The 56,537-nt window shown below is 64.3% G+C and carries 48 protein-coding genes, 1 tRNA gene and 1 pseudogene (1 of these 50 running past the window's edge); 30 read left to right on the top strand and 20 right to left on the bottom strand.

Annotated elements, in window-relative coordinates; genetic code table 11:
- Window positions 1–509 precede the first annotated feature (509 nt).
- Entirely contained in the window at window positions 510–752 is a 243-nt protein-coding gene (gene tusA, locus CAG22_RS20580; protein WP_003248727.1) for a sulfurtransferase TusA, read from the top strand.
- A 60-nt stretch (window positions 753–812) separates the two neighbouring features.
- Window positions 813–1,955, top strand: a complete 1,143-nt coding sequence (gene pdxB, locus CAG22_RS20585) for a 4-phosphoerythronate dehydrogenase PdxB (protein WP_025338308.1) — start codon at window positions 813–815, stop codon at window positions 1,953–1,955.
- 188 nt (window positions 1,956–2,143) lie between these two features.
- Here the strand turns inward: pdxB and CAG22_RS28550 are convergent, their stop codons facing one another.
- A complete protein-coding gene (locus tag CAG22_RS28550) occupies window positions 2,144–2,317 on the bottom strand; it encodes a PA1571 family protein (protein ID WP_170929323.1) in 174 nt (57 codons plus the stop codon).
- Window positions 2,318–2,530: 213 nt separating this feature from the next.
- On the opposite strand from CAG22_RS28550, the gene CAG22_RS20590 reads away from it, so the two are divergent.
- From CAG22_RS20590 to mqo, 4 genes and pseudogenes are all read left to right on the top strand, one after another.
- Window positions 2,531–4,294 carry an ABC transporter transmembrane domain-containing protein gene (locus tag CAG22_RS20590; RefSeq protein WP_085706086.1) on the top strand — a complete coding sequence of 588 codons (1,764 nt, stop codon included), beginning with the start codon at window positions 2,531–2,533 and terminating at the stop codon, window positions 4,292–4,294.
- Between the two features lie 764 nt (window positions 4,295–5,058).
- Window positions 5,059–5,169: pseudogene (locus CAG22_RS29025) on the top strand (hypothetical protein); the annotation flags it as partial.
- Window positions 5,170–5,397: 228 nt separating this feature from the next.
- Window positions 5,398–6,102 carry a methyl-accepting chemotaxis protein gene (locus tag CAG22_RS29030; RefSeq protein ID WP_371916861.1) on the top strand — a complete coding sequence of 235 codons (705 nt, stop codon included), beginning with the start codon at window positions 5,398–5,400 and terminating at the stop codon, window positions 6,100–6,102.
- Window positions 6,103–6,377: 275 nt separating this feature from the next.
- Window positions 6,378–7,952 carry a malate dehydrogenase (quinone) gene (mqo, locus tag CAG22_RS20600; protein ID WP_085693037.1) on the top strand — a complete coding sequence of 525 codons (1,575 nt, stop codon included), beginning with the start codon at window positions 6,378–6,380 and terminating at the stop codon, window positions 7,950–7,952.
- Between the two features lie 201 nt (window positions 7,953–8,153).
- Here the strand turns inward: mqo and CAG22_RS20605 are convergent.
- Both CAG22_RS20605 and CAG22_RS20610 read right to left on the bottom strand, forming a co-directional pair.
- Window positions 8,154–8,230, bottom strand: a tRNA-Pro gene (locus CAG22_RS20605).
- A gap of 80 nt (window positions 8,231–8,310) precedes the next feature.
- Complete coding sequence (locus tag CAG22_RS20610) at window positions 8,311–8,532, bottom strand: YgdI/YgdR family lipoprotein (RefSeq protein WP_025338312.1); 222 nt, start codon at window positions 8,530–8,532, stop codon at window positions 8,311–8,313.
- A 188-nt stretch (window positions 8,533–8,720) separates the two neighbouring features.
- Here CAG22_RS20610 and moaB point away from each other — a divergent pair, with 188 nt between their 5' ends.
- Both moaB and glp read left to right on the top strand, forming a co-directional pair.
- The gene (moaB, locus tag CAG22_RS20615; RefSeq protein ID WP_025338313.1) at window positions 8,721–9,260 is read left to right on the top strand and encodes a molybdenum cofactor biosynthesis protein B; all 540 of its coding nucleotides are present in this window, start codon (window positions 8,721–8,723) and stop codon (window positions 9,258–9,260) included.
- Window positions 9,261–9,282: 22 nt separating this feature from the next.
- Window positions 9,283–10,470, top strand: a complete 1,188-nt coding sequence (gene glp / locus CAG22_RS20620; protein ID WP_085693040.1) for a gephyrin-like molybdotransferase Glp — start codon at window positions 9,283–9,285, stop codon at window positions 10,468–10,470.
- A gap of 9 nt (window positions 10,471–10,479) precedes the next feature.
- On the opposite strand, the gene CAG22_RS20625 is transcribed toward glp, so the two are convergent.
- Complete coding sequence (locus tag CAG22_RS20625) at window positions 10,480–11,706, bottom strand: glycosyltransferase family 4 protein (protein ID WP_075044210.1); 1,227 nt, start codon at window positions 11,704–11,706, stop codon at window positions 10,480–10,482.
- Window positions 11,707–12,149: 443 nt separating this feature from the next.
- Here CAG22_RS20625 and yegS point away from each other — a divergent pair, with 443 nt between their 5' ends.
- Window positions 12,150–13,037: a lipid kinase YegS gene (gene yegS, locus CAG22_RS20630; RefSeq protein ID WP_085589419.1), complete on the top strand. Its 888-nt coding sequence runs from the start codon at window positions 12,150–12,152 to the stop codon at window positions 13,035–13,037.
- Here yegS and CAG22_RS20635 read toward each other — a convergent pair.
- From CAG22_RS20635 to CAG22_RS20645, 3 genes are all read right to left on the bottom strand, one after another.
- Window positions 13,021–13,680 carry a response regulator transcription factor gene (locus tag CAG22_RS20635; RefSeq protein WP_025338317.1) on the bottom strand — a complete coding sequence of 220 codons (660 nt, stop codon included), beginning with the start codon at window positions 13,678–13,680 and terminating at the stop codon, window positions 13,021–13,023. The genes yegS and CAG22_RS20635 overlap by 17 nt on opposite strands.
- Window positions 13,670–14,566: a sensor histidine kinase gene (locus CAG22_RS20640; protein ID WP_085589423.1), complete on the bottom strand. Its 897-nt coding sequence runs from the start codon at window positions 14,564–14,566 to the stop codon at window positions 13,670–13,672. The genes CAG22_RS20635 and CAG22_RS20640 overlap by 11 nt, the downstream gene beginning before the upstream one ends.
- A gap of 375 nt (window positions 14,567–14,941) precedes the next feature.
- A complete protein-coding gene (locus CAG22_RS20645) occupies window positions 14,942–15,451 on the bottom strand; it encodes a hypothetical protein (RefSeq protein ID WP_025338319.1) in 510 nt (169 codons plus the stop codon).
- Window positions 15,452–15,801: 350 nt separating this feature from the next.
- On the opposite strand from CAG22_RS20645, the gene CAG22_RS20650 reads away from it, so the two are divergent.
- Together CAG22_RS20650 and CAG22_RS20655 are read left to right on the top strand one after the other, a co-directional pair.
- Window positions 15,802–16,737: a chemotaxis protein CheV gene (locus CAG22_RS20650; protein WP_015269524.1), complete on the top strand. Its 936-nt coding sequence runs from the start codon at window positions 15,802–15,804 to the stop codon at window positions 16,735–16,737.
- 56 nt (window positions 16,738–16,793) lie between these two features.
- Window positions 16,794–17,597 (top strand): MOSC domain-containing protein, encoded by an 804-nt coding sequence (locus CAG22_RS20655; RefSeq protein ID WP_085589425.1) that lies wholly within the window; start codon window positions 16,794–16,796, stop codon window positions 17,595–17,597.
- 129 nt (window positions 17,598–17,726) lie between these two features.
- Here CAG22_RS20655 and CAG22_RS20665 read toward each other — a convergent pair whose 3' ends face one another.
- The gene (locus CAG22_RS20665; RefSeq protein ID WP_085706054.1) at window positions 17,727–19,652 is read right to left on the bottom strand and encodes a transglycosylase SLT domain-containing protein; all 1,926 of its coding nucleotides are present in this window, start codon (window positions 19,650–19,652) and stop codon (window positions 17,727–17,729) included.
- 221 nt (window positions 19,653–19,873) lie between these two features.
- On the opposite strand from CAG22_RS20665, the gene CAG22_RS20670 reads away from it, so the two are divergent.
- Window positions 19,874–21,802, top strand: coding sequence for an ATP-binding cassette domain-containing protein (locus CAG22_RS20670; protein WP_025338322.1), 1,929 nt, complete (start codon window positions 19,874–19,876; stop codon window positions 21,800–21,802).
- Window positions 21,803–21,927: 125 nt separating this feature from the next.
- Here the strand turns inward: CAG22_RS20670 and CAG22_RS20675 are convergent, their stop codons facing one another.
- Complete coding sequence (locus tag CAG22_RS20675; protein WP_013971709.1) at window positions 21,928–22,368, bottom strand: universal stress protein; 441 nt, start codon at window positions 22,366–22,368, stop codon at window positions 21,928–21,930.
- Window positions 22,369–22,478: 110 nt separating this feature from the next.
- Between CAG22_RS20675 and CAG22_RS20680 the strand changes: the two genes are divergently transcribed.
- The 7 genes from CAG22_RS20680 to CAG22_RS20710 all read left to right on the top strand — a co-directional run bounded on the left by CAG22_RS20680 (window position 22,479) and on the right by CAG22_RS20710 (window position 30,933).
- Window positions 22,479–22,916 carry a hypothetical protein gene (locus CAG22_RS20680; RefSeq protein WP_085693035.1) on the top strand — a complete coding sequence of 146 codons (438 nt, stop codon included), beginning with the start codon at window positions 22,479–22,481 and terminating at the stop codon, window positions 22,914–22,916.
- A gap of 636 nt (window positions 22,917–23,552) precedes the next feature.
- Entirely contained in the window at window positions 23,553–25,700 is a 2,148-nt protein-coding gene (gene fadB, locus CAG22_RS20685) for a fatty acid oxidation complex subunit alpha FadB (RefSeq protein ID WP_025338323.1), read from the top strand.
- 31 nt (window positions 25,701–25,731) lie between these two features.
- Window positions 25,732–26,907 (top strand): acetyl-CoA C-acyltransferase FadA, encoded by a 1,176-nt coding sequence (fadA, locus tag CAG22_RS20690; protein WP_013971712.1) that lies wholly within the window; start codon window positions 25,732–25,734, stop codon window positions 26,905–26,907.
- A gap of 77 nt (window positions 26,908–26,984) precedes the next feature.
- Entirely contained in the window at window positions 26,985–27,236 is a 252-nt protein-coding gene (locus CAG22_RS20695; RefSeq protein ID WP_023661154.1) for a DUF1653 domain-containing protein, read from the top strand.
- A 100-nt stretch (window positions 27,237–27,336) separates the two neighbouring features.
- Window positions 27,337–29,946: a type I DNA topoisomerase gene (gene topA, locus CAG22_RS20700; protein WP_025338324.1), complete on the top strand. Its 2,610-nt coding sequence runs from the start codon at window positions 27,337–27,339 to the stop codon at window positions 29,944–29,946.
- 187 nt (window positions 29,947–30,133) lie between these two features.
- Window positions 30,134–30,649, top strand: coding sequence for a DUF6586 family protein (locus CAG22_RS20705; RefSeq protein ID WP_025338325.1), 516 nt, complete (start codon window positions 30,134–30,136; stop codon window positions 30,647–30,649).
- A gap of 50 nt (window positions 30,650–30,699) precedes the next feature.
- Window positions 30,700–30,933, top strand: a complete 234-nt coding sequence (locus CAG22_RS20710; protein ID WP_004376430.1) for a hypothetical protein — start codon at window positions 30,700–30,702, stop codon at window positions 30,931–30,933.
- Window positions 30,934–30,982: 49 nt separating this feature from the next.
- Here the strand turns inward: CAG22_RS20710 and sulA are convergent, their stop codons facing one another.
- Both sulA and lexA read right to left on the bottom strand, forming a co-directional pair.
- The gene (sulA, locus tag CAG22_RS20715) at window positions 30,983–31,459 is read right to left on the bottom strand and encodes an SOS-induced cell division inhibitor SulA (RefSeq protein WP_085589440.1); all 477 of its coding nucleotides are present in this window, start codon (window positions 31,457–31,459) and stop codon (window positions 30,983–30,985) included.
- Between the two features lie 13 nt (window positions 31,460–31,472).
- A complete protein-coding gene (gene lexA, locus CAG22_RS20720; RefSeq protein WP_004376420.1) occupies window positions 31,473–32,081 on the bottom strand; it encodes a transcriptional repressor LexA in 609 nt (202 codons plus the stop codon).
- Window positions 32,082–32,296: 215 nt separating this feature from the next.
- Here lexA and CAG22_RS20725 point away from each other — a divergent pair, with 215 nt between their 5' ends.
- Genes CAG22_RS20725 through nagZ form a run of 3 tightly spaced genes read left to right on the top strand, consistent with a single transcriptional unit; the run spans window position 32,297 to window position 34,596 of the window.
- Window positions 32,297–33,010, top strand: coding sequence for a TetR/AcrR family transcriptional regulator (locus CAG22_RS20725; protein ID WP_075044216.1), 714 nt, complete (start codon window positions 32,297–32,299; stop codon window positions 33,008–33,010).
- Between the two features lie 40 nt (window positions 33,011–33,050).
- Entirely contained in the window at window positions 33,051–33,575 is a 525-nt protein-coding gene (locus CAG22_RS20730) for a L,D-transpeptidase (RefSeq protein WP_025338328.1), read from the top strand.
- Window positions 33,576–33,597: 22 nt separating this feature from the next.
- On the top strand, window positions 33,598–34,596 hold the full coding sequence (nagZ, locus tag CAG22_RS20735) for a beta-N-acetylhexosaminidase (protein WP_170929325.1): 999 nt from the start codon (window positions 33,598–33,600) through the stop codon (window positions 34,594–34,596).
- 336 nt (window positions 34,597–34,932) lie between these two features.
- Here the strand turns inward: nagZ and CAG22_RS20740 are convergent, their stop codons facing one another.
- The 3 genes from CAG22_RS20740 to mfd are packed head-to-tail and all read right to left on the bottom strand — an operon-like array spanning window position 34,933 to window position 42,292.
- Window positions 34,933–38,259 carry a DEAD/DEAH box helicase gene (locus CAG22_RS20740; RefSeq protein WP_085706056.1) on the bottom strand — a complete coding sequence of 1,109 codons (3,327 nt, stop codon included), beginning with the start codon at window positions 38,257–38,259 and terminating at the stop codon, window positions 34,933–34,935.
- 1 nt (window position 38,260) lies between these two features.
- A complete protein-coding gene (locus tag CAG22_RS20745; protein ID WP_085589446.1) occupies window positions 38,261–38,833 on the bottom strand; it encodes a CsiV family protein in 573 nt (190 codons plus the stop codon).
- Between the two features lie 9 nt (window positions 38,834–38,842).
- Window positions 38,843–42,292 carry a transcription-repair coupling factor gene (gene mfd / locus CAG22_RS20750; protein WP_085693029.1) on the bottom strand — a complete coding sequence of 1,150 codons (3,450 nt, stop codon included), beginning with the start codon at window positions 42,290–42,292 and terminating at the stop codon, window positions 38,843–38,845.
- 167 nt (window positions 42,293–42,459) lie between these two features.
- On the opposite strand from mfd, the gene CAG22_RS20755 reads away from it, so the two are divergent.
- The 3 genes from CAG22_RS20755 to sthA all read left to right on the top strand — a co-directional run bounded on the left by CAG22_RS20755 (window position 42,460) and on the right by sthA (window position 46,729).
- Window positions 42,460–43,923, top strand: coding sequence for a glyceraldehyde-3-phosphate dehydrogenase (locus tag CAG22_RS20755; protein ID WP_031324543.1), 1,464 nt, complete (start codon window positions 42,460–42,462; stop codon window positions 43,921–43,923).
- 210 nt (window positions 43,924–44,133) lie between these two features.
- Entirely contained in the window at window positions 44,134–45,132 is a 999-nt protein-coding gene (locus CAG22_RS20760; RefSeq protein ID WP_085693039.1) for an FAD:protein FMN transferase, read from the top strand.
- 202 nt (window positions 45,133–45,334) lie between these two features.
- The gene (gene sthA / locus CAG22_RS20765) at window positions 45,335–46,729 is read left to right on the top strand and encodes a Si-specific NAD(P)(+) transhydrogenase (RefSeq protein WP_015269541.1); all 1,395 of its coding nucleotides are present in this window, start codon (window positions 45,335–45,337) and stop codon (window positions 46,727–46,729) included.
- A gap of 42 nt (window positions 46,730–46,771) precedes the next feature.
- Here the strand turns inward: sthA and CAG22_RS20770 are convergent, their stop codons facing one another.
- Both CAG22_RS20770 and CAG22_RS20775 read right to left on the bottom strand, forming a co-directional pair.
- The gene (locus CAG22_RS20770) at window positions 46,772–47,494 is read right to left on the bottom strand and encodes a glycerophosphodiester phosphodiesterase (RefSeq protein ID WP_015269542.1); all 723 of its coding nucleotides are present in this window, start codon (window positions 47,492–47,494) and stop codon (window positions 46,772–46,774) included.
- A 31-nt stretch (window positions 47,495–47,525) separates the two neighbouring features.
- Window positions 47,526–48,110 (bottom strand): PilZ domain-containing protein, encoded by a 585-nt coding sequence (locus CAG22_RS20775; RefSeq protein ID WP_085706057.1) that lies wholly within the window; start codon window positions 48,108–48,110, stop codon window positions 47,526–47,528.
- A gap of 93 nt (window positions 48,111–48,203) precedes the next feature.
- Between CAG22_RS20775 and CAG22_RS20780 the strand changes: the two genes are divergently transcribed.
- The 3 genes from CAG22_RS20780 (at window position 48,204) to CAG22_RS20790 (ending at window position 51,448) form a co-directional block, all read left to right on the top strand.
- On the top strand, window positions 48,204–49,454 hold the full coding sequence (locus CAG22_RS20780) for a lipoprotein-releasing ABC transporter permease subunit (protein WP_085706058.1): 1,251 nt from the start codon (window positions 48,204–48,206) through the stop codon (window positions 49,452–49,454).
- A 7-nt stretch (window positions 49,455–49,461) separates the two neighbouring features.
- Window positions 49,462–50,145 carry a lipoprotein-releasing ABC transporter ATP-binding protein LolD gene (lolD, locus tag CAG22_RS20785; protein WP_169774647.1) on the top strand — a complete coding sequence of 228 codons (684 nt, stop codon included), beginning with the start codon at window positions 49,462–49,464 and terminating at the stop codon, window positions 50,143–50,145.
- A gap of 61 nt (window positions 50,146–50,206) precedes the next feature.
- Window positions 50,207–51,448 (top strand): lipoprotein-releasing ABC transporter permease subunit, encoded by a 1,242-nt coding sequence (locus CAG22_RS20790; RefSeq protein WP_085589453.1) that lies wholly within the window; start codon window positions 50,207–50,209, stop codon window positions 51,446–51,448.
- 219 nt (window positions 51,449–51,667) lie between these two features.
- Here CAG22_RS20790 and CAG22_RS20795 read toward each other — a convergent pair whose 3' ends face one another.
- Window positions 51,668–53,020 carry a heavy metal sensor histidine kinase gene (locus CAG22_RS20795; RefSeq protein WP_085706059.1) on the bottom strand — a complete coding sequence of 451 codons (1,353 nt, stop codon included), beginning with the start codon at window positions 53,018–53,020 and terminating at the stop codon, window positions 51,668–51,670.
- Window positions 53,017–53,697 carry a two-component system response regulator CinR gene (cinR, locus tag CAG22_RS20800; protein ID WP_025338336.1) on the bottom strand — a complete coding sequence of 227 codons (681 nt, stop codon included), beginning with the start codon at window positions 53,695–53,697 and terminating at the stop codon, window positions 53,017–53,019. Before cinR ends, CAG22_RS20795 begins: the two co-directional genes overlap by 4 nt.
- 264 nt (window positions 53,698–53,961) lie before the next feature.
- Between cinR and queF the strand changes: the two genes are divergently transcribed.
- A complete protein-coding gene (gene queF, locus CAG22_RS20805; protein ID WP_085706060.1) occupies window positions 53,962–54,792 on the top strand; it encodes an NADPH-dependent 7-cyano-7-deazaguanine reductase QueF in 831 nt (276 codons plus the stop codon).
- Window positions 54,793–54,938: 146 nt separating this feature from the next.
- On the opposite strand, the gene CAG22_RS20810 is transcribed toward queF, so the two are convergent.
- Window positions 54,939–55,202 carry a DUF4404 family protein gene (locus CAG22_RS20810; protein ID WP_004376395.1) on the bottom strand — a complete coding sequence of 88 codons (264 nt, stop codon included), beginning with the start codon at window positions 55,200–55,202 and terminating at the stop codon, window positions 54,939–54,941.
- Window positions 55,203–55,324: 122 nt separating this feature from the next.
- Complete coding sequence (locus CAG22_RS20815; protein ID WP_085706061.1) at window positions 55,325–55,888, bottom strand: phosphonoacetaldehyde phosphonohydrolase-related protein; 564 nt, start codon at window positions 55,886–55,888, stop codon at window positions 55,325–55,327.
- A gap of 200 nt (window positions 55,889–56,088) precedes the next feature.
- Here CAG22_RS20815 and CAG22_RS20820 point away from each other — a divergent pair, with 200 nt between their 5' ends.
- Window positions 56,089–56,537, top strand: the 5' portion of a protein-coding gene (locus tag CAG22_RS20820; protein WP_015269550.1) for a VacJ family lipoprotein. The gene runs 259 nt beyond the window's last position; 449 of the gene's 708 nt are visible here — the first part of the coding sequence; the start codon lies at window positions 56,089–56,091; the stop codon falls past the right edge of the window.

The raw sequence follows: 56,537 nt of genomic DNA on the forward strand, positions 1-56,537 counted from the left end.
GGTCTTGATCTCGCGCATAGTCCATTTACGATGGCGACGCTTACTCACCTTTTCGCCCTTACGGCGAGTCACTTTTTGTCAAACGCGACAAAAAGTAACCAAAAAACGCTGCGCTCCCATCATCCGGCCCCTCCGCTACGCTACGGGGTTCCCTCGCGCCGGTCTTGCTCCCGGGAGTACGCGCTGCAGGCCCCATCCATGGGGCCTCAGCGCTTGACGGGCATCCATGCCCGTCACCTCCCTCCGCAAGACCTCTGCTCGGCCTCCTGAAGTCGCGAAGATCAAGATCAAGATCAAGATCAAGATCAAGATCAAGATCAAGATCAAGATCAAGATCAAGATCAAGATCAAGATCAAGATCAAGAGCAAGAGCAAGAGCAAGAGCAAGAGCAAGAGCAAGAGCAAGATCAAGATCAGGAGCAGGAGCAGGAGCAGGGCGCGTCTTCACAGGCGGTGCTTGGACCACGTCGCGCGATGCGCGACAATAGCGATCATTTGCGGAGTCCCCCATGACCGATTTCACCCCCGACGCCATCCTCGACGCCACCGGCCTGAACTGCCCGGAACCGGTGATGATGCTGCACCAGCACGTGCGCAACCTGGCCGCTGGCGGCCTGCTCAAGGTCATCGCCACCGACCCCTCGACCCGCCGCGACATCCCCAAGTTCTGCAACTTCCTCGGCCACGAACTGCTGCAGCAGCAGGAAGACGCCGGTACCTTCCTGTACTGGATCCGCAAGAAAGCCGACTGAGCCGCTCTGGAACACGCCCGGCGTTGCGCCTACACTGCGTTCCCCAGACAGGAGAGCGCCATGCTGATAGTTGCCGACGAGAACATCCCGCTGCTCGATGCCTTCTTCCAGGGTTTCGGCGAAATCCGTCGTTACCCGGGCCGAAGCCTCGATGCCGCCAGCGTAAAGGACGCCGACATCCTGCTGGTGCGCTCGGTGACCAAGGTCGACCGCCAGTTGCTCGAAGGCAGCCGCGTGCGCTTTGTCGGCACCTGCACCATCGGCACCGACCACCTCGACCTGAACTACTTTGCCGAGGCCGGCATTCACTGGAGCAGCGCACCGGGCTGCAATGCCCGCGGCGTGGTCGATTACGTGCTGGGCAGCCTGCTGACCCTGGCAGAACTGGATGGCGTGGCACTGCCCGAGCGCGTGTATGGCGTGGTAGGCGCGGGTGAGGTGGGTGGCCGCCTGGTGCGGGTGCTGCACGGCCTGGGCTGGAAGGTACTGGTATGCGACCCGCTGCGCCAGGCCGCCGAGGGCGGTGACTACGTCAGCCTCGAAACCATCCTGCAACAGTGCGATGTGATCAGCCTGCACACCCCCTTGCAGCGTGGCGGCGAGCACCCGACCTGGCACCTGCTGGGCCAGGCGCAGCTGGCGCAGTTGCGCCCCGGTGCCTGGCTGGTCAACGCCAGCCGTGGCCCTGTAGTGGACAACGCCGCCCTGCGCGAACTGCTGCTGGACCGCGAAGACCTGCATGCGGTGCTGGATGTGTGGGAGGGGGAGCCGCAGGTCGACCTGCAACTGGCCGACCTGTGCACATTGGCTTCGCCGCACATTGCCGGCTACAGCCTCGACGGCCGCCAGCGTGGTACGGCGCAGATCTACCAGGCGCTGTGCCGCTTCCTCGGTGTGGATGAACAGGTGCAACTGGCCGACCTGCTGCCCCGGCCGCCGCTGGCGCAGATCGAGCTGGATGCCAGCACCGACCCGGCCTGGGCCTTGGCCACCCTGTGCCGCGCGGTGTACGACCCACGCCGCGACGATGCCGATTTCCGCCGCAGCCTCAGCGACGACCCGCAGCAGCAGCGTGCAGCGTTCGACCAGTTGCGCAAGCAGTACCCGCCACGGCGCGAGATCGAGGGGCTGGCGGTGCGCTTGCGCGGGGAGTCGCCGCAGTTGGCGCAGCTGGTCAGTGCCTTGGGTGGGGTGTTGGTCTGACAGCCTTTTGAAAGCTGTGCCGGCCTCTTCGCGGGCTTGCCCGCTCCTACAGGGACCACACAGGCCCTGAGGTCAATGGGGGACCTGTGGGAGCGGGCAAGCCCGCGAAGAAGGTTGAGCTGATCTGTCAGGATTATCCAAGGCAAATAAAAACCCGGCGCAAGCGCCGGGTTGCAAGAATTCGCCGATCAACCTTTGCGTACGCGCTCTACCCGGCTTTCTTCCAGGGCCTTGCAGGCCTGCTGGATCATCTGCTCGGTGATCGGTACTTCGCGCCCCTGGGCATCGATGATCGAACCGCACACCTGCGGCTGAGGGGTAGTTCGGGGCTTCTGGTTGTCGCTGCCATGCTGCAAGCTCATGTATTGTCTCCTCATCAGGTTCAAGCGCAGGTTAACCCTGTGCCGTGACTGGCCTGTGACAGTACCTGCAGGGTCACGGCAGGCACAGTCGAACAGAAACGGCGGTAAAGCTCCATAGCCTGGTTAGACCGATAGGCTATAGCAACCCTGCAAGGGTTCCACAGGCGTGGATGAGTGGTAGGCTGCGGTTTCCCCGCCAATGTGGTCAGCGCCATGCCCGAATCGGTTTCCCCGCGTCAACGCCGCGCCTTGCGCCTGGGTTGGCAGTTTGTCCGTCCGTACCGTCGCCAGGTGCTGCTGGCCTTGCTGGCCCTGGTAGTCACCGCCGCCATCACCCTGTCCATGGGCCAGGGCATCCGCCTGCTGGTGGACCAGGGCTTCATGACCCGCTCCGCGCATCAGCTCAACCAGACCATCGGCCTGTTCCTGCTGCTGGTGGTGGCCCTGGCGGTGGGTACCTTCAGCCGCTTCTACCTGGTGTCGTGGATCGGCGAGCGCTGCGTGGCCGATATCCGTCGGGCCGTGTTCGACCACCTGATCGGCCTGCATCCCGGGTTTTTCGAAGACAACCGCAGCTCCGAGATCCAGTCGCGGCTGACCGCCGACACCACCTTGCTGCAATCGGTAATCGGCTCTTCGCTGTCGATGTTCCTGCGCAACGCGCTGATGGTCATCGGTGGCGTGGTGTTGCTGTTCATCACCAACCCCAAGCTCACCAGTATCGTGGTGGTGGCCCTGCCGCTGGTGCTGGCGCCGATCCTGCTGTTCGGCCGCCGGGTACGCAGCCTGTCGCGGCAGAGCCAGGACCGGGTGGCCGATGTGGGCAGCTATGTGGCCGAGACCCTCGGGCAGATCAAGACCGTGCAGGCCTACAACCACCAGGCACATGACCGCGAGCTGTTCGCCGGCACAGTCGAAGCGGCGTTTGCCGTGGCCCGGCAGCGGATTGCCCAGCGCGCCTGGCTTATCACCCTGGTGATCGTGCTGGTTCTGGGAGCAGTGGGGGTGATGTTGTGGGTTGGCGGCATGGACGTGATCGCCGGGCGTATTTCCGCGGGCGAACTGGCCGCCTTCGTGTTCTACAGCCTGATCGTAGGCAGCGCCTTCGGCACCCTCAGCGAGGTGATCGGCGAGTTGCAGCGGGCGGCGGGCGCCGCCGAGCGCATTGCCGAACTGTTGGCGGCGCGCAGTGCGATCCTGCCGCCCGCCATGGCGCAGGTGCTGCCACAGCAGCGGGTCAGTGGGCATATCGAACTGCAGCAGTTGGTGTTCGCCTACCCATCACGGCCCTCGGTGGCGGCTGTCGATGGCCTGAGCCTGACCATCGAGCCGGGGCAGACCGTGGCGCTGGTGGGCCCGTCGGGGGCGGGCAAGTCGACCTTGTTCGATTTGTTGCTGCGCTTCTACGACCCCCAGCAGGGGCGCATCCTGCTCGATGGCCGGGCGATCACCGAACTCGACCCCGATCACCTGCGCCAGCAGTTCGCCCTGGTGGCACAGAACCCCTCGCTGTTTCGCGGCACGGTCGAGGCCAACATCCGCTATGGCCGGCCCGAGGCGACCCTGGCCGAGGTCGAGGCAGCCGCCCGGGGTGCCCATGCCGACGCATTCATCCGGCAATTGCCGCAGGGCTACCAGACACCGCTGGGCGAGGGCGGCATCGGCCTGTCCGGCGGGCAGCGGCAGCGCCTGGCCATCGCCCGTGCGCTGCTGGTCGATGCGCCGATCCTGTTGCTGGACGAAGCCACCAGCGCACTCGACGCGCAAAGCGAACACCTGATCCAGCAGGCGCTGCCCAGCCTGATGGCCGGGCGCACCACCCTGGTGATCGCCCATCGCCTGGCTACTGTCCAGCATGCCGACCGTATCGCGGTCATCGACAAGGGCAGGCTGGTGGCGGTGGGGACGCATCGCCAGCTGATCGAAGAGAGCCCGCTGTATGCCCGGCTGGCGGCCTTGCAGTTCACCACGGGGTAGCTTGTAGTGGCGTTGTAACATTTCTGTAGTATTTGCCTGAGAGTATCTAGCTCAACTGTTGCGTAAGTGCTCGACCTGGCTGCCATTGCTTGATGGCAGCCTTTTTTTGGCCTGCCAGTAACCGGGCTGCGTTGCACCCCATTGCCAACTTGCGCGGCCCCCGGTCTTCCTCCTGCTTTCCGAGATCCAAGATGTTGCGTAAATCCCTCAGAGTGCAAATTCTCTCCCTGCTCGGCGGCAGTCTGGTGGCGATGTTGCTGATCGCCCTGGTGTGCTTCCAGTTCCTCTCGTCCAGCGTGCGCGGCTACGCCGAGCTGGTCGACGGGCCGCTGCGGGCCTCGCAGTTGATCGACGAAGCCAACCTGCAGTTCAAGATCCAGGTGCAGGAATGGAAGAATGTGCTGTTGCGCGGGCGCCAGCCGGCTGACATGGACAAGTACTGGCAGCAGTTCCAGGCTCGCGAGCAGCAGGTGCAGCAACTGCTCGGGCAATTGATCGACAGCAGCGACGCGAGGCTCAAGGCGCCGCTGCAGCAACTGCGTGACAGCCACCGGCAGCTGGGCCAGGCCTATGCGCAGGGGCGCCAGGCATTCCTGGCGGCGGGCGGCGACCCGGTGGCCGGCGACCAGGCGGTCAAGGGCGTGGACCGCGCTGTCAGCGAGCAGATGAGCGAACTGGTCGAGCAACTGCGTGCCGAAGCCCGTCAGCACGCCGCCAGCCTGAGTGCCGGCGCCGAGCGCACGGTATGGCTGGGCCTGCTGGTGATGCTGGCCTCGGCCGTGCTGGTGGGGCTGCTCAGTCTGTGGCTGGTCAACCGCAGCCTGATCGAGCCGATCCGCCAGTTGATCGACTATGTCGCGCAGCTTAGCCAGGGCCGCTTTGCCGCCCGGGTAGACAGCCGCCGCGAGGACGAACTGGGTCGCCTGGCGCGGGCCGCCAACACCCTGCGCGATTTCCTCGCCGACACGGTCGGCCGGCTGCAGGACAACGCCCAGGAGCTGGAAGGCGCCAGCGGCCAGCTGCGCAGCATCGCCGGCGACATGGCCCGTGGTACCAACGACCAGTTCCAGCGCACCGACCAGGTGGCCACGGCCATGCACGAGATGTCCGCCACCGCCCAGGAAGTCGCGCGCCATGCCGCCGAGGCCGCCCGCGCGGCGGACGACGCCGACCACAGTGCCCAGGCGGGCGAGCAGGTGATGCAGCAGACCATCGACATCATCGGCGCGGTCAACCGCGAAATTGCCGACACGGCGGCGGTGATTCGCGATCTGGAGCATGACAGCACGCGCATTGGCAAAGTGCTCGAAGTGATCCGTGGCATTGCCGAGCAGACCAACCTGCTGGCGCTCAACGCGGCCATCGAAGCGGCCCGTGCCGGCGAGGCCGGGCGAGGTTTTGCGGTCGTCGCCGATGAAGTGCGCAGCCTGGCCCAGCGCACGGCGGCGTCGATTGCCGAGATCCACCAGATCATCGAAGCGGTGCAGTCTGGGGCGGTGGAGGCGGTCAAGGCCATCGAAAGCGGCCAGCAGCGCAGCGGGGAGGGTGCCGAGCAGGTGCAGCAGGCCGGGCAGATGCTGCAGCGCATCACCCTGGCAGTGGAAGCGATCCGCGACATGAACCGGCAGATCGCCACGGCGGCCGAAGAGCAGACCAGCGTGGCCGAGGACATCTCGTGCAACCTGATCGAAATCACCCGCATCGCCACGGCCAACCAGCAGGCGGTGCAGCATACCGAACAGGCGGGGCAGCGCCTGCATGGGTTGTCGGGGCAGCTGGGTGAAGTCACCTCCCGCCTGAGCGCCTGATCTTTCAAGGGGGCCGCTGCGCGGCCCATCGCCGGCAAGCCAGCTCCCACAGGGGGCGGTGCAGGCCTGCTCTTTGTGGGAGCTGGCTTGCCGGCGATGGGGCGCGTAGCGACCCCTAGGGGGAAACCCGCCATCTGACAAGGGCAAGCTGTTCCCCATTGGCGGATTGTCGCCATCTACCCCATCGCCCGCCCCCTGTATTCACTGCTCCAGACCCAGTTGGCACGTTCCCTGCTCAAGGCGGCGCGCGTGTACACAACAACTGGATAACATCAATGAAGAAATTCCTGCTGACGTTCCTCTGCCTGGGCGTCATCGGCTGCTCCAAACCCGCGGAGCCGGAAAAGACCGTCGATGTGCTGCTGATTGGCGGTGGCATCATGAGTGCCAGCCTGGGCACCTACCTCACCGAGCTGGAGCCTTCCTGGAAGGTCGACGTCTACGAACGCCTGGACCAGGTGGCCGAAGAAAGCTCCAACGCCTGGAACAACGCCGGTACCGGTCACTCCGCGTTCTGCGAGCTGAACTACACCAGCGTCGGCAAGGACGGCAGCATCGACATCAGCAAGGCCGTTGGGGTCAACGAGCAGTTCGAGGTGTCCAAGCAGTTCTGGGCCTACCAGGTCGAGCAGGGCGTGCTCAGCAACCCGAAGTCGTTCATCAACAACGTGCCGCACATGAGCTTTGTCTGGGGTGACGACAACGTCGCCTTCCTGCACAAGCGCGTCGACGCCCTGCAGCACAGCTCGCTGTTCCGCGGCATGGAAATCTCCGAAGACCACGAGCAGATCCGCAAGTGGGCACCGCTGGTGATGGAAGGCCGTGACCCGGAGCAGAAAATCGCCGCCACGCGCATGGCCATCGGCACCGACGTGAACTTTGGCGAAATCACCCGCCAGTTGTTCGCGGCGATGACCCGCAACCCCAATGTGTCGTTGAACCTGCGTCATGAAGTGCGCGACATCGTGCGCAACGACGACGGCACCTGGCATGTGCGGGTGGCTGACCTTGCCAACGGCGGCGAGGAAAAGGCCGTCAACGCCCGCTTCGTGTTCATCGGTGCTGGTGGTGGCGCGCTGAAGCTGCTGCAGAAGTCGGGCATCCCTGAAGCCGAAGGCTATGCCGGCTTCCCGGTCGGTGGCCAGTTCCTGATGACCGACAACCCCGACCTGGTCGCCCGCCACCAGGCCAAGCTGTACGGCAAGGCCTCGGTCGGCGCGCCGCCGATGTCGGTACCGCACCTGGACACGCGGATGATCGATGGCAAGCAGGTGCTGCTGTTCGGCCCGTTCGCCACCTTCTCCACCAAGTACCTCAAGCACGGCTCGCTGCTGGACATGTTCGCCTCGCTGAACAGCCACAACGTGCTGCCGATGGTCAAAGCCGGTATCGACAACATCGACCTCAGCACCTACCTGATGGGGCAGTTGATGCTCAGTTTCGATGACCGCATGAACGCGCTGCGCGAGTACTTCCCCAACGCCAAGAACGAAGACTGGAAGCTGCTGCAGGCCGGCCAGCGGGTGCAGGTGATCAAGAAGGACCCGGTACTGGGCGGTGTGCTGCAGTTCGGTACTGAAGTGGTGGCGGCCCAGGACGGCAGCATCGCTGCATTGCTGGGGGCATCGCCGGGTGCCTCGACCGCGGCGCCGATCATGCTGACCGTGCTGGAAAAGACCTTCAAGGACCGTATCCAGTCGCCAGCCTGGCAGGCCAGGCTCAAGGAAATCGTGCCAAGCTATGGACAGAAGCTGAACAACAACCTGGCGCTGACCAACCAGACCCGGGCCTGGAGCAGTGAGCGCCTGCAGTTGCTGTATGTGCCGGTGGAGGCTGAGGTGTCGCACTGACACATGTGGGAGCGGCCTTGTGTCGCGAAAGGGTCGCAACGCGGCCCCAGGATTTCAGCCAGGCTGCACAAGTTGCTGGGGGCTGCCTTGCAGCCCTTTCGCGACACAAGGCCGCTCCCACAAGGGGGGCGCGCGCTGGGGCAGGGCACTTTTCAAGGCACAACAAAAAGCCCGCACTAGGCGGGCTTTTTGACGAGGATTTGGTCGGAGAGACAGGATTCGAACCTGCGGCCTTCTCGTCCCGAACGAGACGCGCTACCTGGCTGCGCTACACTCCGATGAAGGAAATCCTACTGCATACTTTTTTTGCACGCAAGCCCTTGTTGTTAAAAGGGCCTTTGCAAAAAACAGGCTGCGATCAGAGCTCTTTGACGGTGCGGATCTGGTCCTTGTTCAGGCGTGTGCGCTTGCCGTCCAGCTGCTCGAATTCGTAGAAACCGGAGTCTTCATCGAACTTCGGTGTGTCGGTGGCCTGGATTTCGCGACCGTCGTTCAGGGTAATGACGGTTGGCGATGCGCAGCCAGCGAGGGCGCCCAGGCCCAAGGCGAGCAGGAAGGCGGGTAGGGTCCGTTGAATCATCGTGTTTCTCCAGTGCGATGGTGCTAGATGACATTAAGACGCAGGGCGTCCACGCAAGTTCCGTCTACAGTGCAGCATAGCGGCAAACCCGGGGCATTGATCGAGGGCAAGGGCCACGGGCGTCACGCTGTGATGGGCGCGTGCTGTGTTATAACTGCGGCCATCCCATCTTCTTGTGACGGACGCCCATGAAAGCCAAGGCAGATACCCCCTTCGTGCCGCTGAACATCGCCGTGCTCACGGTCAGCGACACCCGTACTTTCGACACCGATACCTCCGGCCAGCTGTTCGTCGACCGGCTGAGCGCGGCTGGCCATCGCCTGGCCGAGCGCGTGCTGCTGAAAGATGACTTGTACAAGATTCGCGCCCAGGTCGCCACCTGGATTGCCGATGACAGCGTGCAGGTAGTGCTGATCACCGGCGGCACCGGCTTCACCGGCCGCGACAGCACGCCCGAGGCCGTGGCCTGCCTGCTGGACAAGCAGGTAGAAGGCTTTGGTGAGCTGTTCCGGCAGATTTCCGTGGCCGACATCGGCACCTCCACCGTCCAGTCGCGCGCCCTGGCCGGGCTGGCCAACGGTACCCTGGTGTGCTGCCTGCCGGGTTCGACCAACGCGGTGCGCACCGGTTGGGACGGTATCCTCGCCGAGCAGCTGGATGCCCGCCATCGCCCGTGCAACTTCGTGCCGCACCTGAAGCAGGCAGCGGCCTGCGACAGCCGTGGCTGAGGTCCGCCAGGCCCGGCCGCTGATGCCGGTAGAACAGGCCCTGGAGCAGCTGCTGGCTTTGGCCGAAGCGGCACCGATCCGCGACACCGAGAACCTGCCGCTGGCCGAGGCCGAGGGCCGTGTGCTGGCCACCGACCTGGTGGCCTCGCTCGACCTGCCGCCTTGGCCGAACAGTGCCATGGACGGTTACGCCCTGCGCATGGCCGACTGGCAGGGCGAACCACTGCCGGTCAGCCAGCGGATTTTCGCCGGCCATGCGCCGCAGCCGCTGCAACCGGGCACCTGCGCGCGCATCTTCACCGGGGCACCGCTGCCCGAAGGTGCCGACTGCGTCGAGATGCAGGAAAACACCGAAGTGGCGGAGGATGGCCGGGTACGCTTTCTCGAAGCGTTGAAGACCGGGCAGAACATTCGTCCCCAGGGCCAGGAAACCCGCAAGGGCGAACAGGTGATGAGCGCCGGCACCCGGCTGGGGCCGATCGAGCTGGGCCTGGCCGCGACCCTGGGCCATGGCCGGCTGGACGTGGTGCGCAAGGTGCGGGTGGCGGTGTTGTCCACCGGTGACGAACTGGTCGAACCCGGCCTGCCGCTGGGGCCGGGGCAGATCTACAACAGTAATCGCCGGCTGCTAGTCAGCTGGCTGCAGAGGCTGGGCTGCGACGTGGTCGATGCGGGCATCCTGCCGGATGACCTGGCGCGCACCCGTAGCTGCCTGGCCGAGCTGGGCGATGTCGACCTGATCCTGTCCACCGGCGGTGTCTCGGTGGGGGAGGCCGACTACCTCGGCGCCGCCCTGCGCGAAGCCGGCGAGCTGGCCTTGTGGAAGCTGGCGATCAAACCGGGCAAGCCGCTGACCTTCGGCCACTTCCAGGGTGTGCCGGTAATCGGCCTGCCGGGTAACCCGGCCTCGACCTTGGTCACCTTCGGCCTGCTGACCCGGCCCTACCTGTTGCGGCGTCAGGGCGTGGCCGATGTCACGCCGTTGCGCTTCGACATGCCGGCCGGCTTTGACTGGCCCAAGCCTGGCACGCGCCGCGAGTACCTGCGCGCCCGCATCGAACAGGGCCAGGTGCGCATCTACAAGAACCAGAGCTCTGGCGTGTTGCGCAGTGCGGCCTGGGCCGAAGGGTTGGTGGAGGTGCGCGAAGGCAGTACGCCGAAGCAGGGTGACAGCGTGCCGTTCATCCCCTTCAGCGAACTACTTGGCTGAGCGGCCCCGTCAGGCACTGGCCAGCGGCGTGGCCTCGGCCGGTGCCGCCAGTGCCAGGCGCATGTGCACGTTCTCCAGTTGCTGGGCGGCCACGCTCCAGTCGTGGCGCTGGCGGGCGAACTGGCGCCCGGCGTCGCTCAACTGGCTCATGCGCCAGGGCTGGTTGAGCAACTGGGTGATCAGCAGGGCCAGCTGGTCGCCATCCTCACTGCCCAGGTAGTGCTCACCATTGTTCGCGGCCAGGCCTGAAACACCTTTGCCGGTGGTGATCACCGGCAAGCCAGCGGCCATCGCTTCGAGGATTTTCACCTTGGAGCCACCGGCATAGCGCAGCGGTGCGAAGAACAATGCCGAACGCCGTTGCAGTTCACGCAGGTCGGGGCGGTAGCCGAACCATTCGATGCGCGGGTCGTTCCAGTGCAGTTTCCAGCTGGCCGGCATGGCATGCCCGGCAATCGCCAGGCGCACCGCCGGGTTGCTCATCCAGACCTGCGGCATGATGTCTTCCAGCGCCCATTCGATGGCCTCCAGGTTGGCGCCATACTCGAAGTTGCCAACGAACAGCAGGCGCTGGCTGTGCAGCGCGGGTTGCACGTGCTGGTAGAAATCACAGTCCACGCCATTGACCACCACGTTCACCGGGCGCCCGCTGATCTGCGCGATCAATTCGGCATCGTGGGCGCTGACTGCCACCAGTTCGGTGGGTTGGCGCAATACCCGCTGTTCCCAGCGTCGATAGCGCCAGCGATCGAAGGCGTTGAGCGGGCGCAGCCATAGCGGCAGGCGATCGTGGCTGGCGCCACCCATCACCGACTCCAGGGTGTGCTCGCTGAGCATGTACGGCAGCCCGCGTGCCTGCAGGGCCTTTTCGAAGGGCTGGAAACTGTAGCTGTGTTCGATCTGGATCACGTCCCAGGGCTCGTCCAGCAATTGCTCGAAGCGGTGCCGCAGGCAAGGGGCCAGGCCATTGATGATTGCCCGCATGGGGTAGGCGATGATCGGTGAGGCCAGCAGGTTGAGTGGGCTGTGCAGGGGCCGACGGGGCAGCACGATCAGGCGCTCGAGCAGCGGTTCCAGGGCTTCGCGGGCGGCATCGCCGAGCGGGATCTTCGATTGCACCAGCAGGGTAATCCGGTGGCCCCGCTGTGCCAGTGCGCGTATCAGGTGGTATTGCCGGGTCTTGCTGCCGCTGGTGGTTGGCCAGGGCAGGTACGGCAGTGTCCAGAGAATGCGCATGACCCGGAATCCTCGCTAAAGGTTGCGGATAGCAAGACGCGCCCGTGGGCAGCAATGGTAGAACCACTGCCGGGGGCGCGTCCGTGGCAATAAAGTGTATTTGCTGAGCATAGTCGTGCATTGCCAGGCGTGTGGGAATTGACCGGCCTACGCAATTAAATACTGGGAGCGGCCTAATGCCAGTCAGTTAAGGTTTCTACAGGCTTTACTGGGGCTGCTTTGCAGCCCATCGCCGGCAAGCCAGCTCCCACCCCGACCGCATAGACCTCAAGCATTGTGCAGTACCTGTGGGAGCTGGCTTGCCGGCGATGGGCCGCAAAGCGGCCCCGAATTGCTTAACTGACAGGCATTGGGGAGCAGCCTGCTATTTTTTCGGGCGCATGCAACGATCCGCGACTGCAAAGGGTCGAGATCTGGGTTGATCACTTCACGGAGGCGCGCACATGCAAGGGCGCAAGGCAATGCTGATCCTGCACGGCAAGCAGGCCATGAACGAAGACGTGCGCAGCGCCGTGCATGGCCTGCGCGACAGCGGCTGGGTACTGGATGTGCGGGTCACCTGGGAGGCCGGCGACGCGCAGCGCCTGGTCACCGAGGCGCTGGCCGCCGGCTACGGCCATATCGTCGCCGGAGGCGGCGATGGCACGCTGCGTGATGTCGCCGAGGCCATGGGGCAGGCAGGTACCGAGGCCACCCTGGCGTTGTTGCCGCTGGGCACGGCCAATGATTTTGCCAAGGCCGCCGGCATACCCCTGGAGCCTGCCACCGCCCTGGCATTGCTGAACATACCCGCACGGCCAATAGACCTGGGCCAGGCCGGCGACCAGTTGTTCCTCAACATGGCCACGGGCGGTTTTGGCAGCCAGGTCACGGCCAACACCTCCGAAGACCTGAAGAAAGTGCTGGGCGCGGCCGCCTACCTGTTCACCGGCTTGTCGCGCTTCAGCGAACTGCAGGCAGCCTCGGTGGAGCTGCAAGGGCCGGGTTTCGACTGGCAGGGTGACCTGCTGGCGCTGGGGATCGGCAATGGCCGCCAGGCCGGGGGTGGGCAAGTGCTGTGCCCCGAGGCCCTGGTGGACGACGGCTTGCTCGACATCGCCATCCTGCCGGCACCACAGGAGATGGTCGGGGCGCTGCGTGAGCTGTTGGCTGGCAACGGGTTGTTAGTCAGGGCCAGGTTGCCCTGGGTCGAGATCAAGTGCTCGCAGGGCCTGGACATCAACCTCGATGGCGAGCCGGTGCAGGCCGACAAGTTGCGCTTCCAGGCCAGGCCCGCTGCACTGCGCCTGCATCTGCCGGAGGGGTCGCCGTTGCTCAGTCGTCCAGGCTAATGATTTTCTCGCGCACGGCGAACAGCACCAGGCCGGCCACGTCATGAATCTGCAGGCGTTTCATGATTTGCGAGCGGTGGGTTTCCACGGTCTTGATCGACAGGCCCAGGCCGGTGGCGATTTCCCGTGTGGACTTGCCACGCACGATCAGGCGCAGGATTTCCAGCTGTCGCGCCGTGAGGTTATGCCGCTCGCCCGCGGGTTGCTTGCCCTGCCTGGCGTGCTGCAGCGCCTGGTTGATGACCGTATGGGCGATGGCTGGGCTGAGGTAGCGCTCGCCGTTGCGCACCGCGGCCAGGGCCTGTTCCAGTTCGGTGGCGCTTGTGTCCTTGAGCAGGTAGCCGTGGGCGCCGCTTTCCAGGGCCCGCATGATCAGGTCCGGGTCGGTGTGCATCGACAGGATCAGCACCTTGCAGGTGTTGCCGCTGGCGCGCAGTTGGGTGAGGGCGTCCAGGCCGCTGGTCGAGCGCATGGAGATGTCCAGCAAGACGATGTCCGGCGCCAGCGTGCGCACCTGTTCGAGCAACTGGCTGCCGTCGTCGGCTTCACCGATCACGTCATAGCCGGGGATGTCGCAGACCAGTGCGCGCACCCCGGCGCGGATCAGCGAGTGGTCGTCTACCAGCAGCAGTCTACAGGTCATGGGTTGCAGTACTCCTGGCGCGTTCCTGGGTGCGCGGTGGCCATGGGAACATTGCCTCGATGCGCGTGCCCAGGCCGAGCTGGCTGGTGATGTCCAGGCTGCCCTGCAACGCGGTTACCCGCTCCTGCATGCCGGCCAAGCCCCGCTGGCCTGCTTCGGCCGGTTGCCTGGCTGGCACGAAGCCGCGGCCATCGTCGTGGATCGATAACGCCAACCCCTCGGGGGTGCGCTGCAGGCGGACGACCAGGTTGCGTGCCTGGGCGTGGCGCAGCATGTTGGTCACGGCTTCCTGGGTAATGCGGAACACCGCCATGGCCACGGCCTCGTCGATGCCGCCCAGGCGCTGGTTGCACGCCAGGCTCCAGTGCACGCCGCTGTTGCCCAGGGTGCGCACCAAGTGTGCGCGCAGGCTGGCCTCCAGGCCCAGGCTGGCCAGCTGCCGCGGGTTGAGAAGGGCGGAGACATCGCGCACGTTGCCCAGGGTGTCATCCAGCGTGCTGCGCAGGGCGTCGCAGTGGCCTTGCAGGTCATCGGGCATGCGCTTCTGCAGCCACTGCAGCTGCAGCTTGGCGGCGGTGAGCAGCTGGCCGATGTCATCGTGCAATTCCCGGCTCAGGTGCTGGCGCTCGTCTTCCTGGACCTTGAGCATGCGCTCGGCCAGTTCCGCCGGGCGCAGGTTGATCGACCTGGCGCCCAGGGCCAGGTGCACGGCAGCGCCCAGCGTGGCGGCCAGCTGCAGCAGCAGCAGGCTGGCCGGGATCGCCTGGTCGGTCAGGTACAGCGACAGGGTGGCGACCAGCGAGGCCACGCACAGCCCGACCGTCGCCCAGCGCAGCAGGGTAGTGCGGGAGCAGCACCGCAAAGAAGTCTTCAAGCGTGGAAACATAGGTAGGGAAGCCACTGAAGTATTGCTGATGGAGGCCTTGCACAATCCATGTCAGAGGCTTTGGAGCAGTACTTTATATTTTCTTTCGAACGCGTGATCTTGCGACCTTGCTGCAGGTCGCAAGCGTTTGTGGGGCCGCATATTACCACTTCGCAGTGCATTGGTCGCGATCGGGTAACGCTATGAAACGCCTGCGGGGCGGGCGCTGGAGGGTAGCAAAGTGCCACTTGGCTTGATCGCACAACAGGCACTTGCCATTGAACTTGCGCGCTGTTGATTCAACTTGGCCCCCGGCAACCTGGAAAACTTCGAGAACTTTCCAAGTTCGGCCTGGGTGGGCCTGAATAAACGTGCCCGGCTGCATTTCAAGCCAGTTCAATATGTGGCAGATGAGCGGCCGGAGTGCGTGCTGCCTGCCGTCTCGGTATGCGGGTGGATGCACACGCTGCCTTGCTCGTCGCAGGAGGTGCAGGGTTGTGCAAACGTTTGCTGCACGGCCTTGGCCAGTTCACCCAGCAGTACCAACTGCTCGCCGATGTCCAGGTTGAGCCGCCCGGTGCAAGGGTCGACCAGCTCCAGCTGCCAGGCCAGCAGGGTCAGGCAGGCCCCTACCGCGGGCAGGGCTTCGCGCTGCAGGCGACCGACCTGGCAGGCCGGTGCCAGCAACTGCTGCAGGGCGGTGGTGTAATGGGCGACTTCGCGCAGGCCCAGGTGTGTGGCCTGTCGAGCAAGGTTGTCGAGGGCGTTGTCCAGGCAATGGCAGGCATCCGGGTCGTTGTCGATCAGCTCCAGATGCTGCAGGCATTCCTGGGCCTGGGTCAGCAGTACCTGGGCATCCAGCAGGAACCCCTGCAGGGCGTTATCGAACGACAAGGCGCTGTCCATCATGATGCCCCCGCGCGTGGGGCAGGCGCAGGGGACGGGCACGCCAAAACGATAGCTAGCAAAAGCCTGACTCCATTCATGCAATGAGAATGGCGTCACATTAATGGCTAAAGGATATCGCGAACATCAGGTTGCACCCGATTGTGGCTAAGGGTTTCCCTGATAAGGGCCTCAGGTGGGGAACTTTTACCGTCCCGCTGAATCACCCGCGCTTCCCGCAGTAAAGCATGATGGTAAAGTGATATCAATTGCCTTCACGGCATTTTCCCGCAAGGGTCAAGGTGTGCGTGAAGCCGCCGATACAGGGTGGATGATTTCACTTTTTCCGACTCAAGCCTGGGGGCTTTCCAATGGCTGGCATTCTCGACACGGTAGACCAACGCACGCAACTGGTGGGTGAGAACCGCCTGGAAATCCTGATGTTTCGCCTGGCCGGCCGCCAGCTGTTCGCGATCAACGTGTTCAAGGTGCAGGAAGTGCTGCAACTGCCCAAGCTGACCCTGATGCCCCAGCGCCACGCTTTCGTCTGCGGTGTGGTCAACCTGCGCGGCCAGACCCTGCCGGTGATCGACCTGTCCCAGGCGATCGGCATGCGCCCGCTGCAACCGGGGCCGGACAGCACCATCATCGTCACCGAATACAACCGCTCGGTACAGGCCTTCCTGGTAGGCGGTGTCGACCGCATCGTCAACATGAACTGGGAAGCGATCATGCCGCCGCCATCCAGTGCCGGCCGCCAGCATTACCTGACCGCCATCACCAAGGTCGATGACAAGCTGGTGGAAGTGATCGACGTGGAGAAGGTGCTGGCCGAGATCGTGCCGTACAACGCCCGGGTTTCCGGCGACAAGCTCGCCGACCCGGTGCTGGCCCGGGCCCGTGGCCGCGAAGTGCTGCTGGTGGACGACTCCAGCGTGGCCCTGGCGCAATTGCGCGACACCTTGTCCCAGCTGGGCGTGAAGCTGCACGTGGCCAGTGATGGCCTGAAGGCGCTGCGCATGCTCAAGGGCTGGGCTGACGCTGGTGAGGACGTGTGCGAGAAGCTGCTGATGGTGTTCACCGACGCCGAGATGCCGGAAATGGACGGCTACCGGTTGACCACCGAGATCCGTGGTGATGCCCGTTTGCGCCAGCTGTACGTGGTGTTGCACACCTCGCTGTCGGGTAGTTTCAACGAATCCATGGTGAAGAAGGTGGGCTGCGACAACTTCCTGTCCAAGTTCCAGCCCGATCGCCTGGTCGACGTGGTCAAGCAACGCCTGTTGCTGGATGCCGCTACCGCGTGATCCCGGCCCCTGCCGGGTATAAGCTTGGCGTTTTGGCATGACGCGAGGCGGCAGGGATGTTTCTCAGTGAGCTGTATCGGTACCCGGTGAAGTCGGGGCAGGCGCAACGCCTGCAGGCTTCACCGGTGGGATTGCTGGGGTTGCAGGGTGACCGGCGCTGGATGGTGGTGGAGGAAGAAAACGGACGCTTCCTTACCCAGCGCGCCTGGCCTCAGCTAGGCCAGATCAAGGCTAGTGATGATGACAGCGGCCAATTGCTGCTGGAAGCACCTGGGCAGGCACCGTTGCGGGTGCCTGTGCCGCCTGCCGATGACGCCCTGCGCGGCGTGACCATCTGGCGCGATACCCTGCGCGTGCCGGATGCGGGCGATGCGGCGGCGGCCTGGCTGAGCCAGCTGCTGGGCAAGGCCGTGCGCCTGGTGCATTGCCCGGAGCAGCGCGCGCGTTACCTGCCCAATGGTTATGGCTTCAACAGTGACCGGGCGGCGTTCCCGGACGGTTTCCCGTTATTGCTGATCGGCCAGGGTTCGCTGGACGAACTCGACCGGCGTATCGGACGGCCCATGGAGATGCTGCGCTTTCGGCCCAACCTGGTGGTGCAGGGGGCTGAACCGTTTGCCGAAGATGGCTGGAAGCGGATTCGTATCGGCAGCCTGGAGTTTCGCGTGCTCAAGCCCAGTGTGCGCTGCATCTTTACCACCATCGACCCGGCTACCGGCGAGCGCAGCGAGGACCGCGAGCCGATGGCCACGCTCAGGACCTTCCGTGAGAAGGAGGGGGATGTGCTGTTCGGGCAGAACCTGGCGGTGGACGGCAGTGGGTGGTTGGAGGCAGGGATGAAGGTCGAAGTCCTGGAGTAGCTGTGTTGCCTGTTCCGGCCTCTTCGCGGGCTTGCCCGCTCCCACAGGATCACCACAGCTTTCAAGGCTTGTGAAGAACCTGTGGGAGCGGGCAAGCCCGCGAAAGGGCCGGCACAGGCTCAGTAGCAATCACATGTCATCGAAGTACCGCTCATGCCAATCCACCAGCGGCTGCGGCGAGTTCAGCTTCTGCCCATAGATCACCGAATACGACAGCACGTTCTGCACATACTGGCGCGTTTCGTCGAACGGGATCGACTCCACCCACACATCGAAGCTCAGGTGCTTGGCGCCTTTGAGCCACTGCCGCACGCGCCCGGGCCCGGCGTTGTAGGCTGCCGAAGCGAGTACCCGGTTGCCGTTGAACTGGCTGTGCACCTGGCTCAGGTAGGCGGCACCCAGCTGGATGTTCTTGTCCGGGTTGAGCACCTGCGCCGGTGATGCCAGCGGGATGCTGAACTTGCGCGCGGTTTCCTTGGCCGTGGCCGGCATCAACTGCATCAGGCCGCTGGCACCCACCGGGGAACGGGCATCCTCCATGAACGCGCTTTCCTGGCGGGTAATGGCGAATACCCAGCTTGAATGCAGGCCGCGGACCTTGGCCTCGCGCACCAGGGTGTCGCGGTGGGCCATCGGGAAGCGAATGTCCAGGTCGTCCCAGTAACGCGCCTGACTGATGGTGCGAATGGCCGGGAAGTACCAGCGCAGGTCGTAGCCCAGGCGCGCCTGGGCGACCATTTCGTCGCGGGTGAAGTGGCGGCTGACGTGGTACCACTCGCGGCGGCCTTCGACGATCTGGCCGCGGGCGTGGAACTCCAGGGCACGGCGGATACCCGGAGTGTTGCGTACCTTGTTGACCAGCTGCGGGCTGAGCACCAGCGGCTTGTTGTTCAGCTGGTAAGGAGTCTGTGCCCGGTCGGCGGCGAGGAAGCCGTAGAAGTCACGCTCACGCGCCACGGTCTTGTACAGCAGTGGGATCTGTGGGTTGTTCGGCTGCGCCAGCTCCAAACTGCGCGCCTGCCAGTACTTCCAGCGGCTGCTGCTGGCCAGGTCCTGGGGCAGGCGGCGGGTCAGTTCGTAGGCGTCTTCCCAACGGCCCAGGCGCAGCAGCAGGCGCAGGCGCCATTCGCTGACGGTGTTGTCACGCAGTTCGGGGTCGTAGCGGGTCATCAGGTCGAGTGCGCGCGGGTCGTAGCGGCGCGCCAGGGTCAGGCCGATCTCACGGGCGATGGCCACCTTCTCGTCACGGGAAAAGTGCATGCGCTGGGCGTAGTCGTCGAGCAGTGCCATGGCCCGCTCCGGGTCCTGCCGGGCCAGGCGGCGCAGGCCGAGGCTGACCACGTCGGACATGGCTTCGTTGACTGGGGTGAAGCGCGACGGCTGGTTGAGCAGCTCGGGTTTCTGCGCCACATCGACCAGCAGGCGCCCCTGCGGGGCGAGGGTGGTCAGGGTCTTGACCAGGTTGTTGGCCAGGCCGTAGTTGCGCGCCTGGGCCGCCAGCTTGGTGCGTTGCCAGCGCTTGGCCTCGGTCAGCTGGCCCTCGGCCGCCCACATGCCGAACAGCGTGTCGCAGGTGGCCGGCTGCGACTTGCCGACGTTCCACAGTTTGTCGGCCGTGGCAAAACCTTCGGCGCGCAGGCCGTGGCTGAGCTGGTACTGGCCGTTGAGGCAGTCCAGTTCGGTGAAGTTGAGCTTGGGGTCGTAGTACTTGGCGAAGGTGTTCCATTCGCCGCGTTCGGCCAGCCAGCGCAACCAGCGCAGTTTCATCCAGTTGGCCTGGGGCAGGTCGCCATGCTTGGCGAGGAAGCCTTCGATTTCCTGGTTGCTGGCGGTTTTCAGGCGGGCGGTGAGTTCGTCGTAGGCCAGGTAGGGCGTCAGCGGGTAGTCGCTGAGGGCCTGGGCATAGCGCAGGTACGGGCCTTTGTCGCCTTTGGCCAGCGCGCGCTTGGCCTCGTCATAGTATTGGCGTTGCAGGGTAAGGTCGGCGGCCTGCGCCGCGCAGGTGGCGGCGGTGAGCAGCAGGCAGGATGCAATATGTAACAGGCGGCTGCGCATGATACGTCCGGGCAGTTGAACCATGGGGAAGTGACGGCGGAGCCAGCACTGTTGGAAGCTATTGCCTTAGCTTAGCTGTTTGCCGGCGGCGGGTGAAAGCACTGTGCTTGTATCGGGATATTAAGTTCGACCAGATGTCGCAAAGCCCTCGTCGGTTGGCCAGGCGGATGCCGTCGAGGGCCAAGTCAGGTAGAATGCGCGCCCGATTTATGGAGACCAACATGACCCTGCTCAAATTCAGCGATGTGTCCCTCGCATTCGGCGCCATGCCGCTGCTGGACAAAGTGTCCTGGCAGATCGCTCGTGGCGAGCGGGTGTGCATCATCGGCCGCAACGGCACCGGCAAGTCGAGCATGCTGCGCCTGGTCAAGGGCGAGCAGAAGGGCGACGACGGCGAAATCTGGCGTGCCCCGGCCCTGAAGATCGGCGAGCTGCCGCAGGAACTGCCGGTGGCCGACGAGCGCACGGTGTTCGATGTGGTGGCCGCAGGTCTGGATGGCGTGGGCGAGTTGCTGGCGCAGTTCCACCACCTGAGCCTGAACATCCAGGGCGATGAAGACCTGGAAAAACTCATGCACGTCCAGCACGAGCTGGAAGCCCGTGACGGCTGGCGCCTGCAGCAGGTGGTGGAAAGTACCCTCAGCCGCCTGCAGCTGCCGGCCGACAAGACCCTGGCCGAACTGTCCGGTGGCTGGCGCCGCCGCGTGCTGCTGGCCCAGGCGCTGGTGTCGGAACCCGACCTGCTGCTGCTCGACGAACCGACCAACCACCTGGACATCGGTGCCATCGCCTGGCTCGAAGAGGCCCTGCGCGGCTTCAACGGCGCGGTGCTGTTCATCACCCACGACCGTTCCTTCCTGCAGAACCTGGCCACCCGCATCCTCGAACTGGACCGCGGCGGCCTGATCGACTGGAACGGCGACTATGCCAGCTTCCTGGTGCACAAGGAGGCCGCGCTGGCTGCCGAGGAAACCGCCAACGCATTGTTCGACAAGCGCCTGGCTCAGGAAGAAGTGTGGATCCGCCAGGGCATCAAGGCTCGCCGCACCCGCAACGAAGGCCGCGTGCGCGCGCTGAAGGCCCTGCGCGTGGAGCGCAGCGAACGCCGCGAGCGCCAGGGCAAGGCCAACATCCAGATCGAGGCGGCGGAAAAGTCCGGCAAGCAGGTGATGGTGCTGGAAAACGTCAGCTTCCATCACCCCGACGGGCCTGTGCTGGTCAAGGACTTCTCCATGGTCCTGCAGCGTGAGGACCGCATCGGCCTGCTGGGCGCCAACGGTACCGGCAAGACCACCCTGCTCAAGCTGATGCTCGGCGACCTGGAGCCGACCACCGGCAAGGTCGAGCGCGGCACCAAGCTGGAAGTGGCCTATTTCGATCAGATGCGCCACCAGCTCGACCTGGAAAAGACCGTTATCGACAACCTGGCCGAAGGCCGCGACTTCATCGAGATCGACGGCCAGAACCGCCATGTGCTGAGCTACCTGGGCGATTTCCTGTTCAGCCCTCAGCGTGCCCGTACGCCGGTCAAGGCGCTGTCGGGTGGCGAGCGTGCACGGCTGTTGCTGGCCAAGCTGTTCAGCAAGCCGGCCAACCTGCTGGTGCTTGACGAACCGACCAACGACCTGGACGTGGAAACCCTCGAGCTGCTCGAGGAGGTGCTGTCCAACTACAAGGGCACCGTGCTGATGGTCAGCCACGACCGGGCCTTCCTCGACAACGTCGTCACCAGCACTCTGGTGTTCGAAGGCGAGGGCAAGGTGCGCGAATACGTTGGCGGTTACGAGGACTGGATTCGCCAGGGTGGCTCGCCGAAGCTGCTGGGCGTGACCGAGAGCAAGGGCGGCAAGTCCGAGCTCAACAGCGCGGTGGTGGAGAAGGTAGAGGCCAAGCCGGCGCCTGCGCCTGTTGCAGAGGTGGCCGATGGTTCGAAGAAGAAGCTCAGCTACAAGCTGCAACGTGAGCTGGAAATGCTGCCGGGGCAGATCGACGAACTGGAGCAGCGCATGGCCGAGGCCCAGGAAGAAGTGAATGCGGCGGGCTTCTATCAGCGGCCGATTGCGGAAACCTCGGCAGTGCTGGCCAAGATCGAGAAGCTGCAGGGTGAGCTGGATGTGCTGGTGGAGCGCTGGGCCGAGCTGGAAGGCTGACCAGCGTTAGCCAGATTCGGCCCCTTCGCGGGTGAACCCGCTCCCACAAGGACCGCACCGCTGATTAACGCGGTGCAGTACCTGTGGGAGCGGGCAAGCCCGCGAAGAGGCCGGCACAGGTTGAATCATTCCTTCTTCTGCAACCGCACCGCCAGTACATCGCACGGCGCACCATGCAGCACGTCATTGGCCGTGGACCCCAGCAGCAACGCCAGGCCGTGACGGCCATGGCTGCCGACCACGATCAGGTCGCACTTCTGGTCCTTGGCCAGCTGGTGGATTTCCTGGCGCGGCTGGCCATAGGTCAGGTGCGAGTCGCCGCGGTGGATGTCCGGGTATTTGTTGAACAGGCGGTCCATGCGTTCCTTGGCCTGGTCGAACTGCTGCTGTTGCAACTGCGACAGGTCCATCGGCACGTCACCGCCAAACGCCATGGCCATCGGCTCGACGATGTGTACCAGCGAAACCTTGGCATTCGAAGGTGCAGCCAGCGCCATGGCACGTTTGATCACCGGGTCGCATTCTTCGGTCAGGTCGACGGCGACCAGAAGATGTTCGTAGGACATGAGCGGAACTCCTGACAATCGCGATAGAAGAAGTATGGTCGCTTTCGGGCGGGTCTTCCGTGAAAAATGGCTAACCAGCTCATTTGCAACGTTTTATGGGAACTACAGATATGACGGTATTGCTGGTGGTGTCAATCCTCGCGCTGATTCTCAGCCCGCTTTCCTGGTTGCGCACCTCGCGCAAGCAGAGCGAGCAGATGAAGCTGCGCCTGGAGGCTCGGCGCATGGGTCTGGCCATGCAGCTGGCGCCGCAGCAGTGGCCGCACTGGCTGGAAAAGGAGCCGCCAAGCCCGTGCCCGCAATACCACCGGGCACGTCGCCGCGGGCATGAGGACAGCTTCAGCTTCTGGCAGATCGCCCCGGGGGTGTGGTGGAACCAGTGGCGCGAACCCTGCGAGGACCCACGCTTCATGGAGGCCCTGGCGCGCTTGCCGGCGAGTGTCTACAAGGTCGAGGCCGATGCCCGGATGATCGCGCTGTACTGGACCGAGCGGGGCGATACGGCTGTGTTGCAGGATATTGCCCACGTCCTCGAAACCTTGGCCTGAAATTTGCCTTTGCGCGGTCTCTGTGGGAGCGGGTTTACCCGCGAAGAAGGCGACTCGGTGGGTGGCACCGGCTTTGCCGGTGTTCGCGGGTAAACCCGCTCCCACAGGGCCCCGCTAAGCCCGCCCATTGGTCTTCTCATTCGAAGGCAAGCACAAAACGACAAAGCGGCGGCTTGGCCGATCCCCTGAAGGGGTGGGGTGCCAAGTCGCCGCTTTGCGTTCTGCTGCGCAGAAAAGGCCAGGCAGGCCGGGTATGCATTCAAGCAAGTGCCAGTGTAGCCGTTCGAGGTCGCCGCGCAAGGCAAAAGCTGCAGCATTCTCCTGCGGCTCATGGTCAATCGCCGACATGAATGGTCAGCAATCACTGTCATCATGTTTTGTACCAAGACGCTACAAAATGACTGGAAAGTCGTGTTTTCACCTTGCTCGCGAGCATTTGACAACGCCGATCTTTTCGGAGAATGTGTGCACACCCAAATCAAACGGGCGTATGAATTGAGCGTTTGTATGTCATGACGCCAAGCCATACTTCCGACTAGCGCGCTGACGGGTGTGCCTGGGGCAGGGCAGCTAGGCCTGCTTTTGCTGCAGCGATCGGCGTGTACTGTTCAGCTTCCATATCGTGGAGATCAGTTGATGATTTACGAAGGTAAAGCCATCACGGTTAAGGCTCTTGAAAGTGGCATCGTCGAGCTCAAGTTCGACCTCAAGGGTGAGTCCGTCAACAAGTTCAACCGCCTGACCCTGAACGAACTGCGCCAGGCCGTCGATGCCATCCAGGCCGACGCCTCGGTCAAGGGCGTGATCGTCAGCAGTGGCAAGGACGTGTTCATCGTCGGCGCCGACATCACCGAGTTCGTCGACAACTTCAAGCTGCCCGAGGCCGAACTGGTCGCCGGCAACCTGGAAGCCAACCGCATCTTCAACGCCTTCGAAGACCTCGAAGTGCCGACCGTCGCCGCCATCAACGGCATCGCCCTGGGCGGCGGCCTGGAAATGTGCCTGGCCGCCGACTACCGGGTCATGTCCACCAGCGCCAAGATCGGCCTGCCGGAAGTCAAGCTGGGTATCTACCCGGGCTTCGGTGGCACCGTGCGCCTGCCGCGCCTGATCGGTTCGGACAACGCCATCGAGTGGATCGCTGCCGGCAAGGAAAACCGTGCCGAAGACGCCCTGAAAGTGGGTGCCGTCGACGCCGTGGTCGCGCCTGAACTGCTGATGGCCGGTGCCCTTGACCTGGTCAAGCGCGCCATCAGTGGCGAGCTGGACTACAAGGCCAAGCGCCAGCCCAAGCTGGAAAAGCTCAAGCTCAACGCCATCGAACAGATGATGGCCTTCGAGACTGCCAAGGGCTTCGTCGCCGGCCAGGCCGGCCCGAACTACCCCGCCCCGGTCGAAGCCATCAAGACCATCCAGAAGGCTGCCAACTTCGGCCGTGACAAGGCCCTGGAAGTCGAAGCCGCAGGCTTCGCCAAGCTGGCCAAGACCTCGGTTGCCGAGAGCCTGATCGGCCTGTTCCTCAACGACCAGGAACTCAAGCGCAAGGCCAAGGCGCATGACGAAATCGCCCACGACGTGAAGCAGGCCGCCGTGCTCGGCGCTGGCATCATGGGTGGCGGCATCGCCTACCAGTCGGCGGTCAAGGGCACCCCGATCCTGATGAAGGATATCCGCGAGGAAGCCATCCAGCTGGGCCTGAACGAGGCCTCCAAGCTGCTCGGCAACCGCGTCGAGAAGGGCCGCCTGACCCCGGCCAAGATGGCCGAGGCACTCAACGCCATTCGCCCGACCCTGTCCTATGGCGATTTCGCCAATGTCGACATCGTCGTCGAGGCCGTGGTCGAGAACCCGAAAGTCAAGCAGGCCGTGCTGGCTGAAGTGGAAACCCAGGTGAAGGACGATGCGATCCTCGCTTCCAACACCTCGACCATTTCCATCAACCTGCTGGCCAAGGCGCTCAAGCGCCCGGAAAACTTCGTCGGCATGCACTTCTTCAACCCGGTGCACATGATGCCGCTGGTGGAAGTCATCCGTGGCGAGAAGTCCAGTGAAGTTGCGGTCGCCACCACCGTGGCCTACGCCAAGAAAATGGGCAAGAACCCGATCGTGGTCAACGACTGCCCGGGCTTCCTGGTCAACCGCGTGCTGTTCCCGTACTTCGGCGGCTTCGCCAAGCTGGTAAGCGCCGGTGTCGACTTCGTGCGTATCGACAAGGTCATGGAAAAGTTCGGCTGGCCGATGGGCCCGGCGTACCTGATGGACGTGGTCGGCATCGACACCGGCCACCACGGCCGCGACGTGATGGCCGAAGGCTTCCCGGACCGCATGAAGGACGAGCGCCGCTCGGCCGTTGACGCACTGTACGAGGCCAACCGCCTGGGCCAGAAGAACGGCAAGGGCTTCTACGCCTACGAAACCGACAAGCGCGGCAAGCCCAAGAAGGTCGCCGACGCCAGCGTGCTCGACGTGCTCAAGCCGATCGTCTTCGAACAGCGTGAAGTCACCGACGAAGACATCATCAACTGGATGATGATCCCGTTGTGCCTGGAGACCGTGCGCTGCCTGGAAGACGGCATCGTCGAAACCGCTGCCGAAGCCGACATGGGCCTGGTCTACGGCATTGGCTTCCCTCCCTTCCGCGGTGGTGCGCTGCGCTACATCGACTCGATCGGTGTGGCCGAATTCGTTGCCCTGGCCGATCAGTACGCCGACCTGGGGCCGCTGTACCACCCGACCGCCAAGCTGCGTGAAATGGCCAAGAACGGCCAGCGCTTCTTCAACTGAGCGGTCAACGAGCTAGAGCGAGAGATTTGATATGAGCCTGAATCCAAGAGACGTGGTGATTGTCGACTTCGGTCGCACGCCGATGGGCCGCTCCAAGGGTGGCATGCACCGCAATACCCGCGCCGAAGACATGTCGGCGCACCTGATCAGCAAGCTGCTGGAACGCAACGACAAGGTCGACCCGAAAGAAGTCGAGGACGTGATCTGGGGCTGCGTCAACCAGACCCTCGAGCAGGGCTGGAACATCGCCCGCATGGCCTCGCTGATGACCCAGATCCCGCACACCTCCGCGGCGCAGACTGTCAGCCGCCTGTGCGGCTCGTCGATGAGCGCGCTGCACACCGCCGCCCAGGCGATCATGACCGGCAACGGTGATGTATTCGTGGTCGGTGGCGTGGAGCACATGGGCCACGTCAGCATGATGCATGGCGTCGACCCCAACCCGCACCTGTCCTTGCATGCCGCCAAGGCTTCCGGGATGATGGGCCTGACCGCGGAAATGCTCGGCAAGATGCACGGCATCACCCGTGAGCAGCAGGACCTGTTCGGCCTGCGTTCGCACCAGCTGGCGCACAAGGCCACGGTCGAAGGCAAGTTCAAGGACGAAATCATCCCGATGCAGGGCTATGACGAGAACGGCTTCCTGAAGGTGTTCGATTTCGACGAAACCATTCGCCCGGAAACCACCCTCGAAGGCCTGGCGTCGCTGAAGCCGGCGTTCAACCCGAAAGGCGGTACCGTCACTGCCGGTACCTCGTCGCAGATCACCGACGGTGCGTCGTGCATGATCGTCATGTCTGGCCAGCGCGCCATGGACCTGGGTATCCAGCCATTGGCGGTCATCCGTTCCATGGCGGTGGCTGGTGTCGACCCGGCGATCATGGGCTACGGCCCGGTGCCGTCGACCCAGAAAGCCCTCAAGCGTGCTGGCCTGACCATGGCCGACATCGACTTCATCGAGCTCAACGAAGCCTTCGCTGCACAGGCCCTGCCAGTGCTGAAAGACTTGAAAGTACTCGACAAGATGGATGAGAAGGTTAACCTGCACGGCGGCGCCATTGCCTTGGGCCACCCGTTCGGTTGCTCCGGGGCACGGATTTCCGGCACCCTGCTCAACGTCATGAAGCAGAATGGCGGTACCCTGGGGGTGGCGACCATGTGCGTCGGCCTCGGCCAAGGTATCACCACTGTCTTCGAACGCGTCTGATCGCGTAGCGGGACAGCGACCGGGGCCTTGTGCCCCGGTTTTGTTTTTTACAGGTTTTATTCAAGAGGGTGGGCAACATGCAGATACAACCAGGCGTATACCGGCATTACAAAGGGCCTGAGTACCGTGTCTTCAGTGTTGCGCGGCACTCCGAAAGCGAAGAGTGGATGGTGTTCTACCAATGCCTGTATGGTGATTACAGCTTCTGGGTACGGCCACTTTCGATGTTCCAGGAGTCCGTCGAGGTTGACGGCGAGCAGGTGCCACGCTTTGCTTTGGTCAAGGCCGAAGAGGGGCTGCCCGGGTTGCTGGGCAAGTCGCACGAGTGATAGTCCGAACTTGACCTCACACTTTTGCCACTATATATAGCGGTGCCGCGTCTGGCACCTGACGCGTTTTTCATCTTCAGATTCAGGAATACTCCGATCCATGGGCAAATCGCTGGTCATTGTGGAATCCCCGGCCAAGGCCAAGACCATCAACAAGTACCTGGGCAACCAGTACGTGGTGAAGTCGAGTATCGGCCATATCCGAGACCTCCCCACCAGCGGTTCGGCCAGCGCCAGCAAAGAGCCAGCCGCCAAGCGTGGCAAGGCCGCGGGTGAGGCTCCGGCCCTGTCGCCGAAGGAAAAGGCCCGCCGCCAGCTGGTGGCACGCATGGGCGTCGACCCCGACCACGGCTGGAAGGCCAAGTACGAGATCCTGCCTGGCAAGGAAAAGGTGATCGAAGAGCTGCGCCGCCTGGCGAAGGACGCCGACACCATCTATCTCGCAACCGACTTGGACCGCGAAGGGGAAGCCATTGCCTGGCACCTGCGCGAGGCCATCGGCGGCGACGACACCCGCTACAAGCGCGTGGTGTTCAACGAAATCACCAAGAAGGCCATCCAGGAAGCCTTCTCGCAGCCGGGCGAGCTGGATATCGACCGGGTCAACGCGCAGCAGGCGCGGCGTTTCCTCGACCGCGTGGTCGGCTACATGGTTTCGCCGCTGCTGTGGGCCAAGATCGCCCGTGGCCTGTCCGCCGGCCGTGTACAGTCGGTGGCGGTGAAGCTGGTGGTGGAGCGCGAGCGCGAAATCCGCGCGTTCATCCCGGAAGAGTACTGGGAAATCCACGCCGACCTCGGCACCGCCAAGAACGCCAAGGTGCGTTTCGAAGTGGCACGCGAGAAGGGTGAGGCCTTCAAGCCGCTGAACGAAGCCCAGGCCATGGCCGCGCTGGAGAAGCTCAAGGCTTCCAGCTACAGCGTGGTCAAGCGCGAAGACCGCCCGACCAGCAGCAAGCCGTCGGCACCGTTCATTACTTCCACCTTGCAGCAGGCCGCCAGCAACCGCCTGGGCTTCGGTGTGAAGAAAACCATGATGATGGCCCAGCGCTTGTACGAAGCCGGCTACATCACCTACATGCGTACCGACTCCACCAACCTGTCGGCCGACGCCCTGGACATGGCGCGCAGCTACATCGAGCGCGAGTTCGGCAAGCAGTACCTGCCCGAGGCACCGCTGGTGTACGGCAGCAAGGAAGGCGCCCAGGAGGCGCACGAAGCGATTCGTCCTTCCGACGTGAATACCCACCCGAGCAAGCTCACTGGCATGGAGCGCGACGCCGAGCGCCTGTACGAGCTGATCTGGCGCCAGTTCCTGGCCTGCCAGATGCCGCCAGCGCAGTACCTGTCCACCAGCGTCACCGTGGCTGCGGGCGACTTCGAGCTGCGTGCCAAGGGCCGTATCCTCAAGTTTGACGGTTACACCCGTGTGCTGCCGCAGCAGAGCAAGCCTGGCGAAGACGACGTGTTGCCGGAAATGGTCCAGGGCGAAGCGCTGAAGCTGATCCAGATCGACCCGAGCCAGCACTTCACCAAGCCACCGGCGCGCTTCACCGAAGCCAGCCTGGTCAAGGAAATGGAAAAGCGCGGCATCGGCCGCCCGTCGACCTATGCGGCGATCATCTCGACCATTCAGGACCGTGGCTATGTGACCCTGCACAACCGCCGCTTCTATTCCGAAAAGATGGGCGACATCGTCACCGAGCGCCTGTCCGAGAGCTTCTCCAACCTGATGGACTACGGCTTTACCGCCGACATGGAAGAGAACCTCGACGACGTGGCCCAGGGCGAGCGTGACTGGAAGAACGTGCTCGACGAGTTCTACGGCGACTTCAGCAAGAAACTGCAGACCGCCGAGTCCAGCGAAGACGGCATGCGCGCCAACCAACCGACCATGACCAACATTCCGTGCAAGGAATGTGGCCGGCCGATGATGATCCGCACTGCCTCCACCGGCGTGTTCCTCGGTTGCTCGGGCTACAGCCTGCCGCCGAAAGAGCGTTGCAAGGCCACCGTCAACCTGGTGCCGGGCGACGAGATTGCCGCCGACGACGAGGGCGAATCGGAATCCCGCGTGTTGCTGGGCAAGCACCGTTGCCCGATCTGCGCCACGGCGATGGATGCCTACCTGCTGGACGAGAAGCACAAGCTGCACATCTGCGGTAACAACCCGGATTGCGCCGGCTACGAGATCGAGGAAGGCAACTACCGCATCAAGGGTTACGAAGGGCCGAGCCTGGAGTGCGACAAGTGCGGCAGCGAGATGCAGTTGAAGACTGGCCGCTTCGGCAAGTTCTTCGGTTGCACCAACCCGGCGTGCAAGAACACCCGCAAGCTGCTCAAGAGCGGCGAGGCGGCGCCACCGAAGATGGACAAGGTGGACATGCCAGAGCTCAAGTGCGAGAAGGTCGACGATACCTACGTGCTGCGTGATGGCGCTTCGGGGCTGTTCCTCGCTGCCAGCCAGTTCCCCAAGAACCGCGAAACCCGCGCGCCGCTGGTGCTGGAGATCGTGCCGCACAAGCATGAGATCGATCCGAAGTACCACTTCCTGTGCGATGCGCCGCAGAAGGACCCGGAAGGCCGCCCAGCGGTGATCCGCTACAGCCGCAAGACCAAGGAGCAGTACGTGCAGTCCGAGGTTGATGGCAAGCCGACCGGCTGGAAGGCGTTCTACGACGGCAATGCGTGGAAGGTTGAAGACAAGCGCTGATCCGTCAGTGCTGTAATTGGGGCCGCTTCGCGCCCCTTCGCGGGCTTGCCCGCTCCTACAGGTACAGCGCAGGCCTTGGGCTTGATGGAGTTCCTGTGGGAGCGGGCAAGCCCGCGAAGGGGCGCAAAGCGGCCCCAATCATTTATGATGCAGCTATCCGCCTTGCAGCCTTAGGGAGGGCACTGAAATGGCCCAGGAACTCTACACCCGCACCAATCAGAAACTGTTCTTTGCCGGCCTCGCCCTGGAGTCCATGGCCAAGGCCGAACAAAGCCAGGCCATGAATGCCCAGGGCCTGGTCCAGGCCGAGCGCGAGTCGGCGCTGTTCCATCTCTACGGCGCACTGCTGGGCCTGTGTCATGAAATTGGTGGCTTCTACCGCCTGCCAGTTGTTGCAACGGTCGAGCAAGCACTGGCCGACGATGCGCTGAACGGCATCGCCATCCCGGAAGTGGCCGAACTGCTGGAACTGGCCCGCCAGCGCGAAACCTGGCTGGCGCAAATGCTCAGTGCTTATGCCGATTTGTTCCGACCACCGGTCGCGAAAAAAGCGCCAAAAACCGACGTCACCCAGCCATTGATCCAGGCGGTCAATCTCGATGAGCCCGAGCATCCGGCGCTGTCGCGTGCCGAACTGGAAAGCTGGCGCAGCAACCTCAAGGGCCTGGTGAGACGTTTCCGCGACGCGTTGAGTGAGTGCTGATAGCTGCTACGGCTGGTACAATACTGGCCTTTCGCGGAGAACTGCCATTTATGTCTACGTCGTTTCTGGAAATTGTCGAGTTGCCTGATGGCCGCATCGAACTGCGTCGCGCCGAGGATGAGGGCTCTCTGGTAACCCTGGATTTCTCGGAAGACGCCAAGGCGTTCCTGCAGGGTCAGCATGTGGAAGTGGCCAAGGCCATGCTCAGCGTGGGCGTGCAGATGGCCGGTCGCCTGATGGATGGCGAGCTTGAGCGTGATGAAGGGCCGCGTGTGCTGCACTGAGGTGCAGCAGGGCATCAGGTTTCATGCAGTGACAGGCAAAGCCTGAACATCAGCCGAGGCGGATGTTCAGGCTTTGTGCGTTTCCGGCACCGGCAGCGCGCAGCAATTGCTGGCGTGCAGTGGCGTTGACGTTGCCCAGCCAGCTGACCACAGTGTGGCTGCGGCCCAGGCGCAAGGCTTCGCAGGCCAGTTGAAGCGGGCTCTGATTGCCGCGAGGTTGCAGCAGCAGGATGCGTTCACGGTTGAGCCCGGCATCGCGCAGCCAAGCCTGGGTCAGGCTTGACGGCGGGGCGATCAGGGTCAGCCAGCGGGTCTCGTCCTCTTCGCTCAGTTCGCGCAGCACGGGTGCCAGCAGGCTTTGGCAGTGCCCGGGGGCTCCGCGCAGCGACAGTTCGCTGAACAGCTCGGGCTGGCTGCTCTTGCGCGCCACTTCGCTGGTTTTCAGGCCAGGCAGTACGGGCTGGGCGAGGAATGCTTCGAACAATGGCAACTGGACTTGCTCGGGTGCGTGAATGAACTGCTGCATGACGCCTCCTGGATCAGCGGCGAATGACGCCGACGCTCAAGCCCTCGATCACCAGCTCCTGTTCTTTCAGGTCGACTTCGATGGGGGCGAATTCGGGGTTTTCGGCAAGCAGCCAGACCTTGCTGCCCTCGCGCTTGAAGCGCTTGACGGTGACTTCGTCGCCGATGCGGGCCACGACGATCTGACCGTTGCGGGCTTCGCGGCAGGTGTGTACCGCCAGCAGGTCGCCATCGAAGATGCCGACATCCTTCATGCTCATGCCGTGTACGCGCAGCAGATAGTCGGCCTGGGGGTGGAAGAAGTCGGGGTTGATGTTGCAGGATTGCTCGATGTGCTGTTCGGCAAGGATCGGCGCACCGGCGGCAACCCGGCCGATGATTGGCAGGCCGCTTTCTTCGGCCTTGGCTTCCAGGCCGGGGATGCGAATACCACGGGAGGCGCCCGGGGTCATCTCGATCGCGCCTTTGCGGGCAAGGGCCTTGAGGTGCTCCTCGGCGGCGTTGGGCGACTTGAAGCCCAGCTCCTGAGCGATCTCGGCGCGCGTCGGCGGGAAGCCGTTGTCTTCCAGGCAACGCTTGATGAACGCGAGAATTTCGGCTTGGCGTGGCGTCAGTTTCAACATGGTGAGCGCTCTGTCTTTTTGTACAGTGACTGGGATTATATACAGTACTGGATGCGCTGCAAGCCAAAACCTGCAATAAACAGCAGCAATGGCGCTTGCAGCCGCCCGCCTGGCGCTTTTAAATGGCGACCGGCCGGTCACCGAGCCTTGACAGAAGCAGGGCTGAAACGTATGTTTCAAACACCTGTTTGTCTGGCGGAGTAGTCGGAGTAGTCATGGCCCAATCGGAAACCGTTGAACGCATTCTCGATGCTGCCGAGCAGCTGTTCGCGGAAAGGGGGTTCGCAGAAACCTCGTTGCGGCTGATTACCAGCAAGGCCGGGGTCAACCTGGCGGCGGTCAACTATCACTTCGGCTCCAAGAAGGCCCTGATCCAGGCAGTGTTCTCGCGTTTCCTCGGGCCGTTCTGCGCCAGCCTCGAACGTGAGCTGGAGCGGCGCCAGGCCAAGCCGGAGCACAAGCCGAGCCTCGAAGAGCTGCTGGAAATGCTGGTCGAGCAGGCTTTGGCCGTGCAGCCGCGCAGCAACAACGACCTGTCGATCTTCATGCGCCTGCTGGGCCTGGCCTTCAGCCAGAGCCAGGGCCACCTGCGGCGTTACCTGGAAGACATGTACGGCAAGGTGTTCCGCCGCTACATGCTGCTGGTCAACGAGGCTGCACCGCGCATCCCGCCGCTGGAGCTGTTCTGGCGCGTGCACTTCATGCTTGGCGCCGCCGCCTTCAGCATGTCCGGCATCAAGGCCCTGCGGGCGATTGCCGAGACCGATTTCGGCATCAACACCTCGATCGAGCAGGTAATGCGCCTGATGGTGCCGTTCCTGGCTGCGGGCATGCGTGCCGATAGCGGTGTTACCGACGACGCCATGGCCACCGCGCAGCTGCGCCCGCGCACCAAGACCAGCGCAAGCGCCACCACCGCCAAGGCCTGAAGGCTGGGCGGGGCAGGGCGCTTCGGCTAAGCTAGCGCCCATGCCCGACCTCGACTTCCTGCACATTTCCCTCGCTGACCAGTGCCTTTATGGCTTTGCCGATGGCCAGCTGCGCCTGCGCGTGCCGGTTTCCACGGCGCGCAACGGCGCCGGCGAGCGCAACGGCTCGGGTTGCACGCCGTGTGGCCTGCACCAGGTGCGGGCGAAGATCGGCGCGGGCTTGCCGCTGAATGCGGTATTGGCCGGGCGGCGCTGGACCGGCGAGGTGTGGTCGCCGGCCTTGCATGCGCAATGCCCCGGCCGGGACTGGATCCTTACCCGCATTCTCTGGCTCAGTGGCTGCGAGCCGGGTGTCAACCGCCTGGGTGCGGTCGACACCTTCCGCCGTTATATCTACTTGCACGGCACCCCGGATACGGAACCCATGGGCGTAGCGCTGTCCCATGGTTGCATACGCCTGCGCAACACCGATTTGCTAAGCCTGTTCGAGCAGGTGCCGGCCCATTGCCCGGTGCGCATCGAGCAGGCCGCCTGCCCCCAGTGGGCTTCTCTCAGTCTTCAATGAAGGATTACCCATGACTGTCAGCCTGCAAGGCTCCCTGATGGTGGATATCGCCGGTAAATGGCTGACCGCCGAAGACCGTCACCTGCTGCGCCAGCCTGAAGTGGCCGGCCTGATCATCTTTGCCCGCAACATCGACAGCCCGCGCCAGGTGCGTGAACTGTGCGCGTCGATCCGCGCCATCCGCCCCGACCTGATCCTGGCGGTGGACCAGGAGGGCGGCCGGGTGCAGCGCCTGCGCCAGGGCTTTGTGCGCCTGCCGGCCATGCGGGCGATAGCGGACAATGACAACGCCGAGTACCTGGCCGAGCAGTGCGGTTGGTTGATGGCGACCGAGGTGCTGGCGGTTGGCCTGGACCTCAGCTTTGCCCCGGTACTCGACCTGGACCACCAGCGCAGCGCCGTGGTGGGCAGCCGCGCCTTCGAGGGTGACCCGCTGCGTGCCACGCAACTGGCCGGGGCGTTCATCCGTGGCATGAATGCAGCGGGCATGGCGGCCTGTGGCAAGCACTTCCCGGGGCATGGCTGGGCCGAAGCGGACTCGCATGTGGCCATTCCCACCGATGAGCGCAGCCTCGAACAGCTGCGCCAGGCCGACCTGGTGCCGTTCACCCGCCTGAGCGGGCAATTGGCGGCAGTGATGCCGGCGCATGTCATCTATCCGCAGGTCGACAACCAGCCAGCTGGCTTCTCGCGGCGCTGGTTGCAGGACATCCTGCGTGGCGAGCTGGGCTTTGACGGGGTGATCTTCAGTGATGACCTGTCGATGGCGGGGGCGCATGTGGTCGGGGACGCGGCCAGTCGGATCGAGGCAGCGTTGAGCGCTGGCTGCGACATGGGCCTGGTGTGCAATGACCGGGCGTCGGCGGAGCTGGCGTTGAGTGCGGCGCAGCGGATGAAGGTCAAGCCCTCGCCACGGATTGCGCGGATGCGTGGGCAAGGGTTTGCGCGGACGGATTATCGCCAGCAGCCGCGGTGGCTGGAGGCGTTGGGGGCGTTGCGGGAGGCGCAGCTGGTCGATTGACCGCGTCGGCCCCTTCGCGGGCATGCCCGCTCCCACAGGTGCTGTGCTGGTTTCGAAATTAGTGTTGTACCTGTGCCGGCCTCTTCGCGGGTGAACCCGCTCCCACAGGTGCGGCGCCGGTTTCGAAATTGGTGTTGTAGCTGTGCCGGCCTCTTCGCGGGTGAACCCGCTCCCACAGGTACAGCACCGCCCTTGAGGGCACTGATATCCCTGTGGGAGCGGGTTTACCCGCGAAGGGGCCGGCACAGGCAGCACAACAGCCTGAAAAGCAGCGCTGTACCTGTGGGAGCGGGCGTGCCCGCGAAGAGGCCGGTACAGGCAGTGGGGGATTCTGGGCTACCGCCCGCGCTTTCCCGGCAGCGGCGCAAACAGCGCTTCGATCTCTTCATCCCCCAGCCGCCATTGCCCGGCCTGCCCGCCATCCAGCAGGCTCGCCGCCAGCGCCGCCTTCTCCTGCTGCAACAGCTGGATCTTTTCTTCCACTGTCCCCCGGGTGATCAGCTTGAACACGAACACCGGCTTGTCCTGGCCGATGCGGTAGGCGCGGTCGGTGGCCTGGTTTTCGCTGGCCGGGTTCCACCAGGGGTCGAAGTGGATCACCGTGTCCGCAGCCGTCAGGTTCAAGCCCACGCCACCCGCCTTGAGGCTGATCAGGAACACTTCGCTATCACCCTGCTGGAACTGCTGCACAGGCGTGCGCCGGTCGCGGGTGTCGCCGGTCAGCAGGCTGTAGCGGATCTTGCGCTTCTCCAGCTCCTGCTCGATCAACGCCAGCATCGAGGTGAACTGCGAGAACAACAGCACCCGGCGCCCTTCGCTCAGCAGCTCTTCGAGCATTTCCAGCAGCGCGCCCAGTTTGCCCTTGTCGGCCTGATTGCCTTTGCTTTCCACCCCTTTGACCAGGCGCAGGTCGCAGCATACCTGGCGCAACTTGAGCAGGGCGTCGAGAATGATGATCTGGCTGCGCGCGGCGCCATTGCGGGCGATTTCATCGCGGACTTTCTTGTCCATGGCCACCCGCACGGCCTCGTAGGTGTCGCGCTGGGCATCGCTAAGCTCGACCCAGTGCACCATCTCGGTCTTGGCCGGCAGCTCGGTGGCCACCTGCTCCTTGGTGCGGCGCAGCAGGAACGGGCGGATGCGGCTGGCCAGGTGGGCCATGCGCTCGCTGTCGCCGTGGCGCTCGATCGGTGTGCGGTAGTCCTGGTTGAAGCGCTTCAGGTCACCCAGCCAGCCAGGCATGAGGAAGTGGAAAATCGACCACAGCTCGCCCAGGTTGTTTTCCATTGGCGTGCCGGTCAGGCAGACGCGCTGATTGGCCCGCAGCTCGCAAACCGCGAGGGCGGCCTTGCTGGTGCTGCTCTTGATGTTCTGCGCCTCGTCCAGCACCAGCACATGCCAGGCCTGGGCGCGCAGGTGCTCGAGGTCGCGCGGCACCAGGGCATAGGTGGTCAGGACCAGGTCGTATTCGTGCAGTTTGGCGAAATGCTTGCTGCGCCCCGGGCCTTGCAGGGCCAGCACGCGCAGCCCGGGTGCGAAGCGCTGGGCTTCGTCCAGCCAGTTGGGCACCAGGCTGGTCGGCATCACCGCCAGGGCCGGTGCGCTCAGGCGCCCGGACTGTTTTTCCAGCAGCAGGTGTGCCAGGGCCTGCAGGGTCTTGCCCAGCCCCATGTCGTCGCCCAGGATGCCGCCGGTACCCATCTCGCGCAGCGCCTGCAGCCAGTTCAGGCCTTGTTGCTGGTAAGGGCGCAGGCTGGCCTGCAACCCGGACGGCGGTTCTACCTGCAAATCACGGGCATCGCGCAGGCGACGGCCCAGGTCGCGCACATGCTCGCCACCCTCCCAATGCAGGGGCAGGCCGTCGATGTCGTTCAGGCGTGAGGCATCGGCACGGTCCAGGCGCAGGGACGGGCCTGCGGCGTCTTCGTGCAGGTACAGTTCGCCCAGGGTGCCCATCACTGCCTTGATGCGGCCATAGGGCAAGGCAACGCGCAGGGCCGGGGCATCGAGGCGGCCACGGTTGAGGTCGATCAGCAGGTGCTCGTCGTCACTGCGCCGGGCCAGTTCGCTGGGGCGCAGCAGTTCCGGGTTGCTGCGCAGCAGTTGCAGCACGATCGGCAGCAGGCTGTGGCGCTGGCCATCGACCACGATGCCCAGCTCCAGGTCGAACCATTCATGGCCGGGCGCTTCGTCGATGGTGGCGTACCAGTCGTCCACCTCCTGCAGGTTGAAGGCGAAGTCGCGATGGATGTCGATTTCCCAGCCGGCCTCGCGCAGGCGCGGCAGGCCTTCGCGGGCAAAGCGCAGCCAGGCTTCGTCGTCGGGCAATTGGTACATTTCGCCGGCGCTGTCGGGTAGCGCCTTGCTCTGTCGGGTGGCCGCCTTGAAGCCGAGGTCGCGCAGGGCCTTGCGCAGCGCCTGCTCGGCCTGGGGCTGGCGACGGATGCGCTGGCTGGTGTCGTCGACCAGGCGGGTCAGCGGCTTGTCGTCGCTGCCGGTGGCGCGCAGGCCGTCGTAGTCGAATGCCAGCGCTGCACGGTGTTGCATCTGCCGTTGCATGCGACCGGTCTTGGGCATGTAGGCGCTGAATTCGAGACTGCCCAGGGTCAGTCTGCCTCTTGGTGCGAGGTCGTCGATTTGCTTGGTGCTCACGGCTGTGGGGGTGGGAACCTGGCGGTTCAAGGCGTTCAATCGATGACTCAAGGGGACGACCAGGTGCTCGGGAACAATAGGCGCGCGCGCGAGCTGGCTGGCAATGAAAGGGTCGAGGTCATGGCGCAGCTTGCCGGTCTGGTGCGAATGCCTGTCGACATAGTGCATGGGCTCGATGGGCAGCACCTGTAGCTGCTGGTGACCATCGTGGTACCAGGCGCCTCGGTAGCTGCCATTGTCCAGCCTGACCCAGCGGAACTCGGCATGCAGCTCCGGCCCGGGGGACAGTGGCGCAGCATCGTCTTCGAACAGAAGGCGACCAGTGGCCAGGGCGTAGCCGTAAAGCTCCGCGCCCTGTTTGCCTTCCAGTTGCACCATGGGTGTCATCGTCTTGCTGCGGGCATCGATCAGGCGCAACAGCCGCGCATCGTCCTCGGTGACGTAACGGGGTGTGTAGTAGATCATCTCGGGCATCGAGGTGATGCGACCGATCTTCAGGCTGCCGTCTGTTTGCCGGGTGCCTTTGATCGGTTCGAGCCGACAGTGCTCATGATCCATGTGGATACGGTAATAGATTGCCGGGCCTTTGCGCGCGGGCTCGTGGGGGGCTGCGGGTTGCGACGGTGACTCGAGTGCCTGGACCCACAAGTTGAGGTCCGGTGGCAGCGACAGCGCGGCTTGCTCCGGCGGGGCCGCGGCGTCAAGGCCATCGTTACCGTCCTGCAGTTGCAGCAGCGCCGCGACGCAGTGCTTGCAGTTGAGCGCGACCGGGCAGGTGCAGCGTCCGAACACGCGCAAGTCACCGTGGTTGACCACCAGCTGGATGTTCTGCTGGTAAGTCTGGCCTGCCGAGCCCTTGCAGGTTGCCTCGACCTTCGGGCCATGCTTCGACAGGATGCGCGTCCGCTCTTGCGCCGCATAATTGCGGCCTCGTGCCAGTGCACCGGCCTCGAAGAAGTCGACCCAGTCCGGATAGGCTCTCAGCAGTTGCTGCGCATCACCGTCGCTCACATCACTGCTCCATCATCTCCGGGTCCATCACCGGCATTTTAGGCGTACCTGGTGGTGTCACCTTCAGCAGCACCGCCAGGTGCCCACCGTCGAGGAAGGTCAGCTGGCTGCCCTTGACGTTGCTGTTGCTCTGCTTGAACTGCTCGCTTTGCAGCACGCTGCCGTTGCCGTCCAGCTGGTTGACCCAGAAGTTGGCCTCGACCGCAATGAAACGGCCCTCGGCGATGCTCAGGTTGCCTTCGATGGGGAAGTGGCCGAACTGCTCGGTGCCTTCGCCCAGGGCGATGCGGCTGGGTTCGCTGCCCACTTGCTGCTGCCAGGCCTTGTGCAGCAGCACGGTGTAGTCGGCGGTAGCTTCCAGGCGGGTGGCTTCATCTTCCAGCGCCAGGCGGCGCTCGGCGTCCTTTTCCAGGCGTGGAGCGCCGGCGCTCCAGTCTTCGGGGGCGAACGGGCTGGTGAAGGCGGGCACGCTGTTCTGCCGCACCAGGATCATTTCTACCTGATACAGGCCTTCGGCGAAGGCGGCTGGGGCGAACAGCGCCAGCAGCAGGGTCAGGCAACGGATGGCACGCATGGGTCTTCCTTAGGCAGGCTGTGGGGTCAGGCGCTCGAACAGCGCCTCCAGGTTATTGAAGCGTTCGTCGGGGCGTTCCATGGGTACCAGGAAGCGGAACTGGGTGGCGCCTTCGAACTTGTAGCGTTTGGGCTGGCCCTGGATCAGCTTGATCAGGGTCAGCGGGTCGACCGGGGTCTCGGCCTCGAACTCGATCTTGCCGCCGTTGGGGCCGGCGTCGACTTTCTTGATGCCGAGCTTTTCCGCGTGCAGCTTGAGCGAGGTCAGGCGCATCAGGTTCTTGGTCGGCTCGGGCAGCAGGCCGAAGCGGTCGATCATTTCCACCTGCAGGTCCTTGAGGCCTTCTTCGTCGGCAGCCGAGGCAATGCGCTTGTACAGGATCAGCCGCGCATGCACGTCGGGCAGGTAGTCCTCGGGGATCAGTGCCGGCAGGCGCAGGTTGATTTCCGGGCCGCCGCCCAGCGGCTGCTCAAGGTTGGGCTGGGTGCCCTTGCGGATCGCCTTGACCGCGCGCTCAAGCATTTCCATGTACAGGGTAAAGCCCACCGCCTGGATCTGCCCGCTCTGGCCTTCGCCCAGCAGCTCGCCAGCGCCGCGAATCTCCAGGTCGTTGGTGGCCAGCACGAAGCCGGCGCCGAGGTCCTGGGTGTTGGCGATCGCTTCCAGGCGTTTTTCGGCGTCGGCGCTGACCTTCTGCCGGGTTGGCGTCAGCAGGTAGGCGTAGGCCTGGTGGTGGCTCCGGCCAACCCGGCCGCGCAGCTGGTGCAGCTGGGCCAGGCCGAACTTGTCGGCACGCTCGATGACGATGGTGTTGGCGCTGGGAACGTCGATACCGGTTTCGATGATGGTCGAGGCCACCAGCACGTTGAAGCGCTTGTGGTAGAAGTCGCTCATCACCTGTTCCAGCTCGCGCTCGCGCATCTGCCCGTGGCCGATGCCGATGCGCGCCTCTGGCACCAGTTCGGCAAGGTCGGCGGCGCATTTCTCGATGGTTTTCACATCGTTGTGCAGGTAGTACACCTGGCCACCGCGCAGCAGCTCGCGCAGCAGCGCCTCCTTGACCGTGCTCTTGTTCTGCTCCATGACGAAGGTGCGTACCGACAGGCGGCGCGCCGGCGGCGTGGCGATGATCGACAGGTCGCGCATGCCCGCCACCGCCATGTTCAGCGTACGCGGGATCGGCGTGGCGGTGAGGGTGAGGATGTCCACCTCGCTGCGCAGGGCCTTGAGCTGTTCCTTCTGGCGCACGCCAAAGCGGTGCTCTTCGTCGATGATGGCCAGGCCCAGGTCCTTGAAGCGTACATCGTCCTGCAGCAGCTTGTGGGTGCCGATGAGGATGTCGATCTTGCCTTCAGCCAGATCGGCGGCGGCGTTGGCCACTTCCTTGGCCGACTTGAAGCGGCTCATCACCTCCACGCTCACCGGCCAGTCGGCAAAGCGGTCGCGGAAGCTGTTGTAGTGCTGCTGGGCGAGCAGGGTGGTGGGCACCAGCACGGCCACCTGGCGGCCGCTGTGCACGGCAATGAATGCCGCGCGCATGGCCACTTCGGTCTTGCCGAAGCCGACGTCGCCGCATACCAGGCGGTCCATCGGCTTGGGCGCCAGCATGTCGGCGCGCACCGCTTCGATGGCAGCCTGCTGGTCCGGGGTTTCCTCGAACGGGAAGCCGGCGCTGAAGGTGGCGTAGTCGGCGGACGGGTCGGCAAATGCATAGCCCTTGCGCGCGGCGCGGCGGGCATAGATGTCGAGCAGTTCGGCGGCCACGTCGCGCACCTGTTCGGCGGCCTTGCGCTTGGCCTTCTGCCAGGCCTCCGAGCCGAGCCGGTGCAGCGGTGCCAGGGCATCGTCGCTGCCGGTGTAGCGGGCGATCAGGTGCAGGTTGGCCACCGGCACGTACAGCTTGGCGCCCTCGGCGTATTCCAGAGTGAGGAATTCGGCGGCCTGGCCGTCGATTTCCAGGGTGGCCAGGCCCAGGTAGCGGCCCACGCCATGGTCGATGTGCACCACCGGCGCGCCTTCGCGCAGCTCGGTCAGGTTCTTGATCACCGCGTCGTTGGCGGTTTCGCCACGCTTGTCGCGGCGCCGGCGCTGCATGACCCGTTGGCCGAACAGCGGGCTTTCGGCGACCAGGGCGATGGCTGGGTCGTCCAGCAGCAGGCCTTCGTCCAGCGGGGCGATGGTGATTGCCAGGCGTTCGCTGCCGGTGATGAAGTCGGCCCAGCCGTCGACGGTATGCGGGCGCAGTTTCAGCCGTTCGAGCAGCTCCAGCAGCACTTCGCGCCGGCCTGCCGATTCGGCGGTGAACAACACCCGGCCAGGGAACTGGTCGAGGAAATTGGCCAGTTCGGCCAGGGGCTGGTTGGCCTTGGCCTCGATTGCCAGGTTGGGCAGGGGGCGTGCCGGGAAGCGCTCGCGGCCCACGCCCGGGTCGAGGTCTTCGGTGCTGACCACTACCCGTGGCCATTGCTTGAGCCGGGCGAAGCAGTCTTCCACCGGCAGGAACAGTTCGGCCGGTGGCAGCAGCGGCCGGCTCAGGTCGCCACGGCGGTCTTCATAACGCCCGCGCACGTCGTTCCAGAAATGTTCGGCGGCCTGTTCCACGCCGGGCAGCGAGAACACCTGGGTGTCGGCCGGCAGGTAGTCGAACAGGGTCGAGGTTTCTTCGAAGAACAGCGGCAGGTAGTACTCGATGCCGGCGGGGATGATGCCGCTGGCCAGGTCCTGGAAGATCGCGCTGCGGCGGAAATCGACATCGAAGCGTTCGCGGAAGCGCGCCTTGAAGCGGGTCACTTCCTCTTTCTGCATCGGGAACTCGCGCGCCGGCAGCAGGCGCACCGAATCCACCTTGTCGATCGAGCGCTGGGTCTCGGGGTCGAAGGTGCGCAGCGTCTCGATCTCGTCATCGAACAGGTCGATGCGGTAGGGCAGCTTGCTGCCCATCGGGAACAGGTCGATCAACGCGCCGCGCACGGCGAACTCGCCATGCTCGTAGACGGTGTCGACGCAGCGATAGCCACTGGCCTCCAGGCGCAGGCGCATCTGCTCCACGTCGATGGTCTGGCCCACGTCCAGCACCAGGCTGCTGCCCAGCAGGAAGCGGGTCGGCGCCAGGCGGTGCAGGGCGGTGGTGATCGGCACCACGAGGATGCCGTGGCTCAGCTCCGGCAGGCGGTAGAGGCTGGCGATGCGCTGGGAAATGATGTCCTGGTGCGGCGAGAACAGGTCGTAGGGCAGGGTTTCCCAATCGGGGAACGGCAGCACCGGCAGGTCCGGGGCAAAGAAGCGAAGTTCCTGTTCCAGACGATCGGCAGCCTGGCTGTCGGCAGTCAGCAGCAAAGTGAAGCGGCCCGCGCTGCTGGCGGCCTCGGCGATGGCCAGGCTGAGGGTGGCACCGGGTAGATTGCCCCAGGTTTGTTTGCCGGCCGTGGCCGACATTTGCGGTAGGCGCAGAACTGACACGGGAGATTGCACTCCAAGCGTTGCGGCAAAGAGATCGATTGTACCGGTGACGGTGCCGGCTGTCAGGTTCGAAAGGGCGTGAACGCTGGCTTGCGTGGCCGCGACAGGCGCTCATTGCCCGTAACGCGTTGGGGCGTCATAATGTAGCCCCTTTTTTCTGTCCCTACATGTGGAAGGTTCCCGTGACTCAGAAGCCCGACCAGTGTCTTGGTGAGTGGATCGATCGTGAAGCCCTGGCTGAAGCGATGATCCCGCTTATCGGTCAGCTCTACCGCAACAACAACGTGGTGAGCTCGATTTATGGCCGTAGCCTGATCAACCGTTCGGTTATCTCGATCCTCAAGGCGCACCGCTTTGCGCGTCATCGTCAAGCCGACGAAACCGAACTGTCCGTCCACGAGACATTCCCCCTGCTCAAGGCCATGAGCGAGCTGAAACTGGGCGCCGCTTCGGTCGACCTGGGCAAGCTGGCCAACAAGTTCAAGCAGGAAGGCAATGGCCGCACTGCCGAGCAGTTCGTCCGTGAAGAACTGGCCGAGGTGGTTGGCCAGCAGAACGCTTCGGCGCGCAAGGGCACCGACGTTGTCCTGTACGGCTTCGGCCGCATCGGCCGCCTGCTGGCGCGCATCCTGATCGAGAAGACCGGTGGCGGCGACGGCCTGCGCCTGCGCGCCATCGTCGTGCGCAAGGGCGCCGAGAACGACCTGGTCAAGCGTGCCAGCCTGCTGCGCCGTGACTCGGTGCACGGCCCGTTCGATGGCACCATCACCATCGACGAAGCCAACAACACCATCACCGCCAACGGCAACCTGATCCAGGTTATCTACGCCAAGAGCCCGAGCGAAGTCGACTACACCCAGTACGGCATCGAAAACGCGCTGATCGTCGACAACACCGGCGTATGGCGTGATGCCGACGGCCTGGGCCAGCACCTGGCCTGCCCGGGCGCTGCCCGCGTGATCCTCACCGCACCTGGCAAGGGCGCGCTGAAGAACATCGTGCACGGCATCAACCACGGTGACATCGCTGCCGATGACAAGATCATCTCGGCCGCTTCCTGCACCACCAACGCCATCGTGCCGGTGCTCAAGGCCATCAACGACCAGTACGGCATCGTCAACGGCCACGTCGAAACCGTTCACTCGTTCACCAACGACCAGAACCTGATCGACAACTTCCACAAGGGCAGCCGCCGTGGCCGTGCCGCGCCGCTGAACATGGTCATCACCGAAACCGGCGCCGCCACTGCTGCCGCCAAGGCACTGCCAGTGCTGAAGGGCAAGCTGACCGGCAACGCCATTCGCGTACCGACGCCGAACGTTTCGATGGCCATCCTCAACCTGAACCTCGAGAAGGCCACCAGCCGCGACGAGATCAACGAGTACCTGCGCCAGACCGCCATGCACTCGGAGCTGCACAAGCAGATCGATTACGTCAGCTCGCAGGAAGTGGTTTCGACCGACTTCGTCGGTTCGCGCCACGCCGGTGTGGTTGACGCCGAAGCGACCATCTGCAATGACAACCGCGTTGTTCTGTACGTCTGGTACGACAACGAATTCGGTTACAGCTGCCAGGTGGTTCGTGTGATGGAAGAGATGGCCGGTGTGAACCCGCCAGCGTTTCCGCACTGATACGCTTGTAAGGCAATGAAAAAACGGGAACCTTCGGGTTCCCGTTTTTTTTCGCCTGATTAACTGATCGGGCATTTACTGTGCCTGTACTGGCCCTTTCGCGGGCACGCCAGCTCCCACAGGGATATCACAGGGCTGGAGGGCAGTGGGGTTCCTGTGGGAGCGGGCGTGCCCGCGAAAGGGCCAGTACAGGCATTCGAGATCTCGATATTGCGCGCATTTCTTTGTTTCTTGCTGATGCTGCTCACCGCCTGCAACCAGGGCCGTACCCTGGAACGCCTGGGTGGCCCGACCATGGGCAGCAGCTACAGCATCCAGTACGTGCGCGAACCCGGCGGCCCGGCGCCGGTCCAGGTGCAGGCGGCAGTCGAAACCATCCTGCACGACATCGACCAGCATTACTCGACCTACCGCGGCGACTCCACCGTCAGCCGTTTCAACCAGTTGCCCGCCAACCAGTGCCTGGTCCTGCCCCCCGACATGCTCGAACTGGTCAGCCTTGGTCAGCACCTGGCCGAGCAGAGCGGCGGCGCCTTCGACCTTACCGTCGAACCATTGCTCGACCTGTGGGGCTTCGGCCCCCAGGCCCGTCACGAGCAGGTGCCCGACCCGCTGGCCCTGGCCCAGGTGCGCCAGCGTGTGGGCTACCGGCACTTGCATATCGACGGCCAGGCCCTGTGCAAGGACGCCCCGGTGCAACTCGACTTCAACAGCATCGCCGCCGGCCATGCCGTCGACCTGATCGCCGCGCGCCTGCAGGCCATGGGCGTTGCCAGCTTTGTCGCCGAAGCCACCGGCGAGCTCAAGGCCGCCGGCCGCAAGCCCGATGGCAGCCCCTGGCGCATCGCCCTGGAGCTGCCCCGCGAAGATCGCCAGATAGCCCGCCAGATCATCCCGGTCAATGGCCTTTCAGTATCAACCTCGGGTGACTATCGGCACTATTTCGAGGAGAATGGCCGGCGCTATTCGCACACCTTCGATGCCCGCCTCGGGCGCCCGGTGCAGCACGACCTGGCCGCGGTCACCGTGCTCGATGCCTCGGCGCTGCGGGCCGACGGCTATTCGACGCTGCTGTTGATCCTGGGCCCGGAACGTGGCTGGGATTTTGCCGTGGCGCATGACCTGGCCGCGGTATTGGTGACTCGGGCCGAGGGTGGCTTCGTCTCCCGAGCTACGCCCGCATTCGAACGGGCAGTGAAAGGCGAATGAAAGCACAAGCAGGGATGATCGCCGCCAGGGAATGGTTCACACATGTAGTGCGGGCAAAATTGGCCTACGACGCGACCAAGGGTTAATGTGCGCGGCGTTCACGCTTGATTAGACTGCACCCGAATTTTCTCATGACGCCCCGGCGGCATGATCGCGCCCCGCGAGCGACCGTGGCTTGCGGGCCAGTTCTGAAGGAGTACGCATGGCTGTCTACAACTACGACGTAGTGGTGCTGGGTTCCGGCCCGGCCGGAGAAGGTGCGGCAATGAACGCCGCCAAAGCAGGGCGCAAGGTGGCGATGGTCGATAGCCGTCGCCAGGTCGGGGGCAACTGCACCCACCTGGGCACCATCCCGTCCAAGGCACTGCGTCACTCGGTGCGGCAGATCATGCAGTTCAACACCAACCCGATGTTCCGTGCCATCGGTGAGCCGCGCTGGTTCTCGTTCCCGGACGTGCTGAAAAGCGCCGAGAAGGTCATCGCCAAGCAGGTAGCGTCGCGCACCGGCTACTACGCGCGTAACCGCGTGGACGTGTTCTTCGGCACCGGCAGCTTCGCCGACGAGCAGACCGTCGAAGTGGTCTGCCCGAACGGCGTGGTGGAAAAGCTCAACGCCAAGCACATCATCATCGCCACCGGCTCGCGCCCGTACCGCCCGGCCGACATCGACTTCCACCACCCGCGCGTCTACGACAGCGACACCATCCTCAGCCTCAGCCACACCCCACGCAAGCTGATCGTGTACGGTGCCGGCGTGATCGGTTGCGAATACGCCTCGATTTTCAGCGGCCTGGGTGTATTGGTAGAGCTGGTGGACAACCGTGGCCAGTTGCTGAGCTTCCTCGACTCGGAAATTTCCCAGGCGCTGAGCTACCACTTCAGCAACAACAACATCACCGTGCGCCACAACGAAGAGTATGAGCGCGTCGAAGGCCTGGACAACGGGGTGATCCTGCACCTGAAGTCGGGCAAGAAGATCAAGGCAGACGCCTTGCTGTGGTGCAACGGCCGTACCGGCAACACCGACAAGCTGGGCCTGGAAAACATCGGTATCAAGGTCAACAGCCGCGGCCAGATCGAGGTCGACGAGGCCTACCGCACCAGCGTGCCGAACATCTACGGTGCCGGCGACGTGATTGGCTGGCCGAGCCTGGCCAGTGCCGCTCATGACCAGGGCCGCTCTGCCGCTGGCAGCATCGTCGATAATGGCAGCTGGCGCTTCGTCAACGACGTGCCGACCGGCATCTACACCATTCCGGAGATCAGCTCGATCGGCCGCAACGAACAGGAACTGACCCAGGCCAAGGTGCCGTACGAAGTGGGCAAGGCCTTCTTCAAGGGCATGGCGCGCGCGCAGATCGCCGGTGAGCCGCAGGGCATGCTGAAGATCCTGTTCCACCGCGAAACCCTGGAAATCCTTGGCGTGCACTGCTTCGGCTACCAGGCTTCGGAGATCGTCCACATCGGCCAGGCGATCATGAACCAGCCGGGTGAGCAGAACAACCTGAAGTACTTCGTCAACACCACGTTCAACTACCCGACCATGGCCGAAGCCTATCGGGTAGCTGCCTACGACGGCCTGAACCGGCTTTTTTGAGCGGCTCCGACCGGTGGCCTGAGCCGGTCGGAGAGACCGATTTCAACCCTGCCCGAGGGTGGTCTTGGCCAAACCGGGAAAGTCTGTAATCAGGCTGTCCACGCCAAAATCAGCGAGCCGGCGCATCAGTGCCGGTTCGTTGACCGTCCACACCGACACGTGCAAACCCTGGCCCTGGGCTTTGAGCAGGCGCTCGGGGGTGCACAGTGTCCAGTTCAACGCCAGCAGCTCGCAGCCGTAGTTCTGCGCCACTTTCAGCGGGTCGAGCCAGGCGTATTCGGCCACCAGCCCGCGCTTGACGTCCGGCACCAGCTCCAGGGCGGCACCCAGCACTTCGCGTGAGCTGGAGGTGATGGTCACCTTGTCCAGCAGGCCGTACTGCTGGGCCAGTTCGCGGATTGCCAGCACGGTTGTGGCGGCACGGGTGCGCGAGGCGCTTTTCACCTCCAGCTGCCAGTGCTCGAACGGGCATTTCTCGAACAGTTCTTCCAGTTTCGGGATCGGGCAGGGCTGGACGTGGCCCGGGCCGCCTTTGCGGGCATCGATCTTGACCAGCTCGGCGGCCGGGTGCTCGACCACCTTGCCGCGTTTGCCGGTGGTGCGCTTGAGGGTGGGGTCATGGATCACCATCAGCTCGTTGTCGGCCGACAGGTGCAGGTCCAGCTCGCAGCGGGTCACGCCATGGGCGAGGCATTGCTGGAAGCTCTTCAGGGTGTTCTCGGGCGCTTCGCCCTTGGCGCCGCGGTGGCCGTAGATCAGGGTCACGTTCGTTCCTTCAAATCAGAGAAAAATGGGCTCAGGTGGCGGGGTCGTTCTGTTCCAGCTGCTGGCGTCGTTGCTGCTGCTGGCGCTGCAGGATGTAGCGAGCCAGCAGTTGCCGTTGGGCGTCGGTCATGTCGGTGAATTCGGTGCCGACCTCGAAGCCGCCCTCCGGGCGCGGGTCGCAATGGGTTACCTTGCCGCGCAGCAGCAGGCCGTGGGCGCGCGGCATCAGCACCATCTTCACCTTGACTCGGGTGCCGGGGGCCACCGCTGCGGCTTGCGCGAATTCGATGCCGCCCTCGGAAATGACCACCGGCTGGGGCTGGCCAACTTCGCCGATCAGGGTCTGGGCAACCACCGCGCTAAGCAGGTCGAGGCGTTTGTTCTGCGCGCGCAGGAAGGCGGCGAGGGTGCGGTCCTTTTCGCTCAGCTGGCGCAGCAGGTGCTGCGACTCGAAGTCGGACAGGTGCAGTTCGCTGAGCAGGTTGAATAGTGGCGAATCATCTTGCAACACATCTGGGTCAAGGGCTTCGGCCGCGCTGAGGGGGCTTATTTGAAGTGCGATCCGATCTTCGATGCGGTAGTATTCGCGGCGATCTTCTTCGTCTAATGTCGTCATGGCGAACCCAAGGTAGCGGCGGTGGTCCGAGTGTAAAGCCGCCGTAGGCGCCTCGCCACAAGGACGTTCCCTTTCATCCGAACAAGCCCCGACATGTTCAGACCTCTTTTCGCATTCATCGGCACGCGTTATACCCGTGCCAAACGTCGCAATCACTTCGTCTCGTTCATTTCCCTGACCTCGATGATCGGCCTCGCCCTGGGCGTGGTGGTGATGATCGTGGTGCTCTCGGTGATGAACGGTTTCGACCACGAGATGCGCACCCGCGTGTTGGGCATGATCCCGCATGCCACGCTGGAGAGCGGCCAGCCCATTGCCGACTGGCCGGCCCTTGCCCAACAAGTAAAGCAGAATCCGCAGGTGGTGGCGGTTGCGCCCTTCACCCAGATGCAGGGCCTGCTGACCCATGAAGGCAAGGTGCAGAAGGTGCTGCTCAACGGCATCGACCCGGCCCGCGAGCGCGAAGTGTCGATCATCGACAAGTTCGTCCTGCAAGGCCGCCTCGACCAGCTGGCGCCGGGCGAGTGGGGCATCATGATCGGCGACAAGGCCGCGGCCAAGCTGGGCGTGGGCATCGGCGACAAGCTCACCTTCGTCGCCCCCGAGGTCAGCGTGACCCCGACCGGCATGTTCCCGCGCATGAAGCGCTTCACCGTGGTCGGCACCTTCCACGTGGGCGCGGGCGAGATCGACGGCTACCTGGGCCTGACCAACATCAGCGACCTGTCCCGCCTGCACCGCTGGAAGCCCGACCAGGTCCAGGGCCTGCGCCTGAAGTTCGATGACCTGTTCCAGGCGCCACGGGTGGCCTGGGACATCGCCCAGCGCCTGGGTGACCAGGAGTTCTACAGCCGTGACTGGACCCGTACCCACGGCAACCTGTACCAGGCGATCCGCATGGAAAAGGCCATGATCGGCCTGCTGTTGCTGCTGATCGTGGCGGTGGCGGCGTTCAACATCATTTCCACCCTGGTGATGGTGGTCAACGACAAGCGTGGCGACATCGCCATCCTGCGTACCCTGGGCGCCACGCCCGGGCAGATCATGCTCATCTTCATGGTCCAGGGCACGGTGATCGGGGTGATCGGTACCCTGATCGGCGCCGTGGTCGGGATCGTCGCCGCGCTGAACGTGAGCGCGGTGATCGCCGGCATCGAGAAACTGATCGGGCACAAGTTCCTCAACGCCGACGTGTATTTCATCGATTACCTGCCGTCGCAGATCCAGGCCCAGGATGTGTACATGGTCTGCGGTGCGGCGCTGGTCCTGAGTTTCTTCGCCACCCTGTACCCGGCCTGGCGTGCGGCCCGCACCCAGCCTGCAGAGGCGCTACGTTATGAGTGAGTCGCGCATGAGTGATAAAGCCGTTCTGAGTTGCCGCAACCTGGGCAAGTCCTACGACGAGGGCCCGGAATCGGTGCAGGTGCTGTCGGGGCTCAACCTCGAGCTGCACGCCGGTGAGCGGGTAGCCATCGTGGGTAGCTCCGGCTCGGGCAAGAGTACCTTGCTCAACCTGCTGGGCGGCCTCGACCGGCCGACCCAGGGCAGCGTCTGGCTGGCCGGCGAGGAGCTGTCGGCATTGGGCGAGCGTGCCCGTGGCCTGCTGCGCAACCGCGAGCTGGGCTTTGTCTATCAGTTCCACCACCTGCTGCCGGAATTCACTGCCATCGAGAACGTGTGCATGCCATTGCTGATCGGCCGCACGCCAATCCCCGAGGCCCGTGAGCGTGCCGAGGCGCTGCTCAAGCGCGTGGGCCTGGCCCACCGCTTCAACCACAAGCCGGCCGAACTGTCCGGTGGTGAACGCCAGCGGGTGGCGATTGCCCGGGCACTGGTCAACCGCCCCGGCCTGGTAATGCTCGACGAGCCGACCGGCAACCTCGACCACCACACCGCCCAGGGCATCCAGGAGTTGATGCAGGAACTGTCCAGTGCGTCGCGCACGGCGTTCCTGGTGGTCACCCACGACCTCAACCTGGCGCGCCAGATGGACCGTGTATTGAAGCTCGACGACGGCCACCTGGTGGCGATCTGATCGACTGCACGGGGTGGCCGGTGCCGCTCCGTTTTCCTGTTTTCATTGGGTGATTTCGTACATGTTCAGACCCTTGCCCATCTTCATCGGTGCGCGCTACACCCGAGCCAAGCGCCGCAACCACTTCATCTCGTTCATCTCGATGACCTCGATGATCGGCCTGTCGCTGGGCGTGCTGGCGATGATCGTGGTGCTGTCGGTGATGAACGGCTTCCAGCGCGAAATGAGTTCGCGCATCCTCGGCCTGGTGCCGCATGCCGCCATCCTCGGCGTGCAGCCGCTGGACGACTGGCACAAGGTGGCCGACGCGGCCATGCGCGACCCGGCGGTGATGGCAGCGGCGCCGATTACCGAAATGGAAGGCATGCTGTCGTACAAGGGCGCGATGCAGCCGATCCAGGTAGGCGGTATCGACCCGGCTGAAGAGGGCAAGGTCTCGATCGTCGGCCAGCATATCGTCCAGGGCCGCCTGCAGGACCTGCAGCCGGGTGAGTTCGGCGTGGTCATCGGTGAGCTGACTGCGCGGCGCTTCCGCCTGAATACCGGCGACAAACTGACCCTGATCGTGCCGGAAATCAGCAAGGAGCCGGGCGGCATCACCCCGCGCATGCAGCGCCTGACCGTGGTCGGCATCTTCAAGGTCGGCGCCGAGCTGGACGGCTCGCAGGCTTACATCCACGTCGACGATGCCGGCGCCATGCAGCGCTGGGCGCCGGGCCAGGTGCAGGGCGTGCGCCTGAAACTGCACGACCTGTATGCCGCACCACAGGTGTCCAAGGCCATCGCTGCCGGGCTGGGCGATGCCTACCGTGCCGATGACTGGTCGCATACCCAGGGCAGCCTGTTCAGCGCCATGAAGATGGAAAAGACCATGATCGGCCTGCTGTTGCTGATGATCATCGCGGTGGCAGCGTTCAACATCATCGCCACCCTGGTGATGGTGGTGAACGACAAGGGCCCGGACATCGCCATCCTCCGTACCCTGGGCGCCACGCCGGCGCAGATCATGGGCACGTTCATGGTCCAGGGCAGCCTGATCGGCATTGTCGGGACGCTGATCGGTGGCGTGCTTGGGGTGATTGCGGCGTTCAACGTCAGCCAGATCGTCGGTTGGCTGGAGCGGGTGAGCGGGCAGCACATCTTTACTTCGGATGTGTACTTCGTCAGCAGCTTGCCGTCGCAGCTGCAGTGGGGCGATGTGGCGATCATCTGCACTGCCGGGTTGGTGATGAGCTTCCTGGCGACCATTTATCCGGCTTATCGGGCATCGCAGGTGCAGCCGGCGATTGGCCTGGCAGTTTGAGTAACTGTTGAGGGCCTCATCGCCGGCAAGCCAGCTCCCACCCCGACCGCATCGGCCTCAAGCCCTGCGCAGTCCCTGTAGGAGCCTGGCTTGCCAGCGATGAGGCCGGTGCAGGCAGTACAAGACGGTCGGTCCCACAGGATTGCATCAAGCCCAAGGCATGCGCTGTACCTGTGGGAGCTGGCTTGCCGGCGATGGGCTGCAAAAGCAGCCCTGATGTCACCGGCCTTCAGTGAAATCGATCACGAATCGTGTCCAACCGTCCGCACACTCCGCCTGAATGCGCCCACCATGGGCCTGCACGATCGACCGGGTAATCGCCAACCCCAACCCGGCATGCTCGCTACTGCCTTCCCGCCGCGCCGGGTCCACCCGGTAGAAGCGGTCGAACAACCGTGGTAACACTGCCGGCTCGATAGCCGCCCCGGTATTGGCCACGCCAATCCTCGGCCCTGGCCCCAATGTCACCTTTATCTGCCCACCCGACGGGGTGAAGCGCAAGGCATTGTCCAGCAAGTTGGACAGCGCCCGGCGCAGCATATGCCGGTCGCCCTGCAGCAGCGCCTCACCCTCGCGCAGCATCTGCACGCCGCTGTCCTCTGCCAGCGGCGCGTAGTACTCCAGCAGCGCATCCACCTCCTCATGCAGCACCAGCGGTGCTTGCCCCGGCACCAGCAGGCCATGGTCGGCCTTGGCCAGGAACAGCATGTCGTTGATCATCTGCGCCATCCATTGCAGCTCCTCGAGGTTGCCGTGCAGGGCTTCGCGGTACTCTTCGAGGCTGCGCGGGCGGGTGAGGGTGACCTGGGTGTGGGTCAGCAGGTTGGACAGCGGCGTGCGCAGCTCGTGGGCGATGTCGGCGGAGAATGCCGACAGGCGCTGGAAGGCATCGTCCAGGCGGTGCAGCATGGCGTTCATGGCCGTCGCCAGCTCGGCCAGCTCTTCGGGCATCTGTGCCACCGGCAGGCGTGTGGTGAGCGAGCGCGCCGATACGCTGGCAGCCACCTGGCCCATCTGCCGCAACGGTCGCAGCCCGCGGCGTGCAGCCCAGGCACCGAGCAGCGCCGTGGCCAGCGCCGACAGGCCCACCGTCAGCCAGATCAGCCGTTGCATGCCCTGCAGGAAGTGCTGGTGATGGGTGATGTCGAGGTACAGGGTCAGTTGTGGCGACTGCGGGGCGCCTTGCGCCAGGTGCACGGCCAGGCTGCGGTAGTCGGTGCCTTGCGCATGCAGGGTTGCCAGCCCGTCGGGCAGTGGCGTCCGCGGCAGGCCTGTGCGGCTTTCGAACCAGGTGGCGCCGTCGCTGCCGTTGATGCGCAGGGCCAGGTCGGCCTGGTGGCCCAGTTCATCGCGCAAGGCGGGCAGGCGCGTCTGCAGCTCGGCCGGGGTGGTGATGCCGGCCAGCTGGGTGCGGAACAGCGACAGGCGCGAGTCCAGCAGTTGCTGGTCCAGTTCGACGAAGTGCTGCTCGCTGGCCCGGCTGAATATCAGGCCGGCACCGAGCGAGACAGCGGCGGTGCAGGCGGCGAACAGCAGGGCCAGGCGGCTGCCGAGGGAGACCCGACGCATCACTCAGTACGCTCTTCGAGTACATAGCCCATACCGCGTACGGTATGGATCAGCTTGTTGGGATGTGGGTCGTCGATCTTCAGGCGCAGGCGGCGGATCGCCACTTCGATCACATTGGTGTCGCTGTCGAAATTCATGTCCCACACCTGCGAGGCGATCAGCGATTTGGGCAGCACCTCGCCCTGGCGACGCAGCAGCAGTTCAAGCAGGGCGAACTCCTTGGCGGTCAGGTCGATGCGCTGGCCGGCGCGCTCGGCGCGGCGGCGGATCAGGTCCAGGCGCAGGTCGGCCAGGCCCAGGGTGGTGTCCTGGCTGGGGCTGGTGCCCCGGCGCAGCAGGCTGCGCACCCGCGCCAGCAGTTCGGAGAAGGCGAACGGCTTGACCAGGTAATCATCGGCGCCCAGCTCCAGGCCGTGCACCCGGTCTTCCACGGCATCGCGGGCGGTGAGAAACAGCACCGGGGTGTCCAGACCGGCCTGGCGCACGGCCTGGAGGATCTGCCAGCCGTCACGGCCGGGCAGCATCACGTCGAGAATCAGCAGGTCGTGGTCGCCGGTCAGGGCGAGGAACTGGCCGGTCTCGCCGTCGGTGGCCAGTTCGGTGGCGAAGCCGGCCTCGTTCAGGCCCTGGCTCAGGTACTGGCCGGTACGGGCCTGGTCTTCGACGATCAGCAGTTTCATTAAGCGGCAGGACTCCAGGTGGCAGCGAGGGAACCTGTGGGAGCGGGCGTGCCCGCGAAGCATGCAACGCGCTGTATGGCACCGGCTTCGCCGGTGTTCGCGGGCAAGCCCGCTCCTACAGGGACCGGGTGATGCTGAGATGATACGTGACGATGCACCCGCTCGCCCCAAACTGACGAAGATGTAATCCCGCTGACTTGCGCTCCAAGGCGGGGTGCAAAACCGGTAGACTAGGGGCAATTTCGAACCTTCAGGTCAGTTTCCATGCATCCCGCTGCCGAACATTCCCCGCTGGGCAAGTCCAGCGAATACATTGCCACCTATTCTCCGGAGCTGCTGTTCCCGATTCCGCGTACCGCCAAGTGGGCCGAACTGGGCGTTACCGCCCAGACCTTGCCGTGGCAGGGTGTGGATTACTGGAACTGCTTCGAGCTGAGCTGGCTGCTGCCGTCGGGCAAGCCGGTGGTGGCGATCGGCGAGTTCGCCATCCCCGCCGATTCGCCGAACATCATCGAGTCCAAGTCGTTCAAGCTGTACCTGAACTCATTGAACCAGACGGTGTTCGCTTCGCTTGGCGAACTGCAGGCGTGCCTGGAGAAAGACTTGTCCGCGGCCGCCGGCAAGCCGGTCGGCGTGAAAGTGCGCACCCTGGCCGAGGTCGAGGCCCAAGGCGTGGTGGCCTTGCCGGGGCATTGCATCGATGCGCTGGACGTTGCCATCAGCAACTATGAACAGCCGCAGCCAGGGCTGCTGCGCTGCAACCCGGAGCGGCAGGTGGAAGAAACCCTGCACAGCCACCTGCTGAAGTCCAACTGCCCGGTCACCGGCCAGCCGGACTGGGGCAGCGTGGTGGTCGAGTACAAGGGCAGGGCGCTGGACCATGCCAGCCTGCTGACCTACCTGATCAGCTTCCGTCAGCATGCCGACTTCCACGAGCAGTGTGTGGAGCGGATCTACCTGGACTTGAAGAACCTGCTGCAGCCGGAGCATTTGACGGTGTATGCGCGCTATGTGCGCCGGGGTGGACTGGATATCAACCCTTACCGCAGCACGGGGGCGATCAGCCCGGACAACAAGCGCCTGGTTCGGCAGTAAGGTTCGCAAGTACGCCGGGGGGCGCTTCGCGCCCCTATCGCGACACAAGGCCGCTCCTACAGGTACAGCGCAAGATTTGAGGCATGCGCTGTACCTGTAGGAGCGGCCTTGTGTCGCGATAGGGCCGCAAAGCGGCCCCAGTATTTCTAGATCCCCATGCTGTGCAGCGAGTTGGCAATGCTGCGCAGGGTGGCGGTGAGGTCGGGGTGGTCGGCCTCGAAGCGTTCGATCGCCAGGTTCACGCCGTCCACCAGGTTGTTGTCTGGCGTGGCTTCCTCAAGCTTCAGTTGCGCCTCGATCTGGCGCGCTTCTTCGTGCAGCGCGGCCAGCTCCTCGTCCGAAAGCGGCACGTTGCGATCCAGTTGCTCGCGCAAGCTGTTCAGGCGCTCTTGCAATTCGCGGGCAGGCATTGGCAGTTCTCCATCAATGGCTTGGCAAGCCATGGACCTCAGCGAAGCGGCAAAGGTTCTGGCCTGTCTTCAGCGTAATCCACCTGCCGTTGCTTTGCATGATCCGCGTCAAAGGTGCTGTATCAGGGTTTTTCGCCCTTGCGCCGGCGCTGGGCGATGTCCTGCAGGCAGGTGTCCAGCGCCTCCAGGTGGTCGATGACCGAGTGCACGCCCAGGCTGAACAGTTCCAGCGTCGCCTTGCCACGGGCCAGGTCCTGTTCCTGCGCAGTCATGGCTTGCCATTGCCGCGAGCTGCGGTCGCAGAACGGGCTGCAGGCTGCCAGCCCTACCGTCCACAACCCCGCGTTCAGGCCGGACTGCAGCAGGCGTGGGTCGCCGCTGACCAGCACGCAGCCGTCCAGGCGTTCGCTGTCCAGTGTCATCAGGGCTTGCCAGCAGGCATTTGGCGCCGGCCAGCGCACGCCGTTCACCGAATGCCCAGGCAGCCAGGCAGGCAGTACATGGGCCAGGCGCTTGCTTTGAGTGGCGTCGAGGTCGTCCAGCCAGATGCATGGCACCTGGCGCTGGCGCAGGCTGGCGAGGGTGGCCAGGGCGCCGGGGGCGGGCGAGGGGGCGCCATTGGCGGCTTGCACCAGGCAGCCGCGCAAGCCGAACAGCACAGCGGTGAAGGCGGGTGCAGCGTCCATGGCAACTTCCCTCAAATAGTCCGCAGGCTATTCGGCGATTGTTACCGCCCTGTGACAACGGGCACCGCGCAACAGTTGTTCACAAAATATTGAGCAGAGATGTGTAAAGCTGTTTATCAGCCCGCAAGCCTCTATACTGCCGCCGTACAGCAGCGCACCCGTTTGCGCTTGCGGCCGAGAAATTCGATGGAGAAACACCTATGCGTAGGATCGGTGCCAGTGTGATCGAACGAGTCACCCAGGCCTGTGTCTGCGCCAGCATGCTGCTGGCGCCCGTGGCAGCCACCCAGGCCGCCACCGAGGAAGATCCCTGGGAAGCGGTCAACCGCCCGATCTTCCGTTTCAACGATACCCTCGACACCTATGCCCTCAAGCCATTGGCCAAGGGCTACCAGGCGGTCACCCCGCAGTTCCTCGAAGATGGCATCCACAACATCTTCCGCAACCTGGGTGACGTGACCAACCTGGCCAACGACCTGCTGCAGTTCAAGCCCCATGCTGCGGGCGTGGACACGGCGCGGCTGATCGTCAACACCACCTTCGGCCTGGGTGGCTTCTTCGACGTGGGTACCAAGATGGGCCTGCAGCGCAACGACGAGGACTTCGGCCAGACCCTCGGCTACTGGGGCGTGCCGAGCGGCCCGTACGT

The organism is Pseudomonas sp. B8(2017), assembly GCF_002113575.1.
GTDB classification, from domain to species: domain Bacteria; phylum Pseudomonadota; class Gammaproteobacteria; order Pseudomonadales; family Pseudomonadaceae; genus Aquipseudomonas; species Aquipseudomonas putida_Z.

Excerpts from the sequence above, each read along its gene's own strand:
- CAG22_RS20610 (WP_025338312.1), bottom strand. The coding sequence starts at position 8,532 with ATGATTCAACGGACCCTACCCGCCTTCCTGCTCGCCTTGGGCCTGGGC.
- lolD (WP_169774647.1), top strand. The coding sequence starts at position 49,462 with ATGAGTGATAAAGCCGTTCTGAGTTGCCGCAACCTGGGCAAGTCCTAC.
- CAG22_RS20775 (WP_085706057.1), bottom strand. The coding sequence starts at position 48,110 with ATGACGACATTAGACGAAGAAGATCGCCGCGAATACTACCGCATCGAA.
- CAG22_RS20670 (WP_025338322.1), top strand. The coding sequence starts at position 19,874 with ATGACCCTGCTCAAATTCAGCGATGTGTCCCTCGCATTCGGCGCCATG.
- CAG22_RS20745 (WP_085589446.1), bottom strand. The coding sequence starts at position 38,833 with ATGCGTGCCATCCGTTGCCTGACCCTGCTGCTGGCGCTGTTCGCCCCA.
- yegS (WP_085589419.1), top strand. The coding sequence starts at position 12,150 with ATGCAAGGGCGCAAGGCAATGCTGATCCTGCACGGCAAGCAGGCCATG.
- CAG22_RS20675 (WP_013971709.1), bottom strand. The coding sequence starts at position 22,368 with ATGTCCTACGAACATCTTCTGGTCGCCGTCGACCTGACCGAAGAATGC.
- CAG22_RS20710 (WP_004376430.1), top strand. The coding sequence starts at position 30,700 with ATGTCTACGTCGTTTCTGGAAATTGTCGAGTTGCCTGATGGCCGCATC.
- fadA (WP_013971712.1), top strand. The coding sequence starts at position 25,732 with ATGAGCCTGAATCCAAGAGACGTGGTGATTGTCGACTTCGGTCGCACG.
- CAG22_RS20625 (WP_075044210.1), bottom strand. The coding sequence starts at position 11,706 with ATGCGCATTCTCTGGACACTGCCGTACCTGCCCTGGCCAACCACCAGC.
- CAG22_RS20665 (WP_085706054.1), bottom strand. The coding sequence starts at position 19,652 with ATGCGCAGCCGCCTGTTACATATTGCATCCTGCCTGCTGCTCACCGCC.
- queF (WP_085706060.1), top strand. The coding sequence starts at position 53,962 with ATGCATCCCGCTGCCGAACATTCCCCGCTGGGCAAGTCCAGCGAATAC.
- CAG22_RS28550 (WP_170929323.1), bottom strand. The coding sequence starts at position 2,317 with ATGAGCTTGCAGCATGGCAGCGACAACCAGAAGCCCCGAACTACCCCT.
- topA (WP_025338324.1), top strand. The coding sequence starts at position 27,337 with ATGGGCAAATCGCTGGTCATTGTGGAATCCCCGGCCAAGGCCAAGACC.
- CAG22_RS20640 (WP_085589423.1), bottom strand. The coding sequence starts at position 14,566 with ATGTTTCCACGCTTGAAGACTTCTTTGCGGTGCTGCTCCCGCACTACC.
- CAG22_RS20790 (WP_085589453.1), top strand. The coding sequence starts at position 50,207 with ATGTTCAGACCCTTGCCCATCTTCATCGGTGCGCGCTACACCCGAGCC.
- moaB (WP_025338313.1), top strand. The coding sequence starts at position 8,721 with ATGAAAGCCAAGGCAGATACCCCCTTCGTGCCGCTGAACATCGCCGTG.
- CAG22_RS20590 (WP_085706086.1), top strand. The coding sequence starts at position 2,531 with ATGCCCGAATCGGTTTCCCCGCGTCAACGCCGCGCCTTGCGCCTGGGT.
- CAG22_RS20635 (WP_025338317.1), bottom strand. The coding sequence starts at position 13,680 with ATGACCTGTAGACTGCTGCTGGTAGACGACCACTCGCTGATCCGCGCC.
- lexA (WP_004376420.1), bottom strand. The coding sequence starts at position 32,081 with ATGTTGAAACTGACGCCACGCCAAGCCGAAATTCTCGCGTTCATCAAG.
- CAG22_RS20810 (WP_004376395.1), bottom strand. The coding sequence starts at position 55,202 with ATGCCTGCCCGCGAATTGCAAGAGCGCCTGAACAGCTTGCGCGAGCAA.
- CAG22_RS20730 (WP_025338328.1), top strand. The coding sequence starts at position 33,051 with ATGCCCGACCTCGACTTCCTGCACATTTCCCTCGCTGACCAGTGCCTT.
- CAG22_RS20645 (WP_025338319.1), bottom strand. The coding sequence starts at position 15,451 with ATGGACAGCGCCTTGTCGTTCGATAACGCCCTGCAGGGGTTCCTGCTG.
- CAG22_RS20815 (WP_085706061.1), bottom strand. The coding sequence starts at position 55,888 with ATGGACGCTGCACCCGCCTTCACCGCTGTGCTGTTCGGCTTGCGCGGC.
- cinR (WP_025338336.1), bottom strand. The coding sequence starts at position 53,697 with ATGAAACTGCTGATCGTCGAAGACCAGGCCCGTACCGGCCAGTACCTG.
- sthA (WP_015269541.1), top strand. The coding sequence starts at position 45,335 with ATGGCTGTCTACAACTACGACGTAGTGGTGCTGGGTTCCGGCCCGGCC.
- CAG22_RS29030 (WP_371916861.1), top strand. The coding sequence starts at position 5,398 with ATGTCCGCCACCGCCCAGGAAGTCGCGCGCCATGCCGCCGAGGCCGCC.
- CAG22_RS20780 (WP_085706058.1), top strand. The coding sequence starts at position 48,204 with ATGTTCAGACCTCTTTTCGCATTCATCGGCACGCGTTATACCCGTGCC.
- CAG22_RS20655 (WP_085589425.1), top strand. The coding sequence starts at position 16,794 with ATGTTTCTCAGTGAGCTGTATCGGTACCCGGTGAAGTCGGGGCAGGCG.
- CAG22_RS20650 (WP_015269524.1), top strand. The coding sequence starts at position 15,802 with ATGGCTGGCATTCTCGACACGGTAGACCAACGCACGCAACTGGTGGGT.
- pdxB (WP_025338308.1), top strand. The coding sequence starts at position 813 with ATGCTGATAGTTGCCGACGAGAACATCCCGCTGCTCGATGCCTTCTTC.
- CAG22_RS20680 (WP_085693035.1), top strand. The coding sequence starts at position 22,479 with ATGACGGTATTGCTGGTGGTGTCAATCCTCGCGCTGATTCTCAGCCCG.
- CAG22_RS20755 (WP_031324543.1), top strand. The coding sequence starts at position 42,460 with ATGTGGAAGGTTCCCGTGACTCAGAAGCCCGACCAGTGTCTTGGTGAG.
- CAG22_RS20705 (WP_025338325.1), top strand. The coding sequence starts at position 30,134 with ATGGCCCAGGAACTCTACACCCGCACCAATCAGAAACTGTTCTTTGCC.
- CAG22_RS20695 (WP_023661154.1), top strand. The coding sequence starts at position 26,985 with ATGCAGATACAACCAGGCGTATACCGGCATTACAAAGGGCCTGAGTAC.
- tusA (WP_003248727.1), top strand. The coding sequence starts at position 510 with ATGACCGATTTCACCCCCGACGCCATCCTCGACGCCACCGGCCTGAAC.
- CAG22_RS20725 (WP_075044216.1), top strand. The coding sequence starts at position 32,297 with ATGGCCCAATCGGAAACCGTTGAACGCATTCTCGATGCTGCCGAGCAG.
- fadB (WP_025338323.1), top strand. The coding sequence starts at position 23,553 with ATGATTTACGAAGGTAAAGCCATCACGGTTAAGGCTCTTGAAAGTGGC.
- mqo (WP_085693037.1), top strand. The coding sequence starts at position 6,378 with ATGAAGAAATTCCTGCTGACGTTCCTCTGCCTGGGCGTCATCGGCTGC.
- sulA (WP_085589440.1), bottom strand. The coding sequence starts at position 31,459 with ATGCAGCAGTTCATTCACGCACCCGAGCAAGTCCAGTTGCCATTGTTC.
- glp (WP_085693040.1), top strand. The coding sequence starts at position 9,283 with ATGCCGGTAGAACAGGCCCTGGAGCAGCTGCTGGCTTTGGCCGAAGCG.